The 57,671-nt window shown below is 37.8% G+C and carries 52 protein-coding genes and 5 pseudogenes (2 of these 57 cut by a window edge); 24 read left to right on the plus strand and 33 right to left on the minus strand.

Translation table 11 applies throughout. The features are described from left to right. The 7 genes from ACU5DF_RS05495 to ACU5DF_RS05525 all read left to right on the plus strand — a co-directional run. Positions 1 to 103, plus strand: partial view of a sensor domain-containing diguanylate cyclase gene (locus ACU5DF_RS05495; protein WP_446712106.1) — the end only. 1,001 nt of this gene lie to the left of the window's left edge; 103 of the gene's 1,104 nt are visible here — the last part of the coding sequence; the start codon falls outside the window, past its left edge; its stop codon occupies positions 101 to 103. Positions 104 to 228: 125 nt separating this feature from the next. Beyond that, the gene (gene rlmF / locus ACU5DF_RS05500) at positions 229 to 1,191 is read left to right on the plus strand and encodes a 23S rRNA (adenine(1618)-N(6))-methyltransferase RlmF (RefSeq protein WP_446712107.1); all 963 of its coding nucleotides are present in this window, start codon (positions 229 to 231) and stop codon (positions 1,189 to 1,191) included. A 177-nt stretch (positions 1,192 to 1,368) separates the two neighbouring features. After that, positions 1,369 to 2,487 carry an efflux RND transporter periplasmic adaptor subunit gene (locus ACU5DF_RS05505; protein ID WP_446712108.1) on the plus strand — a complete coding sequence of 373 codons (1,119 nt, stop codon included), beginning with the start codon at positions 1,369 to 1,371 and terminating at the stop codon, positions 2,485 to 2,487. A 1-nt stretch (position 2,488) separates the two neighbouring features. After that, positions 2,489 to 5,641, plus strand: a complete 3,153-nt coding sequence (locus tag ACU5DF_RS05510; protein WP_446712109.1) for an efflux RND transporter permease subunit — start codon at positions 2,489 to 2,491, stop codon at positions 5,639 to 5,641. A gap of 415 nt (positions 5,642 to 6,056) precedes the next feature. Continuing rightward, the gene (locus tag ACU5DF_RS05515; protein ID WP_446712484.1) at positions 6,057 to 8,270 is read left to right on the plus strand and encodes a toxin-antitoxin system YwqK family antitoxin; all 2,214 of its coding nucleotides are present in this window, start codon (positions 6,057 to 6,059) and stop codon (positions 8,268 to 8,270) included. A 201-nt stretch (positions 8,271 to 8,471) separates the two neighbouring features. Next, a complete protein-coding gene (locus ACU5DF_RS05520; protein ID WP_446712110.1) occupies positions 8,472 to 9,269 on the plus strand; it encodes a Cof-type HAD-IIB family hydrolase in 798 nt (265 codons plus the stop codon). A gap of 183 nt (positions 9,270 to 9,452) precedes the next feature. Continuing rightward, positions 9,453 to 9,683, plus strand: a complete 231-nt coding sequence (locus ACU5DF_RS05525; RefSeq protein ID WP_446712485.1) for a hypothetical protein — start codon at positions 9,453 to 9,455, stop codon at positions 9,681 to 9,683. A gap of 240 nt (positions 9,684 to 9,923) precedes the next feature. Here ACU5DF_RS05525 and ACU5DF_RS05530 read toward each other — a convergent pair whose 3' ends face one another. The 3 genes from ACU5DF_RS05530 to ACU5DF_RS05540 form a co-directional block, all read right to left on the minus strand. Further along, the gene (locus ACU5DF_RS05530; protein WP_446712111.1) at positions 9,924 to 10,382 is read right to left on the minus strand and encodes a MaoC family dehydratase; all 459 of its coding nucleotides are present in this window, start codon (positions 10,380 to 10,382) and stop codon (positions 9,924 to 9,926) included. Between the two features lie 127 nt (positions 10,383 to 10,509). Continuing rightward, positions 10,510 to 12,468, minus strand: coding sequence for a methyl-accepting chemotaxis protein (locus tag ACU5DF_RS05535; RefSeq protein ID WP_045104467.1), 1,959 nt, complete (start codon positions 12,466 to 12,468; stop codon positions 10,510 to 10,512). Positions 12,469 to 12,612: 144 nt separating this feature from the next. Continuing rightward, the gene (locus ACU5DF_RS05540; RefSeq protein WP_446712112.1) at positions 12,613 to 13,008 is read right to left on the minus strand and encodes a PACE efflux transporter; all 396 of its coding nucleotides are present in this window, start codon (positions 13,006 to 13,008) and stop codon (positions 12,613 to 12,615) included. A gap of 139 nt (positions 13,009 to 13,147) precedes the next feature. Between ACU5DF_RS05540 and ACU5DF_RS05545 the strand changes: the two genes are divergently transcribed. Beyond that, positions 13,148 to 14,047: a LysR family transcriptional regulator gene (locus ACU5DF_RS05545; RefSeq protein WP_446712113.1), complete on the plus strand. Its 900-nt coding sequence runs from the start codon at positions 13,148 to 13,150 to the stop codon at positions 14,045 to 14,047. 33 nt (positions 14,048 to 14,080) lie between these two features. Here the strand turns inward: ACU5DF_RS05545 and ACU5DF_RS05550 are convergent, their stop codons facing one another. The 10 genes from ACU5DF_RS05550 to ACU5DF_RS05595 form a co-directional block, all read right to left on the minus strand. Further along, the gene (locus ACU5DF_RS05550; RefSeq protein WP_446712114.1) at positions 14,081 to 15,508 is read right to left on the minus strand and encodes an aspartate kinase; all 1,428 of its coding nucleotides are present in this window, start codon (positions 15,506 to 15,508) and stop codon (positions 14,081 to 14,083) included. 102 nt (positions 15,509 to 15,610) lie between these two features. Then, on the minus strand, positions 15,611 to 15,997 hold the full coding sequence (locus ACU5DF_RS05555) for an ectoine synthase (RefSeq protein WP_446712115.1): 387 nt from the start codon (positions 15,995 to 15,997) through the stop codon (positions 15,611 to 15,613). 14 nt (positions 15,998 to 16,011) lie between these two features. Further along, positions 16,012 to 17,277 (minus strand): diaminobutyrate--2-oxoglutarate transaminase, encoded by a 1,266-nt coding sequence (gene ectB, locus ACU5DF_RS05560; protein WP_446712116.1) that lies wholly within the window; start codon positions 17,275 to 17,277, stop codon positions 16,012 to 16,014. A 25-nt stretch (positions 17,278 to 17,302) separates the two neighbouring features. Further along, the gene (gene ectA / locus ACU5DF_RS05565) at positions 17,303 to 17,836 is read right to left on the minus strand and encodes a diaminobutyrate acetyltransferase (protein WP_446712117.1); all 534 of its coding nucleotides are present in this window, start codon (positions 17,834 to 17,836) and stop codon (positions 17,303 to 17,305) included. Between the two features lie 301 nt (positions 17,837 to 18,137). Beyond that, a complete protein-coding gene (locus ACU5DF_RS05570) occupies positions 18,138 to 18,566 on the minus strand; it encodes a ribosomal maturation YjgA family protein (RefSeq protein WP_446712118.1) in 429 nt (142 codons plus the stop codon). Beyond that, positions 18,556 to 19,911, minus strand: coding sequence for a cell envelope integrity protein CreD (gene creD / locus ACU5DF_RS05575; RefSeq protein WP_446712119.1), 1,356 nt, complete (start codon positions 19,909 to 19,911; stop codon positions 18,556 to 18,558). The genes ACU5DF_RS05570 and creD overlap by 11 nt, the downstream gene beginning before the upstream one ends. Before the next feature lie 109 nt (positions 19,912 to 20,020). Further along, positions 20,021 to 21,472 (minus strand): two-component system sensor histidine kinase CreC, encoded by a 1,452-nt coding sequence (creC, locus tag ACU5DF_RS05580; RefSeq protein WP_446712120.1) that lies wholly within the window; start codon positions 21,470 to 21,472, stop codon positions 20,021 to 20,023. Beyond that, complete coding sequence (locus tag ACU5DF_RS05585) at positions 21,469 to 22,152, minus strand: response regulator (RefSeq protein WP_446712121.1); 684 nt, start codon at positions 22,150 to 22,152, stop codon at positions 21,469 to 21,471. The genes creC and ACU5DF_RS05585 overlap by 4 nt, the downstream gene beginning before the upstream one ends. 100 nt (positions 22,153 to 22,252) lie before the next feature. Then, the gene (locus ACU5DF_RS05590; RefSeq protein WP_045104456.1) at positions 22,253 to 22,681 is read right to left on the minus strand and encodes a MarR family winged helix-turn-helix transcriptional regulator; all 429 of its coding nucleotides are present in this window, start codon (positions 22,679 to 22,681) and stop codon (positions 22,253 to 22,255) included. Between the two features lie 10 nt (positions 22,682 to 22,691). Next, on the minus strand, positions 22,692 to 23,324 hold the full coding sequence (locus ACU5DF_RS05595) for a cytochrome b/b6 domain-containing protein (RefSeq protein WP_446712122.1): 633 nt from the start codon (positions 23,322 to 23,324) through the stop codon (positions 22,692 to 22,694). A 130-nt stretch (positions 23,325 to 23,454) separates the two neighbouring features. Here ACU5DF_RS05595 and ACU5DF_RS05600 point away from each other — a divergent pair, with 130 nt between their 5' ends. Together ACU5DF_RS05600 and ACU5DF_RS05605 are read left to right on the plus strand one after the other, a co-directional pair. After that, on the plus strand, positions 23,455 to 23,886 hold the full coding sequence (locus ACU5DF_RS05600; RefSeq protein WP_045104454.1) for a c-type cytochrome: 432 nt from the start codon (positions 23,455 to 23,457) through the stop codon (positions 23,884 to 23,886). A gap of 53 nt (positions 23,887 to 23,939) precedes the next feature. Continuing rightward, positions 23,940 to 24,614 (plus strand): hypothetical protein, encoded by a 675-nt coding sequence (locus ACU5DF_RS05605; protein WP_045104453.1) that lies wholly within the window; start codon positions 23,940 to 23,942, stop codon positions 24,612 to 24,614. A gap of 94 nt (positions 24,615 to 24,708) precedes the next feature. Here the strand turns inward: ACU5DF_RS05605 and ACU5DF_RS05610 are convergent, their stop codons facing one another. The 3 genes and pseudogenes from ACU5DF_RS05610 to ACU5DF_RS05620 all read right to left on the minus strand — a co-directional run bounded on the left by ACU5DF_RS05610 (position 24,709) and on the right by ACU5DF_RS05620 (position 28,203). After that, positions 24,709 to 25,326 (minus strand): LysE family translocator, encoded by a 618-nt coding sequence (locus ACU5DF_RS05610; protein WP_045104452.1) that lies wholly within the window; start codon positions 25,324 to 25,326, stop codon positions 24,709 to 24,711. A 309-nt stretch (positions 25,327 to 25,635) separates the two neighbouring features. Continuing rightward, a pseudogene (amyS, locus tag ACU5DF_RS05615) lies at positions 25,636 to 27,154 on the minus strand (alpha-amylase). Positions 27,155 to 27,318: 164 nt separating this feature from the next. Next, entirely contained in the window at positions 27,319 to 28,203 is an 885-nt protein-coding gene (locus tag ACU5DF_RS05620) for a LysR family transcriptional regulator (RefSeq protein WP_446712123.1), read from the minus strand. A gap of 125 nt (positions 28,204 to 28,328) precedes the next feature. Between ACU5DF_RS05620 and ACU5DF_RS05625 the strand changes: the two genes are divergently transcribed. Next, positions 28,329 to 29,012 carry a cation efflux transmembrane domain-containing protein gene (locus ACU5DF_RS05625; protein ID WP_446712124.1) on the plus strand — a complete coding sequence of 228 codons (684 nt, stop codon included), beginning with the start codon at positions 28,329 to 28,331 and terminating at the stop codon, positions 29,010 to 29,012. Here ACU5DF_RS05625 and ACU5DF_RS05630 read toward each other — a convergent pair. Then, complete coding sequence (locus tag ACU5DF_RS05630; protein ID WP_446712125.1) at positions 29,009 to 29,452, minus strand: Lrp/AsnC family transcriptional regulator; 444 nt, start codon at positions 29,450 to 29,452, stop codon at positions 29,009 to 29,011. The two genes, ACU5DF_RS05625 and ACU5DF_RS05630, sit on opposite strands and share 4 nt — an antisense overlap. A gap of 108 nt (positions 29,453 to 29,560) precedes the next feature. Here ACU5DF_RS05630 and ACU5DF_RS05635 point away from each other — a divergent pair, with 108 nt between their 5' ends. Together ACU5DF_RS05635 and ACU5DF_RS05640 are read left to right on the plus strand one after the other, a co-directional pair. After that, positions 29,561 to 30,148, plus strand: coding sequence for a LysE family translocator (locus tag ACU5DF_RS05635; protein WP_446712126.1), 588 nt, complete (start codon positions 29,561 to 29,563; stop codon positions 30,146 to 30,148). A 128-nt stretch (positions 30,149 to 30,276) separates the two neighbouring features. Beyond that, positions 30,277 to 31,089 carry a TPR end-of-group domain-containing protein gene (locus tag ACU5DF_RS05640; RefSeq protein ID WP_446712486.1) on the plus strand — a complete coding sequence of 271 codons (813 nt, stop codon included), beginning with the start codon at positions 30,277 to 30,279 and terminating at the stop codon, positions 31,087 to 31,089. Positions 31,090 to 31,099: 10 nt separating this feature from the next. On the opposite strand, the gene ACU5DF_RS05645 is transcribed toward ACU5DF_RS05640, so the two are convergent. Beyond that, entirely contained in the window at positions 31,100 to 32,002 is a 903-nt protein-coding gene (locus ACU5DF_RS05645; RefSeq protein WP_045104598.1) for a LysR family transcriptional regulator, read from the minus strand. A gap of 177 nt (positions 32,003 to 32,179) precedes the next feature. Between ACU5DF_RS05645 and ACU5DF_RS05650 the strand changes: the two genes are divergently transcribed. After that, positions 32,180 to 32,707, plus strand: a complete 528-nt coding sequence (locus ACU5DF_RS05650) for an NADPH-dependent FMN reductase (RefSeq protein ID WP_446712127.1) — start codon at positions 32,180 to 32,182, stop codon at positions 32,705 to 32,707. Between the two features lie 108 nt (positions 32,708 to 32,815). Here ACU5DF_RS05650 and ACU5DF_RS05655 read toward each other — a convergent pair whose 3' ends face one another. The 4 genes from ACU5DF_RS05655 to ACU5DF_RS05670 form a co-directional block, all read right to left on the minus strand. Beyond that, entirely contained in the window at positions 32,816 to 33,973 is a 1,158-nt protein-coding gene (locus tag ACU5DF_RS05655; RefSeq protein ID WP_446712128.1) for a conjugal transfer protein TraF, read from the minus strand. A 242-nt stretch (positions 33,974 to 34,215) separates the two neighbouring features. Next, a complete protein-coding gene (locus ACU5DF_RS05660; protein ID WP_446712129.1) occupies positions 34,216 to 34,425 on the minus strand; it encodes a hypothetical protein in 210 nt (69 codons plus the stop codon). 128 nt (positions 34,426 to 34,553) lie between these two features. Continuing rightward, positions 34,554 to 35,537 carry a DUF2860 domain-containing protein gene (locus ACU5DF_RS05665; protein WP_446712130.1) on the minus strand — a complete coding sequence of 328 codons (984 nt, stop codon included), beginning with the start codon at positions 35,535 to 35,537 and terminating at the stop codon, positions 34,554 to 34,556. A gap of 61 nt (positions 35,538 to 35,598) precedes the next feature. Next, positions 35,599 to 36,525 (minus strand): LysR substrate-binding domain-containing protein, encoded by a 927-nt coding sequence (locus ACU5DF_RS05670; protein WP_446712131.1) that lies wholly within the window; start codon positions 36,523 to 36,525, stop codon positions 35,599 to 35,601. A gap of 229 nt (positions 36,526 to 36,754) precedes the next feature. On the opposite strand from ACU5DF_RS05670, the gene ACU5DF_RS05675 reads away from it, so the two are divergent. The 3 genes from ACU5DF_RS05675 (at position 36,755) to ACU5DF_RS05685 (ending at position 39,325) form a co-directional block, all read left to right on the plus strand. Beyond that, on the plus strand, positions 36,755 to 38,272 hold the full coding sequence (locus tag ACU5DF_RS05675) for a DUF1254 domain-containing protein (RefSeq protein WP_446712132.1): 1,518 nt from the start codon (positions 36,755 to 36,757) through the stop codon (positions 38,270 to 38,272). Between the two features lie 342 nt (positions 38,273 to 38,614). Then, a complete protein-coding gene (cspE, locus tag ACU5DF_RS05680) occupies positions 38,615 to 38,824 on the plus strand; it encodes a transcription antiterminator/RNA stability regulator CspE (protein WP_012552262.1) in 210 nt (69 codons plus the stop codon). 291 nt (positions 38,825 to 39,115) lie between these two features. After that, a complete protein-coding gene (locus ACU5DF_RS05685) occupies positions 39,116 to 39,325 on the plus strand; it encodes a hypothetical protein (protein ID WP_446712133.1) in 210 nt (69 codons plus the stop codon). Positions 39,326 to 39,965: 640 nt separating this feature from the next. On the opposite strand, the pseudogene ACU5DF_RS05690 reads toward ACU5DF_RS05685, so the two are convergent. Beyond that, positions 39,966 to 40,511, minus strand: a pseudogene (locus tag ACU5DF_RS05690) (NAD(P)H-dependent oxidoreductase); the annotation flags it as partial. Positions 40,512 to 40,591: 80 nt separating this feature from the next. After that, positions 40,592 to 41,026: a carboxymuconolactone decarboxylase family protein gene (locus ACU5DF_RS05695; RefSeq protein WP_446712134.1), complete on the minus strand. Its 435-nt coding sequence runs from the start codon at positions 41,024 to 41,026 to the stop codon at positions 40,592 to 40,594. Between the two features lie 126 nt (positions 41,027 to 41,152). Between ACU5DF_RS05695 and ACU5DF_RS05700 the strand changes: the two are divergent. After that, positions 41,153 to 41,407, plus strand: a pseudogene (locus ACU5DF_RS05700) (LysR family transcriptional regulator); the annotation flags it as partial. A gap of 24 nt (positions 41,408 to 41,431) precedes the next feature. Here the strand turns inward: ACU5DF_RS05700 and ACU5DF_RS05705 are convergent. After that, complete coding sequence (locus ACU5DF_RS05705; protein WP_446711344.1) at positions 41,432 to 42,553, minus strand: ISAs1 family transposase; 1,122 nt, start codon at positions 42,551 to 42,553, stop codon at positions 41,432 to 41,434. Between the two features lie 109 nt (positions 42,554 to 42,662). On the opposite strand from ACU5DF_RS05705, the pseudogene ACU5DF_RS05710 reads away from it, so the two are divergent. Next, positions 42,663 to 43,298 (plus strand): annotated as a pseudogene (locus tag ACU5DF_RS05710) (substrate binding domain-containing protein); the annotation flags it as partial. A gap of 6 nt (positions 43,299 to 43,304) precedes the next feature. Here ACU5DF_RS05710 and ACU5DF_RS05715 read toward each other — a convergent pair. Further along, complete coding sequence (locus tag ACU5DF_RS05715) at positions 43,305 to 44,192, minus strand: LysR family transcriptional regulator (RefSeq protein WP_446712135.1); 888 nt, start codon at positions 44,190 to 44,192, stop codon at positions 43,305 to 43,307. 371 nt (positions 44,193 to 44,563) lie between these two features. Between ACU5DF_RS05715 and ACU5DF_RS05720 the strand changes: the two genes are divergently transcribed. Beyond that, positions 44,564 to 44,734, plus strand: coding sequence for a hypothetical protein (locus ACU5DF_RS05720; protein WP_446712136.1), 171 nt, complete (start codon positions 44,564 to 44,566; stop codon positions 44,732 to 44,734). 28 nt (positions 44,735 to 44,762) lie between these two features. Here the strand turns inward: ACU5DF_RS05720 and ACU5DF_RS05725 are convergent, their stop codons facing one another. After that, entirely contained in the window at positions 44,763 to 46,649 is a 1,887-nt protein-coding gene (locus tag ACU5DF_RS05725) for a methyl-accepting chemotaxis protein (RefSeq protein ID WP_446712137.1), read from the minus strand. A gap of 262 nt (positions 46,650 to 46,911) precedes the next feature. Between ACU5DF_RS05725 and yddG the strand changes: the two genes are divergently transcribed. From yddG to ACU5DF_RS05740, 3 genes are all read left to right on the plus strand, one after another. Next, positions 46,912 to 47,808 (plus strand): aromatic amino acid DMT transporter YddG, encoded by an 897-nt coding sequence (gene yddG / locus ACU5DF_RS05730; RefSeq protein ID WP_446712138.1) that lies wholly within the window; start codon positions 46,912 to 46,914, stop codon positions 47,806 to 47,808. A 19-nt stretch (positions 47,809 to 47,827) separates the two neighbouring features. Then, complete coding sequence (locus ACU5DF_RS05735; RefSeq protein WP_045104429.1) at positions 47,828 to 48,913, plus strand: AI-2E family transporter; 1,086 nt, start codon at positions 47,828 to 47,830, stop codon at positions 48,911 to 48,913. A gap of 146 nt (positions 48,914 to 49,059) precedes the next feature. Then, on the plus strand, positions 49,060 to 49,743 hold the full coding sequence (locus ACU5DF_RS05740; RefSeq protein WP_045104428.1) for an esterase/lipase family protein: 684 nt from the start codon (positions 49,060 to 49,062) through the stop codon (positions 49,741 to 49,743). A gap of 12 nt (positions 49,744 to 49,755) precedes the next feature. Here ACU5DF_RS05740 and ACU5DF_RS05745 read toward each other — a convergent pair whose 3' ends face one another. The 6 genes and pseudogenes from ACU5DF_RS05745 to ACU5DF_RS05770 all read right to left on the minus strand — a co-directional run bounded on the left by ACU5DF_RS05745 (position 49,756) and on the right by ACU5DF_RS05770 (position 55,912). After that, positions 49,756 to 50,613, minus strand: coding sequence for a PA4780 family RIO1-like protein kinase (locus ACU5DF_RS05745; protein ID WP_045104427.1), 858 nt, complete (start codon positions 50,611 to 50,613; stop codon positions 49,756 to 49,758). A gap of 308 nt (positions 50,614 to 50,921) precedes the next feature. Next, positions 50,922 to 52,628 (minus strand): bifunctional UDP-sugar hydrolase/5'-nucleotidase UshA, encoded by a 1,707-nt coding sequence (ushA, locus tag ACU5DF_RS05750; RefSeq protein WP_446712139.1) that lies wholly within the window; start codon positions 52,626 to 52,628, stop codon positions 50,922 to 50,924. A gap of 259 nt (positions 52,629 to 52,887) precedes the next feature. Beyond that, positions 52,888 to 53,844 carry an AEC family transporter gene (locus tag ACU5DF_RS05755; RefSeq protein ID WP_446712140.1) on the minus strand — a complete coding sequence of 319 codons (957 nt, stop codon included), beginning with the start codon at positions 53,842 to 53,844 and terminating at the stop codon, positions 52,888 to 52,890. Between the two features lie 153 nt (positions 53,845 to 53,997). Beyond that, positions 53,998 to 54,876: pseudogene (locus tag ACU5DF_RS05760) on the minus strand (IS3 family transposase); the annotation flags it as partial. Beyond that, positions 54,840 to 55,346 carry a helix-turn-helix domain-containing protein gene (locus tag ACU5DF_RS05765; protein ID WP_446711711.1) on the minus strand — a complete coding sequence of 169 codons (507 nt, stop codon included), beginning with the start codon at positions 55,344 to 55,346 and terminating at the stop codon, positions 54,840 to 54,842. The gene ACU5DF_RS05765 and the pseudogene ACU5DF_RS05760, both read right to left, overlap by 37 nt. A gap of 92 nt (positions 55,347 to 55,438) precedes the next feature. Next, a complete protein-coding gene (locus ACU5DF_RS05770; RefSeq protein ID WP_045104425.1) occupies positions 55,439 to 55,912 on the minus strand; it encodes a MarR family winged helix-turn-helix transcriptional regulator in 474 nt (157 codons plus the stop codon). Between the two features lie 735 nt (positions 55,913 to 56,647). On the opposite strand from ACU5DF_RS05770, the gene ltrA reads away from it, so the two are divergent. Next, positions 56,648 to 57,671: the 5' portion of a group II intron reverse transcriptase/maturase gene (gene ltrA, locus ACU5DF_RS05775; protein WP_446711496.1), read on the plus strand. Its footprint extends 287 nt past the window's final position; only the first 1,024 of its 1,311 coding nucleotides appear in the window; its start codon is at positions 56,648 to 56,650; the stop codon falls past the right edge of the window.

Consider the following 57,671-nt stretch of genomic DNA (forward strand, 5'->3'; position numbering starts at 1 on the left):
AAGGAATGTTGCGGATATTTGGGCTGAGCATGAATTAAAGCAAGCTGATAATTTGTTGTATAAAGCTAAGCAGCAGGGTAAGAATCAAGTTTGTGTTGTTTAGTACCCCGTCAGTGTAATTAAAAGCAGAAATAGCCATGATTTCGATAAGAGCATGGCTATTTTTTTAAGTAATTGTCAGACACATCGGCTATGATGGCGGCTATTATTCATTATCAGTAAACTTACATGACTTATTCTAACTCAGCTCCTAAAAAAACACAGATGCATCCTCGTAATAAACATAATGCAAAGTATGATTTTCCTGCATTAATTGCGACGTCTCCTGAACTGAAAGCATTTGTTGAAACGAATCAATATGGTAATGAATCAATCAACTTTTCAGATCCTCTTGCTGTTAAAGCATTGAACAAAGCACTGTTGGCGCATTTCTATGATGTACCATTTTGGGATATTCCAGAAGGCTACTTATGCCCACCAATTCCTGGACGTGCTGACTACATTCATAACATTGCTGATTTACTTGCAATCACTAATGAAGGTGAGATCCCAACAGGTAAAAATGTTCGCGGTTTAGACATCGGTGTTGGTGCTAACTGCGTGTACCCTATCATTGGTCACCGTGAATACAAATGGAACTTTGTTGGTTCTGATATTGATGTTCAAGCACTAAAAATGGCGTCGTTCATTGCGAACAATAACCCAAGTCTGAAGAAGGGCATTGAGTGTCGTCAGCAAAAAAATGAAGAGAATATCTTTAGAGGTGTTATTAAGCCACAAGATGAATTTGCGTTCACTATGTGTAACCCTCCGTTCCATGCATCAGAAGAAGAAGCAACAGCAGGATCTGAGCGTAAGCAACAGAATTTAGCGACAAACAAATCGAAGAAAGGTCACGCTTACAATGAATTAAAAGGTGTGAAAAAACTTAACTTTGGTGGCCAAAAAGCGGAACTTTGGTGTGAGGGTGGTGAGCTTGGCTTCATTACTCAAATGGCGAAAGAAAGCTGTGAATTTGCACTTCAAGTTCAATGGTTTACAACATTAATTTCTAAGAAAGAAAACGTAGAAGCTCTTTACCAAGAGTTGGCACGATTAGGTGTAAAAACCATTAAAACTGTTGATATGGCTCAAGGCCAGAAAATCAGCCGTTTTGTTGCATGGACATTCCAAGCGAATGTAAATTTGTAAGCTTTTAGGTATCGATTAAATGTAATAACTATCAATGAGTTAGTTATAAATCGTTTCTAAATTTGACTCAACGTAAATTACAGACACATTCAGTAACAATCTCTGTGATTTAACATTAATAATTTCAATCATTTAGCTGTCAGAATACACAGAATCCGACAGTTAAATGGTTATTTTATGAAATCAAAAACTCTTCTTGCTTCTTTAATTAGCGCAGCTTTACTTGTAGGTTGTAGTGATGAAGCTACGACTAAAACAGCTCCTCAAGCACCTCTTGTTGCTACTCATACCGTTGAGTCCATTCAATATCAACAAGGCAAAACCTATATTGGTCGTATTGAAGCAATGGAAGATGCCTCTATTGTTGCTCACGTTTCTGGCTACATTCAGTCTCGTTCGTTCAAAGAAGGCCAGATGGTCAATAAGGGCGATGTTTTATTTCAAATAGATCCTTCTTCTTTCCAAGCCCAAGTTGCTAATGCTAAAGCGGGTATTACTCAAGCTAATGCAGCATTAAAGAAAGCACAACTTGATTTTAAACGTGGTAAAAATCTACTACCAAAAGGTAATATTAGCCAAGCTGAATTTGATGGTTTAACGGCTCAATTACTCAGTGGTGAAGCACAAGTTGAATCGGCTAAAGCACAATTAAACCTTGCTGAGGTTAATCTTTCATATACGACTATCGTTGCACCATTCTCTGGCCGTATCAGCGATAGTAAAGTCAGTATTGGTGATCTTGTTTCTTCTGCTTCTGGTCCATTAACGACCTTAGTTAGCTTAGACCCAATCCAAACTCGTTTTACTATTAGTGAGCGTGAGCGTTTATTGATGGGAATTGATCAAGTTAAAGGCGATGGTACTGGAGCATCAAATCAAGTTGAGGTGGTACTGAATCTTGAGAACGATAAAGAATATAATCATTTAGGTAAGATTGATTATATTGGTAACCGTATCGATCAAACTACAGGTACATTAACCCTCCGAGCGTTGGTTCAAAACCCTGATTTTACATTACTTCCAGGTCAACATATCAACGTAAATTTGCGTGAAAAGAAACCAACAAACGTAGTGGTCACGCCACGTCGTGCTGTACAAAGTGATCTAGAGGGCAGCTTTGTTATGGTATTAACGGAAGGGAATATAGCAGAAAGACGTAATGTAACCTTGGGTAAGCAGTTGCCAGAAGGTGTGATTATTAGTTCTGGTTTAGAAGCAAACGAGCAAGTGTTAGTTAAAGGATTACAACGTGTTCGAAATGGTGTTCAGGTTCGTTTAGAAAATACGGAGTCTTAATATGTTAAGTCGTTTTTTTATACAACGTCCTAAATTTGCTCTGGTTATTTCTATTATCCTCACTCTTGCCGGAGCGATTGCATTAGCTATTCTTCCTGTGGCGGAATATCCAAAAATTAGCCCGCCTTCAGTGAGCGTAAATGCGTACTACACAGGGGCAAGTGCAGAGGTGGTAGAGCAAGCTATTGCTGATCCGATAGAAACCTCGGTCAACGGCGTTGAAAACATGATTTATATGTCTTCTAAAAGTGCCAATGACGGGTCGTACTCTCTGAACGTGACCTTTGATGTGGGTACTGACCCAGACATGGCTCAGGTTAACGTTCAGAACCGCGTGGCACAGATAGAATCTAAATTGCCACAAGAAGTACGTATGGTGGGCGTGACAGTTAAGAAGCGTTCGCCTGACTTGTTAATGGTGCTGAACTTCTATTCTCCTGATGGAAAATACGATGATCAGTTCTTGGTTAACTACGTAAACTTGAACATTAAAGATCAGTTAGCACGGGTTACTGGAATAAGTGAAGTTGGGGTTATTGGTGGTGGTGAATACGCAATGCGTGTTTGGCTAGATCCTGACAAAATGACCAACTTAGGATTAACCACCTCTGATGTTCAGGCTGCATTAGCAGAGCAAAACGTGCAAGTTGCTGCGGGTAAAATTGGTGCAGCACCTTATGCCAGCGCACAAGATGTTCAATTTAACCTAGTAACAAAAGGACGTTTAGAGTCGGTTGAAGAGTTTGAAAATGTGGTACTTCGTGCCAATAATGACGGCTCATCAGTTTATCTAAAAGACATTGCTCGTGTTGAACTAGGTAAAAAATTCTACGATGGTAATGGTCAATTTAGAGGTCAAGATGCGTCTATCGTAACGCTTTCTCTGCAATCGGATGCAAACGCATTGGAAAGTGGTAAAGCGGTGATGGAGATGCTAGATAAACTCAGCGTAACCTTCCCTGAAGGTATGGCGTATGAAACTAGTTATGACACCACCTTGTTTGTTGCAGAATCAATTAAAGGGGTTATTAAAACACTAATTGAAGCGATTTTATTAGTAATTGCGGTAACGTATCTGTTCTTAGGCAGCGCACGTGCAACCTTAATTCCTGTCGTCGCAATCCCAGTCTCGTTAATCGGTACGTTTGCTGTGATGTTAATGACCGGGTTTACCATTAACACAGTAACGTTGTTTGGTTTAATTCTGGCGATTGGTATTGTGGTGGATGACGCCATTTTGGTTATCGAAAACGTTGATACCATCATGAAGCGTGATCCTTCATTAAGCCCTAGAAAAGCCACTTTAATGGCAATGAAAGAAGTAACTGGCCCAATCATAACCTCTACCTTGGTTCTACTTGCAGTATTTATCCCTGTAGCAATGCTACCGGGTATTACGGGAATCATGTATCGTCAGTTCGCATTAACTATTTGTATTGCGGTAATCATCTCATCGATTAATGCCTTAACATTGTCTCCTGCATTGTGTTCTTTGGTGCTAAAACAAGGTGGAGATAATACCGCTCGTTGGTTTAAAGCGTTCAACCGTGGCTTAGATAACGTTACTAATAAATATGGTGATATTGCGGGCTTCTTTGTTCGAAAAACAATGATCTTAATGATGTTCTTTGCTGTGGCTCTTGGCTCGGTAACTTACCTTGCGAAAAACACCTCAACGGCATTTGTTCCTCAAGAAGATAAAGGGATCTTATTGGTTAATGTGCAGTTGCCAGATTCAGCGTCGTTATCTCGTACTGAAGAAGTGTCTGCAAAATTGCTAGAGATAGTAGAGCAAGAGCAGGGTGTTGATGGCGTTACTATTGCTAATGGTTATGCGTTCTTAACGGGAGCTGCAGCCTCTAATGGTGCTTCTTTATTTATCAAATTAAAGCCTTGGGATGTTCGTAATGAGATGGAGGGAGATAACTCTTCATTCGCCATTACCAATCGCATTAACGGTCGTGCTGCAATGGAGTTACCAGAAGCGGTTGTCTTCGCAATGGGTGCGCCAGCAGTTCCGGGTATGGGCGCGGCCTCTGGTTTTGAATTTGTACTGGAAGATACACTAGGTCGTAATCGTACCGATTTAGCTAACGTAATGAATGAAGTGATCCAGACTGCCAATCAGCAGCCTGAAATTCAATATACATTCAGTACCTTCCGTGCCAATGTTCCGCATTACTATGTGGATATTGATCGCGAAAAAGCTAAGCAACTAGGGGTTTCATTAGGTTCTATTTTCCAAACGCTGCAAGGCAATTTGGGGTCGATGTACGTTAATGATTTCACTATGTTTGGTAAGAACTTCCGCGTAACAATGCAAGCGGACAGTGAGTACCGTAGCAGTATGGATGATTTGGATAAATTCCACGTGCGTGCAAGCTCTGGTCAAATGGTACCACTAAGTACACTGGTTACTTATGACACGGTATTTGAACCTGATGTAGCGTGGCGTTATAACATGTATCGTTCAGCAGTCATTCAAGGCCAACCAGCTGAAGGTTATTCAAGTGGTGATGCAATTGCTGCAATGGAGCGTGTTGCCGCTGAGGTGCTTCCTCATGGTTACCAATACGAGTGGACAGGCATGGCTTACCAAGAAGTAAAAGCGGGTAACCAAGCGATTTATGCGTTCGCCTTAGCGCTGATCTTCATCTATTTGTTTATGGTGGCACAATATGAGAGTTGGAGTATTCCTCTGGCGATTATTCTTGTGGTTCCGGTTGCAACGTTAGGTTCCTTTGTTGCCTTGAATTTAGCAGGAATGCCATTGAATCTATACGCTCAAATTGGTTTGGTTCTCTTAATCGCACTGGCAGCTAAAAATGCGATTTTGATTGTGGAATTTGCTAAAAATGAGCGAGAAGAGAAAGAAACTGATTTAGATAACGCATCGGTGAATGGTGGCCGTTTACGATTCCGCGCGGTAAACATGACATCGTGGTCATTCATCTTAGGTATTTTGCCATTGGTATTTGCATCGGGTGCTGGTTACATCAGTCAAAACTCACTAGGCGTGTCACTGATTGGCGGCTTATTGTGTGTGTTATTGGTAGGTACGCTACTTATCCCTGGTTTCTATGCCATGGTACAGCGTCGTCGTGAGAAACTCCATGGCGGCAGTACTAAGCTAGTTCACATTGATGATGAGTAATGTGATAAGAAGTGAATATATTAAACGATAAGTAATAACATTCAAAAGGACTTCATGGGTAATGCCGTTCACTTAAGGTGAGCGGCATTCTTTTTTCTAGGGGGCTAGATTGTCAAAAGAATAATCTTTCGAGATTTAGATAAAACAACATTAATAATTAGGCTGCGATGCGGCCATCAATTAAATACTGAGAGCTGACAAACTGATCATTCTTCATGATCAAAGTCTCAAACCCTAAAACCAATGCTGGAAAGCGACGTCGATATCAGTTAAATAAACTCTCGCAATCAAGTTATTGCCTATATCGCATCCAAGGATCTGCATGTATTTTTATCAAGCAATCATAACGACCGCGCTAACCTGCGCCTCTTTAACCAGCGTTAGCGCACAGGCCTCACAAAAGATCTCATCTTTGATGATAGAAACCCGCCAACAAGATGGAGTCAGTTTCTACTACAGTATCGCCAACGGCATGACACTAAATGGTGACATCACTATTGTCAGAGATAACCAAGGTTACACCGTAGGCCAATTTTCCCAAGGCGTGCCGAATGGCCGTTGGCAGGTATTTTTGCCAAATAACCAAAAACTGCTTGATGGGCAATATGTGCAAGGTTACCAAGATGGTCAATGGCAGTTGTTTGATAACAGTGGCAACCTAAGTGAAAAGCAGCACTATCGTAAAGGTGTGCCTGATGGGGATTGGGAACAATACAATTATCAAGGTACTGTCGATCAAACAACCTTCTATAAAAATGGGCAAAAAGTAAAAGTAGAACGATTTTTTAGCAGTGGTAAACGACAAGCGCTAGAAACCTATCGGGATAATCTTCGCCACGGCGTGTGGGAAACCTACCATGAAAACGGTATGGTTTCCTTACGCCAAGAGTACGCCAATAACCACCTTTCAGGCCGTTACCTCGAGCAAAATAGTGCAGGGCAAATTATCGTTGAAGGTGAGTACAATACCCAAGGTGAACGACAAGGCACTTGGCGAAACTTCTATGACGACGGCACTCTCAATAGTGAAATGCATTTTGAAGCGGGCGTACACAATGGCAAAGTGCTAACTTACTACCCTAGTGGACAACTTGCCCAACAGGCAACCTATAAGTACAACCACCTTGATGGCGAATCGTTACGCTATCATGAAAATGGTAACCTCTATAAAAAAGAGTACTACCAAGAGGGAGAGTTTGATGGTCCACAAGTTATCTATAATGCGGATCAAGTGATTATCGCTGAGAGCAATTTCAAACGGGGTAAACTAGCTGGTGAACAGAAGTTCTATTTTGATGACGGTAAGCTTAAACAGCTGACCAATTACCACGCCACCATACTGGCAGATAACGGTCAATATTCACTACATGGCAATCAAGAGCAGTATGACTCTGAAGGTCGATTGGTTGAAAAAGGCAATTTTAAACAAGGCGTTAAAGATGGTTTGTTTACACGCTATCGCCAAGGTGAAATGGAAAATGAGGAAAACTGGCTCGCGGGTGAACGTAACGGCAAGCAAACTCGCTATTACGCGACCGATAAACTGCGTAGCATTAATTATTACGAACACGGCAAACAGACTGGACGATCTGAAAGCTATTTTGCAGACGGTACGCTAAAAGAGCGTGGTACGCGTCTCAATAGTGCTTGGGTAGGTAAATATGAATCTTTCTATAAAACAGGCTCACCACGTGAAGTGATTCACTATGCTTCGACTGCCGATGAGAACAGTTATCAAGCGAAATATCATGGTAGCTACGCTCGTTGGCTTGGTAACGGAGATCCAAGTGAAACCGGTGAATACATCGAAGGCAAAAAAGCTGGCGAATGGCTATCGTACAATCAAGGCGTTGTTACGCGTAAAAGAACTTACCTAGACGGCAAGTTAAATGGAGAATACGCCGAGTATTATAACGGTCGTCGCCGTGTGACAGGTCTATATCAAGACAATATGAAAACCGGCGTGTGGACGGGCTATCGTTACCAAGAAAGTGACCCAACTTTTGGTACCATCGCAGAAGGTAATATCCTTCATATCAGTGAATATACCAACAATAAGTTACACGGCAAGCGTGAGTTCTTTGATTTTAAACAGATACGTTATCGCAGTGAAAGTTACGTAGAAGGCGTTCAAACAGGGCCTTACGCGGAATACTATGTCACCAATGGTCAATTAAAACGCCAAGGTGAAATGATTAAAAATGTACAAACAGGCCTGTGGCAAGGTTGGTTTGAGGATGGCATGCAATCATTTAGTAATGAATTATTAGCGGGCCAGCAGCATGGTGAACATCGTGAATACTACACTAACGGCCAACTCAAACAGCAAGCTCAGTTTGAGAAAGGTAAACTTAATGGCCTGCTTACTCAGTATTACCAAACTGGTAAACAAGAGTTCCAAGAGCAATGGTTAAAAGGACAAAAAGAAGGCGAAGCGAGCTACTTTCATACCAACGGAAAACTGACAGAGAAAGGCAGTTATCTACGTGGGCGTAAAGAAGGGCTTTGGCTCAACTATTGGTCGAATGGTGAAAAACGCAGTGAAGGCAGTTACATCAGTAACCGACAATCTGGTGACTGGGTTTATTATGATCAATTCGGTAAATTAATCAAAACCGAGCATCACTAAAATTTATTGAACGCTTTGGAGAACCAAGCACACCAGAATAATTAGTGAATTTACCTTCTGTTATTGACAGTAATGGTACATGATACAGCTGAAAAGGAGCTGTAGTCTCTCATTTTACGGTGGAGTTGTTCGGTGTGACGTACTAAATAGTATGTATTTCTGGGCGTTTATTTAATTTAAATTATCTCTGGGTACCAATCAATGCAAAAACATAACGTAAAATTTATCGCTACCGATATGGATGGCACGCTACTTAATGAATATAGCCAATTAGACCCACGTTTTTTTGATCTATATAAGCAATTAGAAGACAAAGACATCATGTTTGCTGCCGCTTCTGGACGTCAATATTACAGCTTGTTAGAAACGTTTAAGCCAGTGAAAGATAGCATGATGTTCATTGCTGAAAACGGCACGTTAGTGATGCATCAAGGTAAAGAACTATACAGTTGCTCGATGGACACACCGTCGATAATTAACATTATTCAAACAGCACGTTCAATCGAAGGCACGCAGATTGTACTTTGCGGAAAAAACTCAGCCTACATCGAAACCCAAGATCCAAAAGCGTTGGCTGAATTTTCAAAATATTACCAACGTTGCCAATATGTAGAAGATCTTCTTGCGGTTGATGATGAATTTATCAAAGTCGCAATTTGTCATTTTGATGGAACAGAAGAGTTTGTCTATCCTACCATTAATGCTAAATTTGGAGAAACTCATCAAGTGGTGGTTAGTGCTAAAATTTGGTTAGATATAATGAATGCAGAAGCCTCAAAAGGTGCGGCGATTAAACATCTACAAAACACACTTGGCTTTAGTTTTGAAGAAACAATGAGCTTTGGTGATTACTTGAATGATTTAGAAATGTTGCAAGAGAGCTACTACTCTTATGCGATGGAAAATGCGCATCAACAAGTAAAAGAGACAGCCCGCTTTATGGCACCAAGTAACAAAGACGCTGGCGTGTTTACAGTGATTAAAGAGAAAGTACTGTAAGTTTATGCATTAGTAGCAGAGTGAGGCAGGTTACAGACTGCCTTAACGTAGCCTTTGAAGAGCAAATTGATATATGACTCTAATGAATGATGAAGTAACGACTGAATTAATGTTTGATTTATAAAAATTATGATAATTTGAGTTACTTCCTAAATTAATGGTGTAACTGTGGCTCAGACTCAAATGGCAATATCTAGTTATCTTGGTTGGTTGTTCTTGTTAGCTATTTCCTATCCATTCTTACTTGTCTTCATTAGCATCGCTACTTATGAATCCATTCGAGGTAAAGTTACTTTTTGGTTCAATATCATATGTGCCTTACTGGCGATGATTCTTCTGTTTTTGCATATGAATATAGAAATTGTATATGGAAAAGAGCTACTTGATGCTTGGTATAATAATAACTCTGAATAATCTTAATTTTAGTAATTACCTGTTCATTCATTTATTCACTAATGATGTTGGGGAGCTTTTAAACGGTAAACGTATATCGATTATTGTTACGATCTAGCAATTACTTAGGAAAGTAAAACAAAAATATAAAGTTCAATTAACTGCACAAGAACGCAATATGATGGTTCTGAACTGCGTGCCATAATTACTAAAATTAATTATGGCACGTTGTAAGTTTGGTTGAATTTTTTGCGGTTATTACTAAGTCACAATCTGCATAGCTAACCATACAGCCATTAAAGCTGGCTTTTTCTCGCCTTCGATTTCAACGATAATTTCTGTTTTGAATATATATTGACCGGGGTTCTTTTCTTCTACTTCAAGTAATTTCGCATGAACTCGAATACGGCTATTTACTTTTACAGGATGAACAAAGCGCACTTTATCAAATCCATAATTGATACCAATTTTGGCGCCCTCTAAAAGATACCCAAAGCTCTCGGCAAAATATGGGAGCATTGATAATGACAATAAACCATGCGCAATCGTCGACCCAAACATTGTGTTTTGCGCTTTAACTGGATCCGTATGGATAAATTGATGGTCTAAGGTACAGTCTGCAAATTGGTTAATTTGCTCTTGTTTTACAACAAACCAATCTGTTGGTTCAATGTCTACACCAATATACTGATTAATGGCATCCTTCGAGATAATTTTCATAGTTACTTTCTTATTTAAATTTGAATTTTTTATCCTCGATCGTATCACATAAGTCTTTAATGGTTAATAAAAACAGTATTGATAGGTTTAGCTTTAACTTAGCTAAAACTTTGTGATAGAGCCAAGGTTATGCTTTAAACTGTCCTAATAAACCACTAACTTCTGTCCCTAATTGGTTAAGGTGCTCAGCAGATTGAGTCGTTTCTATCGATTGTTCTAATGTATTATCTGAAATATCGGACATGGTATTCACGTTGATACTTACTTCGTCGGCTGCAATAGCTTGTTCGCCTGCTGCACTTGATATATGGCCGATAGAATCATTTATCTGTTCAATAAAGCCATCAATGGACATAAGTACCTTTTCTGCAGAGCTTACTTGTGCAGCTGTCTCTTCAGTGCTTGATCTGCTTTTTGTCATTGCTTGGCTCGCGCTTTCTGAACGTTGCTGCAAACTGACAATAATATTTTGTATTTCTTCAGTAGACTCTTGCGTTCGGGATGCAAGAGAACGAACTTCGTCAGCGACAACAGCAAACCCGCGTCCTTGCTCCCCGGCTCTTGCTGCCTCAATCGCTGCGTTAAGAGCCAGTAAGTTAGTTTGCTCTGCTATGCTACGAATAACGTCTAATACAGTACCAATCTCTTCACTGTCTGAGCGTAATAGCTCTACGGTGTCACTGGCGTCTGATATTTGTAGTGAAAGATGCTCCATTGATTTGGTGGCATCAACGACAACTTGAGTTCCCTTATTTGCCGCGTCTGCTGTAGATTGTGAAAGCTCCGATGCTTGTAGTGCACTATTGCTTACTTCTTGTGCGCTGGCTGACATTTGTGTCATAGCTGATGCCGCTAATTGTGCTTGTGCTTGCTGCTCGCGTACCTCTTCTTGAGTACTATTTGCTTTATTGGTGAGAGTTTGTGCAGAAGATAGCATGCTATTTGAAACCGTATTAAGCTTTGATATTGTGCCTTGTAGCTTGTCGGCAAAGGTATTGTAATTATGCGCAAGTAATGCCAATTCATCAGTCCCTGTTTCTGGGATGCGTATTGTCAGGTCACCTTCGCCTTGAGCAATATCTGCGAGCACATCATTAGTACTTATCAGTTTGGATACAATGGCTTTAGTCACGATAAATGAAACCAAAACCCCTAAGCTGACGGCTGCGGCTGCCATCATAAATAGTATAGAGATTGAAGAGTCGGTATTTTCTTGTGCTGTTATTGCCGCTTCTTTCATTGAGTCACTGATCGAAGCTCGTAATGTCGCAATAGACTGTGCTATTTGAGGTCCGATATTATCTAAGGTTTTAATTCCATCATTACGGTTATAAATGATGGAAACAATGTTATTTGAGGCTTGTTTATACTGTTCTAAATATTCTTTTGCTTCGGTAGTTAAACGACGTCGTCCAGGGTTTTCAAGGGTGTCTAATAATATGTCTAATTCTTTTTTTGCAGAGCTAAATTCTTGATTAAAGCGCTCGACCTGTGCTTGTTGGTTTTCAACTAAAAATTTAGAAACATAAAGACGAGATAAGAGCAGAGCACGCACTGCACGACCGGCATGGTAGGCCGCTATAACGTCACCATCTTTTTTGGCCGACTTCATTACCTGAGTGAGTTTCCGTTCGATTTCTGGGCCATTAACATTTAATGTGCCTTTTACAATATCATTTCGATTACGCATATTTGAAATAACAATATTAGTAAAGGTTTGTAGATATTGCGTTTTCATACTGTCGATAGATTTAAGGATCTGCACTCGTTGTGGCGTTTGAATGTCTTGATAAGCTTGAGACATCTTGCCTTTCCATTGACTGGCTTGTTGGTTAAAAGTAGTAATAAATTGCTCATCACCAGTTTTGATGTAATTTTTTACAGTGAGGCGTAAACCATAAACGGCATCAGTTAACTCTGCGGCTAATTCAGTATCCGGGGCTAAATCAAATGATATTTTTTTCATATCATTTGATAGATTATTTAATAAATTTGAACTAACAAATGAAATCACAATAAGAATAATAATTAATACAGTTGGCGATATGGACAACTTTTTAGCAATTGAAATATTATCGAGCCCCATGACTTACTCCGTTAATGAACTTTTAGATAGTTATTATTAATAAGCGTAGTCAAGTGCTGATAATTTTCTCAATTATATTGATATAAACATCAAATAGATTACGTGTTAAAGTAAATCAATCTATTTTAGGTTGAATATAATGCATTACGCAGCAATCGACTCACCTCTCGCCATTCTTTTCACCAATACCGCTCTTACATTGTCGTATACCCAGTTAAAGGTGAATGCGTAAATGGTGATAAAGATAGTCACGCCAATATCCATCACAGGTACAGTAACGAACAATAACCCTAATTCAAACAATACAACGTGGAAGATACGTAATGAAAGGGTGCGTTGTGTTTTTTCTCCAGTGAAAAATTGATCGAAAATCCAGTTATAAATAAAATTCCAGATCATAGCGATAGTAGCAACAACTATCATCGTTCCTGATAGAGAACTAACATCGTGATGGGTAAAAATAGCTAATCCAATGATAGACAGTGATACAGCCAATACTTCAAATAATACAGCGTGGAAAATACGTTCAGTTGTTTTCATAGCGATGACTCTTAATGATTATTGATATATTTAAAAATAATGAATCAGCGATTATAGAGTTCGAATAAAAGAGATAAAGTTAACAGCCATCACAAATCGTGATAGCTTGGGCGCTTAAACTATTTATCGGGTTAATGCCATGTACAGTTTTGAGCAATTAAAAATCTTTGTCACCGTGTGTGAGTGCGGTTCTTTCTCCGCAGCAGCTCGTCAATTAAAGCGTGCTCAATCAGGTGTGAGTCAGGCTATTGCTAATTTAGAGATCTCTATTAACCAAGAGCTGTTTAACCGTGATAAGAATACGCCAGTTCTGACAGAGAAAGGCAGAGCGTTATTGCCGATTGCTCAATCTATTTTGCATCAACAAAAATACTTTGACCAAAAAGTAGAGTCGTTAGAAAGAGAACACGAATATGAGTTAGTCATCGCCATTGATGAGAGCTTAATGAACGATGATGTATTGCAAATATTGGTGGCATTGGCAGATAAATTTCCTGTGACGGATTTTGAGATCATCACAACTTCAACCTTTGATATTGAAGAGTTAGTAAAAAAAGGCAAAGCTCAAGTAGGTATTGTCTATGCAGATGGTGAGCTAAAAGTAAATATGGATTTCTTCACGTTAGGCCATGTGCGCTTTCTGACTGTTGTGTCTCCAGAGCATGAGTTAGCCAGTTTATCTGTTGTGAATGATGCAGCATTGAAAGGGCATAGACAGCTAGTTCATCGCAGTTCAAAGCGTAAAGAGTTGTGGTTCAGTTATGGAATAAGCTCAAAGTTGTGGTACGCCAATACTCATCAAACCTTGATGGATCTTGCTTGTAAAGGAGTGGGGTGGACGATAGTACCAGAGCATAGTGTTGCGCGCTTGCTAGAGCAGAATAAACTTGTGGCATTGCCGATTGCACATGAATTTGATGGTTGGTTTACCCCTATGGGTTGCTTGGTATCGCGTAGTCATGTTTTTGGCCCTGTATTAGAAGGGTTATTATCCTCTTTACAGGCGATTAGCCAAAAAAAACCGCTAGCTAATCACTAACGATTTATTATTTATTTACACTGTAAAACGGAACTAAGCGACTTGTTCAGTTTTTACTTGTGTGGTGGCTGTATTTTCACAAAACTCGTGGTGCAGCGCTCGAATAGCGTTTTGATAGTCTTGATCACTTACTACAAATTGTACGTTTACGTTACGCATAGATGCATGCAGAGCAACAGGAGTGACGTCATTATTCATTAATGATAAAACCCCTTTTGCTAGTGCTTTGTTAGTATCAATCTGAGAGCCAATCACCGAAATTAATGCCACCATACGACCTTTAATAGAGGCGTTTGGATAGCGTTTTTCTGCTTTGTATAACAACTTATTCAGGTTTTCAGTGCTACCGCCAAGATAATAAGTAATTGAATTTGCATTCATTTCTTTACCAATTAAACTAACTTGTGCGTCGGAGATAATTTCCATTAACTCATAGCCGACGTTATCCACTTGGCCTACCATTGCTTGATCAAAAAGATGTAAGGCAAATACTTTTTCTTTACCTGCAATGATCTCAACTTTATTGGTTTCTGGTTGGTAATCTGACGAGATTAATGTGCCTTTGTGTTCTGGCTCAAAAGTATTTTTAATCTGGATTTCAATGTCGCTTTCACGAAGCCCTGCCGCAGCATTAGGGTGAATGGCTTCCATTCCTAAGCTTGCTAGTTGGTCAGCAACATCGTAATTGGTGCGTCCAATCGGGAATACTTTATCTGTGCCTACAACACGGGGATCAGCCGAGCTTAAGTGATATTCTTTATGGATAATCGCTAAATCAGCATTGGTAAGTGAAGCGATGCGACTAAAGGTCATTTCACTGTAACCACGATCGTATGTACCCATTAAGCCTTCTTTGCAATATGCATAGCCTGTAACAATCGGCAGCTCTGTGGTGACATCTATATCTTTAAATACATCAGTAATAGTTTCATCTAATGTTCTCGGAGTTTGGTTGTCCCAACCAGAGAGATCGATGAACTTCGCGTTAATTCCAACGGCTTTTAGCTTTAATGCCGTGTTAAAGGCGCTGTGCGCTTCACCAATAGAAGAAAGGAATTCACGAACTTGAGGTAAATAACGACGTAATGAAAACTGACCGTATTGACAGGTTTCAAGAATATTAGAAATACAAGTTTTGGCTTCATCAATTCGTGAGCAAATGAATTTATCAGCTCTCAAACGATTTAAAGGATCAATAAATAGGTGTTCATTAGTTAATAGCATACGATTTTTCACATACTCTAACGCTTCATCCCAGCTATCATCACGCTTAGCGATAAGCTTATAAACACCTGGTTTGCCTGTTTTCTTACACTCAAGTAATGAATCGGTAATGCCACCATAGGCAGATACAACAAAAACACGGTTATATGGATTTTGAGGTCGAAGAAAGATGTTGTCTAAAACTGCGTCAAACGCAGTCATAGAAGTACCGCCGATTTTTTCTACGGTATAAGTCATGAAGAAGTCCTTTTTGACTTTAAAGAGAGTATCAACTTGGATCTTTATGGATCCAAGTTGATATTTATACCATCCTAAATAAATACTAAGGGGATTTAGTGTTTAATCTAAGATAGGGTAAACGCCGTTTTTATCATGAACTTCAGCACCAGTGATCGGTGGATTGAAGACACACGCCATGACCATTTCTTTATCTTTATAAGCACGTAAGAAGTGTTCGTCATGCTTATCAAGAATATACAAAGTACCTGGTTTTATTGGGTAGGTTTCGCCGCCAATAACTTCGATTTCGCCTTCGCCACTCATACAATATACCGACTCTAAGTGGTTCTTGTAGTGAATGTGAGTTTCTGTGTTTTCATAAATAGTCGTAATGTGGAAAGAGAAACCCATGTTGTCATTTTTCAACAACATTCTTACGCTTTCCCATGTTTCTGATACTACGCGTCGTTCGCTATCACGACATTCGTCTAGTGTTCTAACAATCATTGTTTCGTCCCTGATTAAGATGCTTTTTTGAAGTGTTTTTCTGCAATATTATCAATTGCGTTTTCAAAGATGGTTAGGCCTGCTTCTAACTCTGACTCTGTGATCGTCAGTGGGCAGAAGAATTTAACAACTTCATCAGATGGACCTGCAGTTTCAATGATCATGCCGTTTTTAAAACAATCTTTAGCTATATCACTTGAGATAATGCCGTCTTTACACTCAATACCAATCATCATGCCACGGCCTTTTTGCTGAACAAACAGCTTAGGGTAGCGTTTTACGGCACGAAGAATGACATCACTGACTTTTTGAGAGATCTGTTTAATATGATCTTCAAAGTTAGAATTTGACCAGTAGATCTCAAGTGCTTTTGCTGCAGTAACGAAAGCATGATTGTTACCACGGAAAGTTCCGTTATGCTCTCCCGGTTTCCATTCATCTAATTCAGGTTTTAGTAATACAATCGCCATTGGTAAGCCATAGCCACCAATTGATTTAGATAGCGTAACCATATCTGGTTTAATACCTGATGGTTCAAAACTGAAGAATGTACCAGTACGACCACAACCTGCTTGGATATCATCAACAATCATAAGAATGTCGTTAGCTTTACAGATTTTGCTTAGACGTTGTAGCCATTCGTTCGATGCGACGTTTAGTCCACCTTCACCTTGCACAGTTTCTAGAAGTACAGCGGCGGGTTTATCTAAGCCGCTTGAGTTATCAGATAGCATGGTTTCAAACAAGTTAAGTCCATCGATATCCGCATAGCCTTCGAAAGGAATACGAGTAACGTTGTTTAAACTAAAACCTGCACCTTGGCGGTGATGTTGATTACCTGTCGCAGCTAATGCACCTGCTGTACAGCCGTGGAAGCCATTAGTGAAAGCGACAATGTTAGTGCGGTTAGTAACTTTACGTGCCAGTTTTAAAGCGGCCTCAACTGCATTGGTTCCGGTTGGACCGGTAAACTGAACCTTATAATCTAGATTTCTAGGTTCAAGAATATAGTTATTTAATGCATTCAAGAAAGTGGCTTTTGCGCTAGAGTGCATATCTAAGCCATGCGTAATACCATCTGTTTCGATGTATTCAAGTAAAGCTTGCTTTAAGACTGGGTTGTTGTGACCGTAGTTGAGTGATCCGGCTCCTGCAAGGAAGTCTAAGTAACGTTCGCCGCTTTCGGTTTCTAGCCAACATCCTTTTGCTTTTTGAAAGATAACTGGAAAACTGTTTGAGTATGAACGTACTTTTGATTCTTGCTTCTTGAAAATATTCATGATGAGTCCGTTTATGATTCCTATTTTATTTTAGAGCGATACGATACAAATATTCAGTATCGTGCTTGCCTTTGAAATGAGCTTCTTTGTCTAGAAACGTAATCACTTCGCCTCGGTCACCATGCTCGGCATCCAGCTTTTTAAATAGTGACCAAGAGGCGTCGTTGGCTTTGGTGATCGTCGTTTCTAAGAATTCTGTGTATTTGAGGTTTTTTCGCTGTAAAAGCTCATTTAGCATGGAGTAAGCTAAACCTTTACCTCGATAGCGGGGAGAGACTGCGACTTGCCAAATGAACAATGTTTTTGGGTCATCAGGCTTATGGTAACCAGAGATAAAGCCAGCAAGATTGCCGTCTTTCTCTGCTAAAACGCAGGTCTTACTGAAATGTGTAGATTGAAGGAAATTACAGTATGAAGAGTTGATATCAAGAGGGGGACACTCGGTGATCAATGCATAAACATCGTCACCGTCTGTCCTTGATGGTTCTCTAAATGTCCATTTTTTGCTGGGTTCAATATCCATGCTTGAACACAAGATTCTGGGCGCTGCAATAGTCATATGTAAATACATATCCTTTGTACTCTAATTAAATTCCTTGTCATTATGGGCATTTTTAGGGGGTGAAAAGCAAATTTATACTAAATAAAGAGCGATTGTTCCGTCAAAAATGAGAGCTGGTTTATAAAAATGATATATTTTACAAAAATAACTTAATGTAAGGTTGATTTATATTTTTATTTTGATATGTAAATGTGTTTTACCACTTAATTTCTTTGCCATAAATTAATTTAAGCCACTGTATTTAATCATTAGTTTTCATTTTCCTTGTTATTTTTACACATTAACTGGTATTTACGCGCTAGGTAATGGTCTTTATTACTGGTGCACGTTCAAATATTAAGCAGAGAGCTCCTCCAATTGTGTAGGCAACGAGATCCATCCAGTCGAATGTAGACCCCAATATAATACGTAAAATAGAGTGGTGTTCTAACCCTAGTAGTTTCAATATACTAAGGTACTGAAAGGCTTCAATGACAAATGAAATGCTGACAACGATGAAGGAAAGCTTTATTGGAGCGAGGTTAAGTACGCTGCTCATAAGGTAATAAAGCCACACGACTACAAGTACATCACCTAGGAATGGACGAATAAACGAGTCTTGAATAAATAGAGCGATTATAATTAGAGTACTAAGTATTATTGTGCTAATAAATAAGCGTTTTATTGATATGTGGAAAATAGAGTCGCCTTGACGACTCTTAGCTAGAAATAAGTAATTACTCATCATGCGTTTCTTTTATGTCTGAAGTGCTTTCTTCTGTTATGTTGATGCTAGCGCTTCGTTCATACCAATTGATGTGCCTAGTAAATATCATTACTACGCTTAATACGATAAAGCATAGCAAAGTTCCCATAAGTAATGCGTAACTGTCTGCTTGAAGTAGGCCAAATAATAATCCATACAGAGTGAGTAAACTGACACCAAATATAGCGCCATGTTTTTTGTTATTTAGCATTCCACCAACATAGAGGCAAAGCAATCCTGTTGAAGCGATAGTTGAGAATATGTAGGCCCAGTTAAATCCAATATGTTCGCTAAAAGAGATCAGTAATAAGTAAAATAAAGCCAGAGCTAAGCCAACAAAACCGTATTGAACAGGATGTATAGGGCGCGCTTGAAACAGTTCTAACAAGAAAAAACAAGCAAAGATTAGGGTGATAACGAGTAATGAGTAATTTATAGAACGATGTGATTTTAGATAGTGATCAACGGGTTCTATTAGGTTTACTCCCATATGTTTCTCCTCTAATTGGTTACATTTAGATTGCATTGAAAGACAGCGTTCAAATAATTGGTTAATGTTGCTTGAGAAATTGTTAGTGCTCCATTGGGCGCTAAATCCAGAATCAGTAATTGTTGATGAGATTGGTAGATAATTTCCGATAAAACTTGGATGCGGCCAACTTGAAGATAACGCGACAGTAGTTTTCTGTCCTATAGGAAGAACTTGAAGCTTTCCCATTCCTTGCAGAAGAAAATTGAAATCAAAAGTGAGAGGCTTAGAGAAATTTGTAGTCTTGATATCTAGTGTGTGATGGAAGCCTTCTGTATATTGATCTACTCCTGTCCCTGGTTGAATATTTACAGGATTACCATTAATAGATATAGCATTAAAATCAATAAGACCTCGATTGTCGCTAATGGCAACGACGAGGCTTATTTTACTGATATTCTCTTTGTTCAATTTATCTAACGCTGATAAGGTAAATTGTCCTGTTAACGCTGTTTTTGCGTTGTATAGGTGAGCTTTGTATATTCCTCTGTATTTTTCAAAGCTATCAAGGTGAGATGTTAGGTTAAATAGGTCGGGTAAAAGGAAAGCCTCACGCTGAGCTATATATGTTTTTTCAGTGTTATTAACTATTTCTGTATAATCGATTTTAATAAAGGGGCCAATAATCTGCTGTTGATTACTACTGCTTCGTGCAATGTCTGCTAGAACCTCTTGTTGGCGATCTGTTCGTTCAGAAATCAAATCTTCAACCATAGATAATGGGATTTGTAATAGTAGAAATAAAAACAGCACAAAACCGAATTTCATGCCGAGTTGATTATTTAGGATGTTTTTCATTATTGATCTCCAATTAACTGATGCTTATAAGATAAAGCTGTTATTTGGAGAACAAATGAAGGTTATATGGAGTTTTTGTGGAGTTGAGCTTTTTATGGCGTTGAGAGCGTTATGATCTTGGTAGCTTAAGTGCTACTTTTACGCCATTATTTCCAGTTAAGACATTTTCAATGGTAAGCGATCCATTATGTAACTTTACAATCTGTTCAACGAAATTAAGCCCTAAACCTGTACTTTTAGCACCATTTTTTCTTGGTAATGAATAGAAACGCTCAGTTAATCTACCCATTGCATATTCCGGAATTTGAACACCATGATTAAAGATTGAGAAGGTGATGTGATCTTTAGAGGTTAATACTTTCCATTGGATTTCCCCTTCTATGAAAACAAAATCGAGAGCATTATCCATTACATTAAACAAAGCTTGTTTTAGTAAGAATTCATCTCCCCATACCTCGGTATGATTATCGACGGTGAGAGAGCAGGTGACTGATTTTTGGCTTAAGCGAGCATCTGAGGCTTGAATAACCTCTTCTAACATAGCTTTACTATTAAGTAGTTTAATATTTTCAAGCTGAGGACGTTTTTCTAATCGTGCTAGCTCTAATAACTTGTCAATTAAGGATTGCATTCGATCACTTTCACGTTCTATATTGCTTGCAAAGCGTGTGATTTTTTCACTAGGTAATGGCATTTGTAATATCTCACTGGCTCCCTTAATTGCAGAGATGGGACTTTTTAATTCATGAGTAAGAGTTGCAACATAGTCTTCAACGTATTGCTTGCCATCGAGTTGATTTCGCATGTTTTCTAGTGCGTTGCTAAGTGTTCTGTATTCATAAAAAATTCTAAATGTAGGCTTACTAACTTTTTCTCCTCGGCCCATTTTTTCTGCGTAATTCTCTAATTTACTGAGAGCTGAATTAATGCGCCAAGCAATTAAAGCCCCTGCTAACAATACTAACCCACTCATCCATACCATCCAAAACATCACGTTACGTTTAGATATGTCGATAAATGGCTGAACTGAACGATTCGCTTTTGCCACGGTAACGGTACCGATGATTTCTTTTTGATAGTAAATGGGTGCTGCGACATACATTATAGTCGAGAGTGAGTCGCTTGGGTCTTCTATAGTACTACGAGCTCCATATTTCCCTTGCAGAGTTAAATAAACATCGTTCCATTGTGAATAGTCTTCACCAATGTTTTCTTGCCAAGAATCAGCAACGACGATGCCATTTTTATCTGTGATATAAATACGGTGATTAATTGTTTTTTTTCCTATTTCCCAGATACGAGCCTCTGGCTCTCGCTTATCGTAAGCGGTGAGTAATTTCGAGAACTGGCCTTGTTTTATCTCACTATGGGTAAGGTCTTTTTCTACTAATACGGCAAGCAAATTTGCCATGTCGACTAGTATTTCTTCACTGACTTGGCGTACTGTAGGTTTCAGTTCCTGAATAACGGTTTTACTAACAACATAAGCGGTCATTCCAACCAATATAAAGTAAAGAAAGAACAGTCGTATTCCAAGTGGGATTTTTGGCCATTGACTCATTCTTGTACCTTTGTGCAATAGTAATAACCAAAACCACGTTTAGTATAAATACGCTCAGATATACCAAAAGGCTTAAGTTTGCTGCGAATGGCTTTTATGTGTGAGTCAATATTTCGCTCGTAAACTGCATCTGGAGCCATGTCGGCAGAGATCATTAATTGTTCACGACTTAGAATATTGGAAGAGACTTGGATTAATTTATCCAGAATTTTAAACTCTACAGCAGTTAAACTCAGAGGCTGGCTATTGAAGTAATAATCAAAGTTTTTAGCATATAAATTATTATTGTTAATAATTTCAGGTGTTGGAGATGAGGGTAGTACTGGTCGAGATTTTATACGAAGTTTAATTCTAGCAAGCATTTCTCGTGGACTAAAAGGTTTAGTGACATAGTCATCTGCGCCAATTTCTAATCCAACAACACGATCAAGTTCATCATTGCGAGCAGTAAGGAAAATAATGGGTATCATAGAGAACTCTCGGATAGTTTTACACAGTTCAAATCCATTACCATCAGGTAGGCCGACATCTAAGACAAGCAAATCGGGTTCGTACTCTTTAAGGAAAGCTAATCCTTCTCCTGCTGTTGGAAACCAGTTTACTTCGTAACCATCCATTTCTAATACATGAATGAGATTTTCAGCAATGGTAAACTCGTCTTCAATGATTAAAATAGCCAAAATTATGTGATCCTTTAAGTTAATTCAGTCGGCGTACTTGCTAACTTGAGATTCCCCCCATTTTTCTGTAATTACGATTTATAGATGGGGGGAGTTTTATTTAAATAGTTGCGACCATTTTTTGTAGTAACCGAATGATTTCTTTTTGTTCATTTAGCTCTAATGAACTTAGCATCTGCTTATTAACCGAAATAGGTATCGGTAATAGTGTTTCTTTTAATGCTTGACCTTTGGCTGTAAGATAAATTCGAAATGAACGACGACTATTAGGATCTGCTTGTCGCTCAACAAGTCCTAATTTCTCTAATTTATCTAATGTACGAGTTGTAGTGGAGTTTTCGACTTTTGATTTTTCAGATATATCACGTTGCGTAACACCTTCTTCTTCCCATAAACACATCATGGTTGGCCATAAAGCTACAGTTAACCCGTGTTGTTTTAGTTCTGCTTCAAAGGATTTTGAGGCTTTATTAGCTACTACATTTACCATCCAACCGAAGCTGCTTTGACGATCAAATTCTTCTTTCATCTACTTATACCTATGATGTTGCAACTATTGCAATAGTAACTAATCCCGTAGCAACAAGCACCAATAAAGCGCGTTTATTAGAGGCAAATACGATATTTGAATATGATTGATCGTATGACTCCTTTTTTTGTACTCCGGTGATCATTGCCCATACAAGAGGCTTTGAACGTAGTTTGTAAACTAAAATAGCGAATAGGTGGAAACCAACGAGAGCAGGAAGTAATCGAGCACAAATACCATGAATAATAACTACCGCATCAAATACATCATCATTAAGTATGCCCTCTGCATAAGGAATATGATCAAACATTCCCGCAAGAATTAACCCTGATATACACTGAATAAATAAAGTAATGATCATTGATATTACCATCCAAGATCCTGCTGGGTTATGTCCTGCTTTTGATGGCTCTTTTCCTAATAGATAACGAATAGTACGTTTAGGGGAAGAGATGAAGTGCTTAAAACGGCTTGTATCACTTCCGACAATTCCCCAAACAATACGCCACATAATCAGAATAAAAAGAGCTAAGCCTAAATAAATATGTGGACCTTCACCATTGAACCCTGTTGCGGCTAATCCAATAAAAAGTATAGCTTGAAGCCAATGATATAAACGTGTTGGTAAATCCCAAATCTTCATATTTTGTTTCCTGATAGTTGATAGATTAAGTATCTAGGAAATAATTTACACAACAACCGTTGCATATGCAACAGTTGTTGTGTAAATTAAACCCAACTTAAAGCGAATCAGAATTAAATCGAGAGGAATAATGGACAAATTAATACTTAGCTTATGCGTTTTATTACCTAGTATTGCACTTGCACAAACAGCACCTGAATTGATTGATGCAAGACAGAGAGCGTTTTCATTAATTGAAAAGCAATCAGAACACATAGAGGGAATGATTGATGAAGAAGCACCTAATTGGAGAGAAATTGAAGTGATCAGTCATGAATTAGTTATGCATAGTCAATTATTGAAAACGGCTTTTTCAGAAGGAAGCCAAGAAGGAAGTAAAGCTAAAAAGGCTGTTTGGGATAAACCCGAAAAATTCAATCTGCTACTGAATGAGATGGATTCTGGCTTTGTTCAATTATACAAAGCAAGCCAGCAACAAAATCAAGAATTAGCCGAGAATAGTTTAGAACAAGCGCAAGATACATGTAACGGGTGCCATCGAAGCTACCGTTCACGTTTCTAAGTTAAAGTCTCATTACAACAACATAAAATTATTAAATTAGAGAGAATAAAGTCATGAAAAAATTAATCACCTCAACATTACTGATCACATCAATATTGGGTTTTACAGCAACTGTGCAAGCGGCAGATTATGGTGTTGCTCTTAATTGGAACACCACTGATGCAGAAAAAGTATTGGATATGATGAGTGAGCAGCGCTCTGCATTTAGTGAGCTAATTAAGTCAAAAGAAGTTAAAGATATGTTTTTAGTTGAAAGTGACATTGATGGTAAGCCTATGGGGATTTTACGTTTTGTTATTCAAGCGGATAGTGAAAAAGACGTAAAAGATAAATTATCAGGCCTTCCATTTTACAAAGAAAAGCTAGTAAGTATTGATAATATTAAGCCATTAGGTGAAAAGTGGTTAGATAATACACCGATGAATAAGAACTATGCATTGATGTTTGAATGGAATGCAGATATTGATGTAATGGAAATGGATCGCGTGATTGGGATTGATTTACAGCGTGTGGTTACTTTGAATTCATCAGGGCTAGTGACGTCATCGTATATTAATACACAAACTGTGAAAGATGGTTCAACGCGTCCAACATACTCTGTCTCTATCATGGCAAAAGATGAAGTACATGCACGTGAACTAAGTCAGCAATTTGAAGCCGTTTCTCTTGGTTATGCAAAAGTGGATGTAATGTACTTAGGCCATAAAATTAATATGTCAGGCTTATAATCGTTAATGAAATTTGCTTTAAAAAAAAAGGTTGAAGATATCGCTATCTTCAACCTTTGTATTTATTGGTTTCTATTTGTACTTGTTTTTGGTATTAATTAGTTAGTGCTAACTTAGCTCCAAAGCCTACTAATAAAGAGCTTAAACCGTATTTAAGTAGATTAGAAAACGCTTTGCTTTCTGCTATAACGGTTCTAAATTTGCCGGCAAAAGTGGCAATACAGATAAACCATAGTAAAGCGATGAAGGCGGTTGTAATACCGAGCATTCCAATCATTGATGGTGATGAGGTTTCTGGTGTTAAAAACTGAGGAATGAAAGCAACAAATGTTAAACAAACCTTAGGATTTAATGCATTGGTTAAAATGCCTTGTTGAAATACTTTTATGTTTGATGTTTTCTTTGCTGTCTCTAATTCGGCAATTCCACCTTTAGCGGTAAACATTTTAAAGCCGATATAGCATAAGTAGGCTGCACCAATGTATTTGATGATGGTAAAAGCTGTTGCAGAAGAGAGTAATAGCGCACTTAAACCAACCACGGCTAAAAAGGTATGAAATAGAACACCAGTAGCTACGCCAAATGCTGCATAGATACCTGTTTTTCCACCACCACTTAAGGCTCTTGAAAGAACGTAGAAGAAATCAGCGCCGGGCATCGCACAAAAGGCGAACATACCAGCCATAAAAAGTAAATAGGTTTCAATGCTCATAAAGATCCATGTATCAAAGAGTTAAATATAGATGTTTTGATAAAGTTTATTTGAACTTCATTAATTTCGCGTACTGTACTGTTTATTGAGCGATATATAAACATTTATTCGGAGACTTTAAGTAAATAACCGTTTATACCTCGAATAATAACTATATCAATGGTGATTAATTAGACTATTTATCTATTAAATTATTGAATTAAGAAGAATGAAGAGATAATTATTAGAATTGGAATGAGAGGTTTATTTTCAGGTTGGGTTAAGGCAGCCAGTTTAAAAAATTGACTGCCAATGACATAGGTTATTAATTTATTGGCTTATCCAAACGGAAACAGATTTTTCATTCACAGGGAATTGCCCCCATCCATTAGCGTCCGTCCAAATAGTTTCACTTCTGTTGCCTAAAGTATCTTTAAACGCAGAGCTTTTTTTACCGGTATACATCCATTTTGCATCAGCATAAGAATCTGTCATAACAACGGCCATTGCATTAGGATGCTCATTATTACCTTCCCGAGTCCAACCAATAATATCTTGGTGATCTAAATAGCTGTTTTGTTTACCATACGCAAAATCTTTACGTAGGGTTATTAGCTCTTTTAGGTGTTTAACTGGGGCAAGATTAATGTCATATTTATCTTTATATTTTGCACCATAATAATCGGGGTAGAAGACACTTGGGTAGCCTTCCTCTCGCAGTAAGATCACAGCATAAGCAAGGGGTTTAAACCAATACTCAACAGGGGATTCAAGAGCTTGCATTGGTTGGGTGTCGTGGTTTTCAACTAAGGTAACTGCTTTGGTTGGGTTATCTTTCATTAACGTACCATTCATGATTGAACCCATATCAAAATACCCATTTTTAATTGAGGCTTGGTAGAAGTTCATGTGTAATGGTGCATCAAATAAAGACATCTCTCCGTTAGTTTTAGTAATGAAATTATGTAATTGATTAACATCATAATTCCAATATTCCCCCACAATAAATAGATCTTTATCTGATGCTGCTTGCATATGTTCAGACCATTCTTTTAGATATTGATATTTTATATGCTTAACAGCATCCATACGGAAGCCGTCAACCTTTTGTTATAGTTAAATACCATTCGCCCCAGTCTTTTAATTCTTGTTTTACTTCAGGGTGATCCATATCGAGGTCGGCATACATTAAATAGTCGTAGTTACCATTTTCATTACTGACTTCCCAATCCCATGCTTTACCTGTTCCTTTGAATTTAAAAATGGATTTTTCACCAGTTGCAGCATCATAATCAACACCATCAAAGTGATACCAAGTCCAATGGAAATCTGAATATTTATCATTTCGACCAGGGAAAGAGAAATCGACCCATGCCTCAATCCATTGTTGGCCAAGCTCTTGATTGCGATCATTCCAATCAACTTTTACTGTGTCTACCCATCGTTTTCCATCTGCCCCCCCTCGATGGTTAAAAACGACGTCACCGTAGACTTGAATATTATTTGCGTGAGCTTTATTAATTGCAGTTAGGTATTGCTCTTTGGTTCCATACTTAGTTCGAACGGTACCTTTTTGGTTAAATTCACCTAAGTCGTACATATCGTAGACTCCATAACCTACATCATTGATACCACCGTCGGCTTTATAGGCTGGTGGTAACCATAGAGCGGTAATACCATTATCAGATAGTGCTTCTGCATTAGTCGTTACTTCTGACCATAAACTTCCATCGTTTGGGCTGTACCAATGGAAGTATTGCATCATAGTGCCATTTTGTTGAGAGTAAGCGTTAAAAGAGCTTAAGATTGTAAGGGCAAGTAAGCTTATTTTTTGTTTTTTATATTTCATGTCTACCACTGCTATTTTGTAAAATCCGTCATTGGGTAGCTAAAAATATAGAAAAACGTTATCACCTAATTGAACTTGATTCACAGTGTCAATATTTTATGAGTGATAACGAGTCAATAAAATAAACTTTTCATCGCATTTTTGTCATGAATTTCTTGAATGTGTTATTCAGAGACTTCTAATAAATAATCTTCAACTTGTTCTGATAGCCAATCAATAATCACACTACGAGACATATTTGCTTTGGTTATCTCCGTAAAAGACTGCCAGTTCATAGCTCGATTATGTCTAAGTACCTTTAATGTTCCATCACGTAAGTACTCGTTCATTAATAATGCAGGCACTGAAGACCAGCCTGTTTTATCTAATACGGCATCACGAAGGTGTTCATAAAAGTTTAATGCAATATATTTGCTGGATTTAGATTCCACTGCGATTAGTTCATCATCAGTGATGTAATTAACAATAATTTCAGTGTTGGTTTCTAAATCAATTTGATTAACTTTCCTGAGTTGACTTAATGGATGGTCTTTATGTGCGACCGACATTAACCGAATTTGCCCTAACTCATTTTGGTGTAAGTGTATTGATCGATTATTGATCGGGAAGAGACCATAAGCTACATCAACCATGTTTTGGGTGACCATATTTTCTAATTCAGGAGAGGGTGCGACATAAATAGAGATACAGGTATTAGGAAACTTTCGACTCATTCGGGCTAAAATTTCACGCCAAATAGACTCAGGAAGTGCATCGTCTCTTACAACTCTAATTGTTGAGGCGATACCTGCATTATATTGTGAGCATTTACTCGTAATATCATTGCTGATAAGCAACATACGCTGGCAATCATTCGCAATCGACGCCCCAATCTCTGTAGGGGTAATACGATTACCTGTACGACTTAATAGAGAAACACCAAGTTCATCTTCCAATGTATTGAGTGCAGCACTTACGGTTGTGCGACTTTTTTGTAATTTACGCGCGGCTTCTGCAATAGAGCCAGTTTCAACCGTATATAAAAACATTTCAATTTGACTGGTTTTCACATTAATTCCTTTAATTCGATTGAGCGACGAAAAAGCTGACGCTGACTAGTTATCATATCATCAATGATAACGCTATGATGGGTTCTATAAATCAAAAGGATAAAAATAAGCCAATGGAGCAAAGAATGTCTGATTCAATCAGAAAAGAAAGGCAATTATTGATGATCTCAACCGGATCTGCATTCGTGTTTGCATTAATGGGGATAGGTCTAGGAGTGTGGATTAACTCATTAGTAATTGTGTTTGATGGCGTATATTCTTTAGTCAGTTTAGCGTTAACATTAATATCACTATGTGCAGCGATTTATATTCGCAAAGAGTCAGTTGCAAAAGAAATCAAGCAGGTTAAGGTAATTGAATCTGGAGTGATTTTATTTAAAGGGATTGCAATTACTTTAATGTGTATGCTTTCTTTCATTTCTGCAGTTGAGGCGATAATACAAGGTGGCCGCGATGTTAATACCGGTATTGCTTTGGTTTTTGGTGTGGTCAATTTAATAGGTTGTTACTTTACTTATTGGGTGATGAAATCTCAAAGTAATAAAATTGATTCAACCTTGGTAGATGCTGAAGCAACGCAATGGCTAATGGATACAGTGATCAGTGCAGCTGTTCTTGGAGGCTTCATGATTGCAAAAATTTTGCTAATGACTCCTTTTGCTGACTATGCTCAATTTGCCGACCCTATGATGGTGGTAATTGCATCACTGTATTTTATTGTTGTTCCTGTGAAAATGATAATAAGTGCAGCTAAGCAATTGCATCATATTAAGAAAGAGAGTCCAGTGGGAAAGCTATTACACGTCTAAGTTCGTTCATCTTTAGGCGTGTCCATAACCACTAATGTACCGATTGAGTTGACCTGAGAGATCTCTCCAAGTACGTTTGAATGAAACTGCTTATAAGATGAGAGGCTCTCAGTCTCAACGCGTAATAAATATTCATTTGCTCCTGTAATATTGTGGCATTCTGTTACTTCTTTCGATTCCATTATCTGAGCTTCAAAATCTTTTTGTGATTGTTTGCTGTGATTAGATAATCCAATCGTCACATACGCTACAAACCACACTCCGCATTTTTTTGGATTTAATACCGCTCGGTAGCCTTGAATCGTTTCATTTCGTTCTAATTCTTGCACTCGTCTCAGTGTGGCTGATGGTGATAATCCAATGCGCTCTGAAAGCTCAACATTAGTTAATCGACCATTCCTTTTTAACTCTTGCAATATTCTTTCGTCAAATCTATCCATAGCGACTAATCCTTGCGTATTTAATTTATTTTAAGCAAATATAGACAGAAAATTTACTCAGTCTCGCATTAAGATACAAGCAGAATTTACTTTTATAAGATGCTCATTATGGATTACACCTATTTACTTGCTTTAACCACGTTTGCTTTTGTTGGCGCGTTTACGCCTGGTCCAAATAACATTATGTTGATGACTTCTGGAGCGAACGTTGGTTTTGTGCGAACTATTCCCCATATGCTGGGTGTGATCTTCGGTTTTGCGTTTATGCTGATATTAGTAGGATTTGGTTTGGTTCAAATTTTTCATACCTATCCACAACTAGAGAAAGCATTACAAATTATCAGTGCAGCCTATTTATTGTATCTGGCCTATAAAATCGCGAGTAGTAAGCCTGTAGATAATATTAATGGCGATTATAAGCCAATGTCATTTTTGCAAGCGGCAAGCTTTCAGTGGATAAATCCAAAGGGGTGGTCTATGGCATTATCGGTAATGAGTATTTACGCGACTAATGCTGATATGTTTAGTGTATTTCTAATCGCATTCGTGTTTATTTGCATTAATGTGCCAACTGTTAGCTTTTGGACGGCCGCAGGAAAGCAGTTACAAAAAAGATTAACGAACCCGAGTCATTTGAAAATATTTAACTACAGCATGGCAGGGTTGTTAGTTGGTTCTATGGTGATGGGATTTTAATTATTTCTAGCTGATTGCCTTGTTAAGACAATGTAAGCGACTTGGATATGTTATCTTTAAACATATCAATCCGTAATTACACGATTAATAAGGCCATTTTTATGTATCGATCTCTCTGTCTGCTTGCCATGCTTATTTTTACCTCGCTTTCAATTCAAGCTGAAGAGGTGAGTTATTCAGAACAAGAGTATTTAGACCGACCATTAATGGAGCGTTACATTCTTGATGAATTGAAAGCATTACGGACAGAGCAACAAGATTTAGAAAAAAGAATGATCATCCAAATTACAGACAGGGAGCTTGCTGTTGCGGATAAGTCCCTTAATTATTCTAATGTAACCGTGACCTATTTCTTCTATGTTATTGCAGCCGTTGCTTCTTTAGTTGCTTTGATTGGTTGGCAGTCTCTAAAGGAAATGAAGCAAAACACCAGAGAGATGGCAGATAAACAGCTCTCTAAAATTGCCCAAGATTATGAAAAAAAATTTGGGGCATTAGAGCGAGATTTAAAACGTAAAACACGAATAATTACAGAGAATAACCGTGAAATTGAAATCATCAATGAAGTCCATAACTTGTGGCTACGAGCACAAAACGTTCAAACTGCCGAGCAAAAAATGGATGTATACGATGAAATTTTAAAAGTCAGACCTGGGGATTTAGAAGCATTAACCTATAAAGCGGATGCTGCGATGGAGATGCGTGAATTTCATTGGGCTTTAAATTTATGTAACCGAGTTCTGGAAGTGGATGATCAAAACGCACATGCACTATTTCAACGTGCGTGTGCGTATGCTCAATTGGGTGCAGAAGTTCAGGCTATTGATGATCTACAACGTTCAATTACTGCGAGTTCTTCAATGCGTGAGCTCGTTATTGAAGAAACAGATTTTGATCCATTACGAGGGCTAGATCGCTTTGAGGCCCTGTTAGAAGAGTAACTCTTATAAACTATTCACCAAGGTGCTCGGTAATGAAATCTAAAAAGCAGCGTACCTTGGCAGACATATGTTTACGACTTGGATAAACAACAAATACATCAATGGTAAGTTTGGGGTAATCTGAAAACAGCTCAACCAACTTTCCGGTTTCTAACTCATCAGTTAAGTGGAATTTTGGAATGCGAGTTATCCCTTGCCCTGCCAAACATAATGATAGCTCCATAAATGAGTTATTAGTAATCACTTGACTTTGAAGTGGCACTGGTAGCTCTTTGTTTTCTTTATCGATAAAATCCCACACCGTGCCTTGCTTTACATAAGCGTAACCAATGGTTTTATGATTAGTTAGCTCTAAGGGATGAATCGGAGCTCCATATTTTTTCAAGTAATCAGGAGAGGCGATGACCACAGCTTGGGAGCTTAAAAATCGACGGCTGATCAAGCTTGAGTCTTCAAGTTGATGAGATGCACGGATCGCCATATCAAATCCTTCTGCCACAATATCTATTTTACGATCATTTAAATCGAGTTCTAATGTGATATCAGGATAGCGATCAGCAAACTTACCAAGAATAGGACGTAAACGAGAAAGTGCAAAGCCAACAGGGCAACTTACCTTAAGACGTCCTTTTGGAGTAGCTTGTTGACCAGTAACTGCGTTCTCAGCCATTTGTGCATCTTCAATTAATTGTTGGCACTGTTGAAAATACAACTCTCCTTCAGGAGTTAATCGTAGTGTCCGTGTTGTACGGTGTAATAAACGGATGCCTAACCGTTCTTCTAATTTTCCGATTTCTTTACTTATATAGGACGTTGAATGCCCACTATTGTGAGCTGCTTGAGTAAAGCTACCACTAGTGACGACCTCAACAAAAATTACCATTCCATCAAATAACGCTGAATTAAAGGCCATAATTAACTTATTCACACTTATATTACGAGTCATATGGAAATAATCATTGCACATTTAGGTTATTAATCAACGTTCGTGAATGAACTATAGTTACTCCATCGCAAAAAAGAACAAGACATTTGAAAAGAGCTGAGAATTAACTACTCTTTTTACTTAATCGAATATGAAGGTACTCTTATGAAAATTTTAGCATTAGCAGCAAGCAGCAGTTCAACATCAATTAACAAACAATTGGCCACTTACGCAGCCAGCTTGGTGCCTAATTCTGACATAGACGTTTTAGATCTAAATGACTTTGAAATGCCAATCTTTAGTGAAGATAAAGAGAAAGAACTAGGTCAGCCTGAGCCTGCAAAACGTTTTTTCCAAAAAATTGGTGAAGCCGATGCGATTGTTATCTCATATGCAGAGCATAATGGTTCTTATGCTGCGGCATTTAAAAATGTGTTTGATTGGACTTCTCGTATTGATATGAAGGTCTATCAAGGTAAGCCTGTAATCATGTTAGCAACATCACCTGGCCCTGGTGGTGCAGCGACCGTACTTGCTGCCGCAACAGGCTCTGCTCCTTACTTTGCAGCAGATGTAAAAGGTTCTCTTTCTATTCCAAGTTTTTACGATAACTTTGATATGGAAAAAGGCGAGCTACGTAACGAAGAATTGGTGCAGCAATTAAAAACAGCAATGTCGGCACTGGCATTATAGTTTTTAATTGATAAAGGTGTGTTTTAATGAAGAAAGGCGGACTCAATATTGGGTCCGCCTTTTTGTTCAAAAAACTAATCCGATTAGGCTTTATGCATTAAGTTCTGGTTAAAAAGTAAAAGCTAAGTTACCCGATGCACCAAATTGGTTTTCACCAGCATATGAGCCTGCAATATCTAAACTAACAACATCGAAAGGACTAATTCCGATACCAGCGGTAATTGAGTTTTCTAATGTATCTTCTAAATCCATTTCATAGCCAGCACGTAACTGTGCCCAACCCCAAGCATTTCCTTCAATACCAAAGCGTAAAAACTGGGTATCATCTTTCAAGCTTGTAAAACGAGTTTGTTTTGTTAAATCGGCGTCAAAGGCTGCTGTGAAGTATTCAGCTGCATAAGCAAAACCCAGAGTAGCTTGAGTGTTTAACTCATAAGTATCTTTTAAGCCATGATGTTCTGCGTCAATTTCTTGAGCAATAATATCTTTTATTGCCAATGCAGTACGGAAGTTACCCTTGTACCAAACTGCACCTAAATCAATGTTGAAGGCATTTTCTGTAATTTCAGTTTCATCGTAATTGTCGATATCAAAATCTTCAATCGTAGTACGTTGTGCATAAGTAGTCATTTGTTGATATTTAGGAGTAACACCAAAAGAGACCTTTTCTTCAGCAATTGTAAACTCTTTCGCAATTGCTAGGCCAAATTCAGCATAGCCAAAAGCGACCATATCAACATTTGAATTTTGGTAACGTTGTTCAACATCAATAGGTGTAGAGCCAGTATTTGCAGCAACATCAGGTGCTGCAATAATCTCGGTATATCCTCGGCCATATAAATTTAGAGCAACGGTTTTTGTTGGCAGCGCAATTGCAAAGCCAAGTCCAGCAGTAACGGTTAGTGGTTTATTGTTTTCAAGTTGATCTAAATATCCATTAAGTTCGTCAACTTGTCCTTGAGAAGGTGTTGTTGAATTTTCAAACTCTTCAATAGATGATTGAAGATCATCAATAGTTGTTAACGTATCATCGCTATCACGTGCAGAAGCACCAATCGCAGGTAGCAAAAAAGCAAAATCATCATTTTCTTTAAAACTTGTCGCGAGAGCGGGATTATAAAATGGAGCGACAAGATAGTCAGCAGAAGCAACACCAGTGTTACCCATAGCATTACCGCGAGCGTCAGCCACTTGGTTTGCCGCGTATAGATTAGTACTTAATAGTGCTGTACCAATGCTTAAAGAGAGTAAGGTTATTTTTTTCATGAGCGTAAAGTCCATTTATATTGTAGATATTCTGCATGAGAGATTAACGAGGTAATTAATTTGTAAAATCCCATAAATGCAGTGAATAGAATCTATTATTTTAGCTCTATTTTGTATTTATTGTGTGCTATTCGTCTCAAATATCTAGTGTAAATGGAGTATTATTGATGATACTTCATAAGTTTGATGAACTTTTTAGTAAAAACGGAAATGAATTCAAGTTAGAGATACTTAGGAGTGCTCTACTCTTCTTTAGAATTAAGGTTTGTTTTAGACGGTTTTTTAAATCTTTTGATAATTAGAGAGATGGCAAAACAAAATGCACCAACGATAAGGACAGATCGTAGAATAGTGAAACTATCATGTTCTAACTGTTGCAGATGAGGGCCAACAGAAGCAAATAAACGTAGGCTAAAAAAGGCGAGAAGAATAAATGGGACAATTTTTTTCATGTATTAGATGCTCCGCTAAATGTTAGTTAATGCCATATGTATAAAAACATCATAACTAAAACGGAGCATATTTTAAGTGTATTAATCAGTAAATTTAGATTACTTTTTTAGCAATCATCAGCGTTGAACTAAAATTTGTAGTTAACACCGATAGACATTAAGTATTCTGATTCATTATAAAACTCGATGTTAGAGCTACTGCTGCCGTAACCTGCAAATGAGATAAATGATACATCTTCCCAGCCCATTAGATTATCGTATTCATATGCGGCAAATAAGCTAATCTCATTATCATTACGAGTTTTATCAAACACCGGATTTGAACCATCGTAGCTACGATTTGTGTAACCTGCCGTTAGTGCAAATTGGTGCTTATCAAGGACTTTAAAATAAGTTAAATCAGCACCGATTGCGTTATAGGCCATCGCATCACCATCAGCAGAGCGGATAGTGTAACTTAGAGAGGGGATTAGGCCTGATGAACGATCTAGCATGTATTTATATTCACCTTTAAGGAAAATTAAACTGCCATCACGTTGTAGAGCTTCTTGATCTTTTTGAGAGAATTGAGAGCCAGAAGTCTCATTATCAACATCGATTGTTGCGTATGCCATATCTAAAGAGAAATCAGAACCTGCAATATCAATTAGTTGTAGCCGGTAAGCGTTACCTGTTTCATCGGTTACTTCACGTTTTGATCCAGTTAAGAATGGGTCTTCCCACGTTTCGTTTGCCATGATTGTAGGTAAGAAAGCGGCATCGATAATCATGCCTGAATCAAGTTGGTGCTTGTAACCTAACTCTAAAGCAAAATCACCTACCGCAATATCTTCACGAGCCGTACCAAAATATATTTGATGGTTTAAATCTTGGCCAAATGTATAGCTGACAGTGCCTAAAGGTAGCACCATAAAGTCACTGCTTGATTCGCCTTCAGAATTGAGGTCTGTTAGTGCATCTTCATTATCAGTGTTGAGATTAGAAGTTTGTGAAAAAACACCAGTATTTAATGAAATTTCACCACCAAAGCCAGCTTCATCGCTTAGCTCTGCAAATGAAGAAAATGAACATAAAGAAGTAAGAATTGAAATGGATAAGAATGATTTTTTCATTGGTTGTACTCAGTATTAAGAAGTTGGTGCCGATTATGGAGTTTGTAATGTGAAAAAAATGTCATACGGTTTCTGTGGAAGGATAGTTTTTTATTACGTCTTTAATCACGGCTTCTATTTGTGTGATGATTGGATGTTGGTAATAAGATCGGTGATATTGCATACCTAAATCAAACTTCATTTTTTTTCCCTCAAGTTTTAATGGCACTTTTACTACATTTGCTGGTAACTCTGTATCTGACGAATCAAATGAGACAAAAACGTGATGGCCTTTAGCTACGCACGCTAAAGCAATAGATGTATTTGCTACGGTGAGGTTCTGTTGTAATCGGATGCCTGTTTCAGTAAATATTCGTTGGTAATAACGATGTGTATCAACACTTCCCATCGTTATTCTAACCGTTGCTTGGTTTTCTAGTTTCTTTAACTCAACAAATGAATTATTCGCTAACGGATGTTTTTTCGGTAAATAAATAAAAAGCGCTAAGCTCCCTAGTTTTTTATCTATCACACGATGATTGACGGTTTGTGGGTATCCAGTAATCCCAACAGGTAACGTATTCTTTTTTGGAGATTCAATGTCATTTAAAGCCCAATCTTGAAAAGATAATTTAGTTTCAGGATCTTGCTCTAAGGCATATTCTATCAATTGCAGAGAGAATATTTCATTTAAGGTAGTGGGCAGATAAAAAGCCAACTCGATTTTCTTTTTCTTGGCATAAAGAGTAGTAGATATTCCATTGATGTCATTTAAAAAATTTAATGGTTCTTCTATTTCTTTGTGCAGGTTAATCATAAATGCGGTGGGTTCATATTTTCCTTTTTCAGCGATAAATAACTCATTTTCAAATAGATTTCGACAATCAGACAAATGTCGATTAAAGGTGGCTTTGCTGATATTCAATTTATGGATAGTTTTATCAACGGTTGTCCATTGATAAAGCGTGGTCAAAAATCGATATAAATTTAAATCAATGCTACTTGTCATCCGTGAATTCTTCTTACTTAATGTCCCTAAAACAGTATGGCACAAACTCAAATCTAAGAATATTCATTATCAAAAATGAGTTCGTTAATTGGTTAAGATAAATTCAGTAAAATAAGAAACAGCGATAATAATCAGCAGATTATCGATAGTGAACTAAGATTTATGTAACGTGAACGCCATAGCCATAACTTGTTATGTTAGGGCGAATATGAATGATTGAGGTAAGAATATGATCAAATCTAAATTGAAACTTTTAGCATTGTTTACAGGGTTCGTATTTTCAAGCAGTGCGGTATCTACAGAGAACTATAATACTGATATTCCTAAAAGCATAATGACGCCAGATAGTGTAGAAACCAGTATTGGGGATCTTGAATTTAAAGATGGTGCACCAAGCTTAGAGACAACTCAAAAGATTTACGACAACCTTGATACCATTCGTGCTACTGAGGTTTTCTTAAATGCGATACCTATGGCTTCAATAGAGGCATTAAGGCTTGGTCATGAAGAGTTAGGAGTCACAAAATCAAATCAAGTGGTTCTCTTTGATAAGTTGATGGATTCAAACCCACTATTTTTGACCGGGAATACCGATACCGTTTATGCATCAGCCTTTTTGGATTTAGAGAGAGATGGCCCTACGATAATTGAAGTTCCCGCAGGGATGGGACCGACCACTGTTAATGATGCGTTTTTTCGATTTGTGACAGACCTTGGTATTGTTGGCCCTGACAAAGGTAAAGGAGGGAAGTACCTTATTTTGCCACCAAATTATAAAGGAGAGATACCGAAAGGGTACTTTGTATCACAATCAACAAGCTATACTAATTGGTTTATCGCACGTGGTTTCTTGAAAGATGGAAAAACGGATTCAGCGGTAAATGCATACAAAAATGAGTTAAAAATTTATCCATTAGCGAAAAAAGATGTAAAACCAAAAATGGAATTTATCTCTGGCAGTAAGAAATCATTTAATACGGTTCATGCTAATGATGCTCATTTTTATGCAGAGCTTAAACCAGTATTAGATAAAGAGCCGGTGAGTTTTCTTGATCCTGAATTAAGAGGCTTGATGGCAAGTATTGGAATCCAAAAAAATAAACCATTTATGCCGGATGAAAGAATGCAAGAGATCTTGCAAGATGGTGTCGCTATCGGTAATGCAACAGCTCGTACTTTGATGTTTCAACCAAGAGAAAAAAAAGCGTATATCTATGAAGATCGTTTATGGAAAACGGCATTTATCGGAAAAGATTATCAATGGTTAATTGATGGAGGAGAAGGAGGGCGCAATTTAGATGCTCGTACTTACTTCTTCTATATGGCTACGGTTAATACTCCTGCGATGGCATTAAAAATGATAGGAAAGGGATCTCAATATGCCATGGTTGATAAAGCGAAAGGTGGTGACTATTTAGATGGCGGAAAGAATTATAAACTGAATATTCCAGCAAATGTTCCTGCTAAGAATTTTTGGTCAGTTGTCGCTTATGACCCTCAGACTCGTTCAGAGCTACAAACCGAACAACCATTACCAAGTAAAAATAATCAACGAGATGATTTTGTGAAGAACTCAGATGGTTCTGTAGATATTTTCTTTGGTCCAACCGCGCCAAAACAAAGGAAAGAGAACTGGATACAAACAATACCTGGTAAAGGATGGTTTACGCTATTACGTTTATATGGCCCAGAAGAGGCATGGTATGACAAAACATGGAAGCCTGGTGATATCGAGTTAATTGACTAACCAATTACTTTGATTTAGTTGAGAGGGTATACCGTCTATATGCTGTGGGTAGACGGTATTTTTATAAGGGCTCTCTAATTTTATTTAATCGAATTGGGTACAAAAACAGTAAAATAATTGAAGAAACTTCTTTACAATTTTTAGCACTGAGGTATTATTCATCTCGCTCTGTTGCTCAGAGTTGTTTAATGAACATCAAGTAAAGTAAGCCTTAGTATTTCTTCGTAATGTTGTTATTCTCAGTCTTTCCCTTAGCTTTGTCGTCGCATTTAATAATTCAAGCTCTAAGCGTATCGCATTATGCGATTTTTTATGAATTTATATATATATAAGGGACATTACATGTCTAAAACAACTGGTATCGTTAAATGGTTTAACGAAGAGAAAGGTTTCGGTTTTATCACTCAAGATAACGGCGGCGCTGACGTATTCGTACATTTCCGTGCTATCGCTTCAGAGGGTTTCAAAACTCTTGCTGAAGGCCAAAAAGTTTCTTTTGAAGTTGAGCAAGGCCAAAAAGGCCCTCAAGCTGCTAACGTTGTAGCTGCTTAATTTCAAATAAGTTGCGTAGATGATATTCAGTATCATCTGCGCTACTTTTAAATGCTTTATTAATACTCGATTTAGTTCTACTTTGTAAGATATCAACATTTCAAACATCTGCTCCTGTTTTGTACTTGTCAAAAAATCTCTTAGTTACTTCTACCATCTTAGTTTTAATCCAATCATTTTTCTGTAACACAAATCTATTACTCTATTTTAATAATTTTTAGCCTCGCTGTATCTTTATATCTGGTCGAAAATTAATAAAAACTCTAATTTATAAAAACCCAAAGGTATTTAATGAACGTAAATTTTACTATTTTTAAAAATAATGTTTCGTGGGACGCGCTAATTCATCAACTAAACAGTGATGTTTTATTACGTAACATACTAATGAAAGGCGAGTTAGACTCGTTTGATATTGATTTTTCATACTGTGAAGAGACAGGTAAAGGAAGTATTACCGATAGCAATAATCAACCTATTGGTGATTTTTTAATTTCGTTTTAATTGGTGTCACGCTTTTTAAACATCATTACTATTGGCTTCCCTCAAGAAAGCATCAGCCATATTATTCTCTACAAATCTATTAATGGTCCCCAATAAAATTTACTAAGTACGTATGGTTCACGTACAAGGTAATCATAAGCTATTGAAACTATCCATATAATTTAAAAATAATAATGGGTTTATTTTATTGATAGCTTTATCATATACATCCAACTTTCTCTTTTTATCCCAATGTAATTAATTAGATGATTTAGGCAACTATTTGGCTAATAACTTACGAATATTGATATAATGTTACCTTCCTCATAAATTTCACGTAAAAACATGCAGTACTTTTAAATATTCGTGATCTTGATCCTCGCAAAGAACTCAACTCTACTATAGATTGAATAGGTCATTAAGAATTATGACAGCAGCTCAAAGATGAGCGAGAGATTAAAGGAAGTATCTTATGAAAAGAACAAGAAAAGCCCAGTTGCAACGTGCACGAATTCAATATTGGAAAGACACTGCAAAAGACACGGCTAAAAAGTGGTAAAAATAGAAAACTCCTGATAATCAGGAGTTTTTTGGTTTTAGGGCTTTGCAAAACATTAAGACACTGCTGAAATACCCACGCTCGATATAATAAACCTTTCTTTTATTCTTCAGACAACAACGCATTTATTTTATCCATACAATAAGTAACGTGAGAGGCTAATCGACCTTCTTCTACTGCTGTTCTTGAACCATATAGCGTAATTGGTTCGAGATAATTTAATCCTGTATCTTGAGCCATTTTTTCAATAGGCATCAATAAGGTTTTCAGGATTGACTCTTGGCTGTCATCTGGTTGATAAGCCGAAAGCGAACTGCCTGTACTTGTCATGCATAATAATGTTTTACCGTGAAGCTTATTGCCTTTAGATCCATAAGCAAACCCATATTCTAAAACGCAATCTTGCCATTCTTTTAATAAAGATGGGCTAGAGTACCAATAGATTGGGAATACAAACACGATAATGTCATGACAAAGCAGCAACTCTTTTTCTTTCTCAACATCAATCTGGAAATTTGGATAAGCTTGGTACAAGTTATGTATTGTGATTTGTTTATGCTTAGATAAGGCTTCTACCAACGTTCGGTTAATCGTGGAGCTTTCAATTAAAGGGTGTGCAAGTAAGACTAAAATACGTTTCATTCTGTTCTCATTTTGTGATGAAAAAGCTAGCCATGTTCATTGTAATAACTAGTGAACATGACTATAAGGGCTGTTAATACGGTTGATTAGTGCGTCATTTGTGTTGCTAATGCAAAGCGATTCCAAGCGTTAATCATGATCACTTGCATCATTGTTTGTGCTAGTTGTTCTTCACCCAGAACATCTAAAGCTTCTTGATAGACTGTATCTGAAACACCATCATGAGCGATTAGTGTCATGTCATCTGTTAATGCTAATACAGCACGTTCTGTGGCGTTGAATAGTGGTGACTCTTTCCATGCAGCAAGAGCGAAAAGCTTTTGAGATTCAACTCCTACTTTTTCTGCTTCTGGTACATGCATTTGAATACAATAAGCACACTTGTTGATCATGGAAGCACGGATCTTAATTAGCTCTTTTAATTCAGCAGATAACGTCACGTTAGCTAGGTAAGATTCAATAGAAAGCATTGCATTTAGAGCTTTTGGTTGGACTTTTGCAATATCAATACGTGTAGTCATAATTAATCTCTCTTTATGTTTTTTGTTAGCGCTTTATTGCGATGTGTGTATTGTGCATAATTCGATAAAGGGAGAGAATAGGCATTAAAACTGAAGTAATTTTGCATAAAACGCAAAGGTGATGGTGTGTTAGATTTAATCCGAATATTTGATCAGGTGGTAGAGTCTGGTAGCTTTTCTCAAGCTGGCCATGCGTTACATATGGCTCCATCATCGGTTGCGAGAAATATCGATAACCTTGAAAATAAAGTGCAGACGACATTATTTAAAAGAAGTACACGCCAGTTAATTTTGACTGAAGAAGGGCTTTATTTTCATCAACAATCAATTAAGTTGCTGCAAGACAGTGATAAGTTATTGAGTGAAATGAAGGGGCATAATGAAGCAGGGCAACCGCATGAGTGGTTAAATTTTAACCTCTGAGAAAAAACCTGCCGTTAAAACAGATTCAAGCATTGAAGTATTCATCATGCATCGCTTTTGTTTACCCACGATACTCAGTTTTGTGGGCTCAGCTCTGAGCATGTTCAAGCTCATGTGTCGTAAGCAGGAAAGGTTTTCGGCACCATTATCTTTGAATATAGAGCAAGCATCTTCATTCATGCTGACATCGAGTACCCAGTGCATTGATTCGATCCCCCAATGCTCTCTGACCGCCACTGCTGCTTGCTCTGCACTTAATTCTTTTGAGCTAATGTAATAACGATATTCTAGACTGGGCTGTTTTCCTTTAATGGCACGAAAGCTTTCAATCATGATGATACTTTTTAAGCCTTTCCAACGAGAAAAGTTACCTTCTAGAGCTGTACTTGGTAATACATAACTTTGACGTGATTCAATACGGCCATGACCTTGCTCAAGGTTAATGAGTTTGTTTACTGTAGAGCGTTGATTTGAAAATGCTTTTTCAACAGATTTGCGTAGCGAGCCTTGATTGTTTTTTACTGCTAATAAGTAGTCTGCGCCCTTATCTATTATGACTTTGGCTATTGCCGTTTGGCATGCCATGGCATCAATAGTCACTAATGCGCCTTTAATATCAAGCATCTTAATAAGCTCTGGAATAGCTGTTATTTCATTACTTTTTTGCTCTGTTTTTAACTGCCCTAAAACCAATTTGTTTGAAGAGGCGTAAGCACTCACCATATGGATAGTACTTGAGCGGTCGTCTCGATCATAAGAGCCACGAAGTGTCTTGCCATCAATAGCAACGACTTGGCCTTGAGTTAAAGAATGCACTGAAGACATCCAAGAGACGAAGCATTGATGAAATTGCTCTGGTTCAATATTTGAAACAATCCTAGCAATCGTATCATCGACAGGAATGTCATTTAAAAACATACCATTACGTTCAAACCAAGCGTGATGACCAAGAATGTATTCTCTAATATCAAACCAGCCTTTTGCTCCTGCAATAACAGCACACATTGAGCCGAATAGAACTTCAAAAAGGCAATAGGTTACTTTTGCACCTTGTCTTTGGTCTGTTATTTCATGAAAGTGTTCTTTAAAATGGTCAATGTGCATCGAATTCTCCTCGTTAAAGGAGGTATATGATCACAGGTAAATCTGATCGTCAAATCGATCGTTTAATTGATTAAAAAACATTCGTGATCTTGCCCTGCATAATGAAGAGCCTGAAGGTATGTTACGTATCTCTGTGTTTGAAAGCTTCGGTAATTTAGTGTTAGCGCCTTTAATTCCTGAGTTTTTAGCTTTATATCCAAAAGTACAGATAGAGTTAGAGCTTGATAACAACTTGGTGGATCTTCATAGTGAAAATGTTGATATAGCGATACGTATTGGTACTCCTCAAGACAGCTGTTTGAAAGCACGTAAGTTAATGGAAAATAATACATCTTTAGTGGCTTCCCCTGATTACCTAGCGAGTCATGAGACAATTGAGAAGCCGGATGATTTGGTTCATCATAATTGCTTGCTCATTACTCATGAAAGGCAGAGAAACCACTGGTATTTTAAAAAGGGAAATGTAGCGAAAAAGACCTCAGTCTCAGGAAATTTAATCTCAAAAGGAGGCTCACCACTATTGAATGCGGCACTAAAAGGGACAGGAGTACTGCTGCTCTCTGATTGGATGACTGCGGACTACATTGAAAGTGGTCTATTAATCCCAGTATTGCCTAAGTGGGCAGTAACTCATGGTGAAAATGGCAGTGGTGAAATTTTTGCGATTTACAAAAACGCTCAATATCCCAAGCCATATATTCGTGCATTTTTAGATTTTGTCATTGCGAAAATGAAAAACAGCTAGTAGAACTTATGCCAGTGTTTCTTTAAGCTTTTCAATAAGAGTTTGATATCTCTTTGGTAAATCCCTATTTCTCTTTTGTACTAAAAATAAGCTCTCTAAAACCGGAGCTGTTGGTCGATGTATATGTAAATCTTGTTTATAAGGAAAGGCATCAATCGCACTTTGTGGAAGAACCGTAAATCCAATCCCTTGTGCAATAGGCAATAGAATCTGGCTTAGTTGATTAATGTAGCTAGTTACTGGGATTTCATGAATATTGCTTTTTTCTAAGGCCTTATCTTGGCAAAAATCAAAATAAAGTGAAAGATAATGCTCTGCATCGGGGTGTTTTATTAATCCTAATGCCAGTAAGGCGTCCCAAGTTATGGCTGTGTTTTTATGGTGTTTTGGTAACACTAAGCAGAGTGGCTCTTTACTAATTTCTTCACTACGAAATAGATTTGGTGTTGGTTGATGAGTTACGATCCCAATATCAATTTGTCCGCGCTGGATCTCATCTAATATTTTACTATTTGGTGCAACCTCAACATGGGTCACTAGATCGGGATGGCTTTTTTGTAGGCTGATGAATTCTGGGTATAGAGATAAAGCTAGCGCCCCTGAGCAAGCGAATTTACATAATCCTTTATGTGGGTCATCAAAACTTAACGCTTCAACTAGGTTAGCTGCATCGCGTCGCTGCTGGTGTGCATAATTGTATACTAGGCGACCTTGCTCTGTGAGCTCGACGCTTTTCCCCTCTCGTTTTAACAAATCATACCCGCACGCCAGTTCTAGTTTTTTAATGTGCTGACTGACCCCTGGCTGAGTCATAAAGAGTTTTTCTGCCGTATGGGTAAAATGGCCGATATCAACCAAAGTAAAAAAGGTATTGAGCCAAAGAGGATTAAGCATAAATCACCAAGAAAAATGAACCTGAAAACAGATAACAAAAGATTATTAGATTAAGAGTAATTGATAATTTCTTGTTTGATAAGAGGGCGGAGCGATTTATTTCGTCTGTGAGATGATGACTTTTGCTTTTAGGTGATTTAACCTCAACTCGGAATAATCTAAGCCATTCAGTACTGTTTCTTTAGCGCCTAACTACGTTAAAATCAATGCAATAGGCAAGCTATTGACTTATGATTTTGCCTTGTTACGCATCTAAATTAACATTACTGACTTATTGGTTTAATTTAAGTGTATGAAAAATATATTCTCGACTTTCTTATCCCGAGTTGAGGTTAATTACACTCGCCGAAAATAGTTAAGAGGAATATAAAATGGACTGTCCAAGTTGTGAAGAATATATCGGTTGGGAATGGGTTGAAGAGGAAGCCATTGAGCCCAATGAGATTTTTGAGTGTCCCGAGTGTAGTGACTCTTTACGTTATTACATAGATGAAGGGACTTATTTAGGTCCTCAGCATAAAACAGTGGAAGTGGTGAGTTAAGCACCACTTCTACCATTTAGAACGATTTCTATGAAAGTTTAAATGTAGCTACTTTTTCACTTAAATTAACCGCTTGTTCTTTGAGTGAATGAGATTGAGCTAGACTATCTGTTGAATCGATAACAAGTAGATCTGTCACGTCTTTAATAGATGTTATATTTTGAGTTATCTCACCAGTAACGTGAGTTTGCTCCTCTGCCGCTGTTGCTATTTGGGTGGCCATATCGCTGATTAGTGTTACTGATGAGCTTATCTCCTCTAGCGCTAAGGTTGCACGATCAGCATCTTCTACTGAGTTATTGGCTAACTCAGAGCTGCTTTGCATCAAGTTTACTGCGCGGCTTGTGGTTTGTTGTAGAGTATCAATCGTTGATTTTATTTCTTCTGTTGAAGTATGAGTGCGTTGAGATAAAACACGCACTTCATCGGCAACAACAGCAAAGCCACGACCTTGCTCTCCTGCACGTGCTGCTTCAATTGCTGCATTTAATGCTAAAAGGTTAGTTTGTTCAGCAATGCCTTGAATTGTTGCCAGCACCGTATTGATTTCTTGAGAATGTTGCTGAAGCTCACTAATTACTGCGCTTGCTTCATTTACTTCATTTGCTAGGCTGTTAATTGATGCTTTTGTGTCTACAACCAAAGAGTGTCCTTTTTCAGTGCTGCTTGAAGAATTTTGCGCTGCCTCTGCAGTTTGTTCAGCATGAGAAGCGATCTCACGGGTTGCAGATGCCATTTCAGTAACAGCAGTTGCCACCATTGTAATTTCTTGCTGTTGTAAATTTAGCTCTTTCACTGAGTTATTTGCACGGTTTGTACTTTGCTCTGAGCCTTCAGTAAGCTGCTGTGATTGCAAACGAATATGTTGAATAAGTAGCTGTAAACTTTCAACGAAGGTATTGAAATTATCTGCCAGTTCGCCCACTTCATCTTTATTTTCTACATAAATACGCTGTGTTAAATCACCGCTACCATTAGCGATTTGAGCTAAAGCTTGAGAAACGTTATTTAGTGGACGGAATAAAATATTACACAATAAATTGAATAAGAAAGTACATATTATTACGACAAGAGCTGTGACTAAGATTTGACCAGATACCGCATCAAATAGAGGTGCAACTAAAGAGTCATAATTAATTACACTAACGGTAGTCAAACTTGTGCCATCAATTTTTTGAGCATAAAGAATATATTTCTCACCATCTAGTTCAATAGAGATATCAGAATTACGATTCGCAGCCTGTTGAATTGTTGAGTAGTTTAGCCCTAATGTTGAAACTGATTTATTGAGAAGTTCTGTATTTGGATGAGTGAAAACATTACCCTGCTCATTGGCAATAAACATAAAGCCTTCACCAGGAATAATCACTTTTTCCATACTATTTAAAATATCGGTGATTTCAACATCTGCACCTAATACCACTTGTTGTCCATGTAAATTTATCGCTTTACCGAGTGATACGACATTAGCACCTGTCGCTGCGGCAACCGTTGGGTTGTCCATGAATACTTTTGAAGGAGCAGCAACTGCGTTTGTGTACCAGCCCCATTTTCTAGGGTCATCATTACCTGGTGGGAGGGTTACACCATTTGCATTAGCTTGAGATCCATTTGGATAAGCAAGGAAGACATTATCAAATTTAGCAGAATCACGAACTTGTTCTAAATGGGTTACAATTGCATTTTTATTGGTATCCTTAGATAAAGAAGTAAGAGCTCGTTCTTTCGATAATATCCAATCTGTAACATATTGATTGTACGAAGCTGTGGTGCTTTCTAAGCGTTGCTCTACTTCAATATCTAATCGTTCTAACGAAGCATTAAAAGATAGAGCTTCAACCAATACTCCCCCAAGTATAATTGCAGCACTAGCTGATATAGCGAGTTTATTTTTAAGCGATAAATTTTTTAGCATAATAGTTCTTCACATTGTTAAATGTTGTAATAAATGATCATTTACGAGTTATATTTACTCATTTAGTCATAATAATTTTTAGGTTCGAAATAAATTATTACATAAACAAGGCATTGAAGATAATATTTAAAGTTAAATAAGTATGCACTTTTCAGTGTGTTGTTCTATATATTGTGACTTTTTATTCATCTGTGTGGTGTCTTTTATTAACAACATGATAGAGTAGCATCGTTTATTTTCCCTACATAAATAGGATATGTCATTGAATACGTCATATAAATACACCATCGCAGGTTGTACTGCCATTTTATTGTGGAGCATGATTGTTGGTTTGCTTCGTAATGTGACTGAGCAATTAGGGCCTATTGGTGGTGCTGCAATGATCTATAGTGTTGGATCACTATTTTTGGTCATTGTTATGGGATTGCCCAAGTTACGAATTTTTTCTTTACGTTATTTACTGATTGGCGGCGTTTTATTTATCAGTTATGAAATGTGTTTATCATTAGCTCTTGGTATGGCAAATAGCCGAAATCAAGCGATAGAAATGAGTATTATTAATTATTTATGGCCTTCATTAACGGTATTATTTTCAGTACTTGCAAGTAATAAACCAGTAAACAAAATTATCTATCCTTCCATTTTATTATCATTTTTTGGTGTTGCTTGGACTTTAAGTGGAGACAGTGGATTATCTATCACACAACTTTTAAATAACGCAGAAAGTAATCCAGTTAGTTACTCTTTAGCATTAATTGGTGCATTTTTGTGGGCAATTTATTGTAATATAACCAAAAAGCTTGCCAATGGTAAAAATGCCATCACTTGGTTTTTTATCGGAACCGCTATAGTACTTTGGTGCAAATATACAATAAGTAATGAAAGCGCAATCGTGATGACAAGTAATGCGACTATTGATCTACTTTTAGCTGGTATTATTATGGGAAGCGGTTATGCGTTATGGAATATAGGTATTATTGGTGGGAACATGGTATTACTAGCGACATTTTCATATTTCACACCAGTATTATCTACATTTTTTTCGGCTTGGATTTTAGACATTGAATTAACAAACCAATTTTGGCAAGGGGTTATGATGGTGACAATAGCATCACTATTGTGTTGGTGGTTTACCAAAGAAAACGTTGATGTTAAATAGTCGATAACAAGGACAATTTATGAAGTTAGAACCTAATTTTTCGAACCAGGCAATCGATGCGTTTATCAAAATCAGTGCGCTTGCTGTATTGGTCTTATGGTGCTTGTCGATTTTAAAACCATTCTTATTGCTTATGGTGTGGGGTGGCATTATTGCGACCGCCTTGTACCCAATAGTGGAATTTTTTCATAAAAAGACTTCGCTGAGTGAAAGTAAGATAAGTATCGCCTTAAGTATGATTGGTGTTTTATTGCTATTGGTTCCATTGGTGGCATTGTCTACGGGAATTTACACTAGTGGTACTGAACTATTTTTAGGTTACCAAGATGGAACAATAGCGATCCCTAAACCAAAAGCCAGTATGCAAGAGTGGCCAATAATTGGAAGTGAAGCCTATTCTTTTATGTCACAGGCTTCCTCTAATCTTGAAAGTTTGCTTTTTAAATACAGTGCAGAGGTGCGAACAATTGCAACTAAAGCTGCTTCACTTGTTGGCTCTTTAGGTGGTGGTTTTATTCAGTTTATTGTATCAACTATTATTGCTGGTATTTTTATGTCTCATGCTGCTAAGTGTGAACAAGCCTGTATTTTAGTTTCAAATCGGTTAACGGGAGCTCATGGTGAAGCATTAACTAAGTTGTCGACGAAAACGATAAGAAGTGTAGTTTTAGGTGTTATAGGGGTTGCTGTAATACAAACTACGTTAGCAGGGTTGGGAATGGCTGTAATTGGTATTCCTGCTCCAGCTTTGGGGCCATTGATTTTTTTAGTGCTTGTTTTTGCGATTATTCAATTGCCTCCAATTTTTGTACTGTTACCCGTCATTTTTTATGTTTTCAGTGTTGATACCACAACTCCTGCGGTTTTATTTTCTATTTGGTGTGTCTTAGTGAGTAGTAGTGATGCCTTTTTAAAGCCAATATTATTAAGTCGAGGTTCTCATATACCAATGATTGTTATCTTACTTGGTGCATTAGGCGGTATGGCGATGTCCGGCATTGTTGGTTTGTTTGTAGGGGCTGTAATATTGAGTTTAACCTATCAATTATTCACGGTATGGTTGAATAATGAGGCAGAAGAAAGTTCAGATTCTATTGAAAATTAACCTCCTTTAATTTAATAATTTGTTCTAGATCGCGATTTATTAATTCATTGTGTATCGAGTCGTAATAAATGATATTTTTAATATGTAAGAACTATTATGACTTGATATAGTCAAATACAGAGCTTTGGATTAAAGGAATTAAGGTAATGGCGAACATTGTGATGTTGCATGGATTGTATATGCATGGGGTGGTAATGAAACCACTGGCTTCTCGGTTAAGGAAAAAAGGGCATACAGTACAAGTCATTACTTACAATTCCTTACGGATTAATGAGTCATTACTTTTTAAACGGATCCATAATTGTTTGTCTATTTCTCAAAAAAATGTTGTTGTAGGGCACAGCTTAGGTGGCATTTTAGGTGTGCATTTTGTTAATTCTCATCAAGACCTTAATACGCCAATCAATGCTGTCGTCACTATTGGATCACCGCTCCAAGGTTCTTCTATTGCAAAAGAACTTAAAAATATGAAATTGGGTTTTATTTTAGGAAGCTCAAAAGAGCAAGGCTTGGTAGATGTAAATCAATTGACAACTGATTGCCCTGTGGGTTCTATTGCAGGAACACTACCTATTGGTATTCGCTCTCCGATTATAAGAGACAAACAGCCCTCAGATGGCACAGTAACAGTAGAAGAGACACTGTTACCTGAACTAAGTGATCACCTGTGTTTAAAACATTCTCATACAAGCTTACTCTATGCGAATGAAACCGCAAATCAAGTTGATTACTTTATCGAGCATCATAAGTTTAATAGAGAAGATGAAAAGGTTAGAGGGCATTATAGGGCAGATAATCCATCATCTGCCAATGAAGCTCTTAGGTTGTAATGTATTTATTGTTTAATCTTGTTCTTGATCTTCAAGTTGGCGCTCTTTACGTAAGCGCGCCTCTTCCATTACTGCATTAATTTCCGCCATTAAGCCATCAACGTCAGCATCTTTTCCATCATCAATAAATACACCAGTAAGTTTGGTATTTGGTGTCAGTTCGCCTATTTCATACAGCGCCCACATTTCTTTAGCGTATTCGGTGCCAAGTAATTCAGGTGCGTATTGACCATAGTAAGTCGTCATGTTGTTCACATCACGCTCAAGCATCCATTTTGCATTGTTGTTTGCAGAGGCATCGACAGCTTGAGGTAAATCGATGATAACAGGGCCTAGATGATCAACTAATACATTAAATTCAGATAAATCGCCATGCACGATACCTACACATAACATACGAGTTACGTATTGAATCATTAAATCATGATCACGTAATGCTTGTTCTTTTGTTAAGGTGATGTCATTTAAACGAGGGGCTACAGAGCCTTCATCGTTTGTCACTAATTCCATTAAGAGAACACCATCAAAGCAGCCATAAGGCGTCGGTACACGAACGTCAGCTTCAGATAGCTTGTATAGCGCATCAATCTCTGCGTTTTGCCATACCTTTTCTTGCTCGTCACGGCCAAATTTAGAGCCTTTTTCCATTGCACGAGCACGACGGCTGTTTTTTACCTTTCGACCTTCACGATACGCTACAGCTTGTTTAAAGCTGCGCTGTTCAATCTCTTTGTAAACTTTGGCACACTGAATGTTATCACCACTACGAACAATGTAGACCGAGGCTTCTTTACCGCTCATTAATTGGGTTAGAACTTCATCTATTAAACCATCTTCAACTAGTGGTAGTAATCTGTTTGGTATTTTCATTGCACCTCATATGAGCGTAGATAAACGTCGTAAATCGTGACGTATTTTTGAACTATACATTAAAATTTAAAGGGCATTATGCCTATATTCTGCTTTCTCACAAGTTTTGAAGGGTAGTTATTTTTATCATAGGTTACAGTGAGAGCATTATTTCTTTTCGTTTAGATATAATTTATAGACTATAGAGTGGCTTTAACACAAGTTCTGGTATGACTTTTTGAGATGTTTTACTCTGTTTAAAAAATAAAGACCAAGTTATCGAATAACTTGGTCTTAGTGTGTAGATAATAATTCTTATATGTTAAGTCTTATTGAACCGCAGGGCAGCCTTTTACTTCTTGACCACTGCTGAGGTAAATCAATTTACCATCAGTCGGTGCGTAATCAGCTGCTGTTACTTGCGGGTTATTAACAAAGAATTCTCTAAGTACTGATGCGTCTGTTATTTGTGTTGATTCAACATCAATGATTGGATAGTCATCGCCACCCGCAGCACTAAAACTGATCACAGAGAAAGTATATGTATCCTGTAAATCAAATCCTCTACCGTTAATATCACGAATAGTCACGTCGCTTAGATCACAATCAACGGTTAAACTGATATTATCCAGTTGAGCATAAGCACCAGAACCCGCAGTTTTTGTCGCGACAACATCCAGGTACTCTTTAACTTCTTGACCTGTCATTGTTGCTTTAGTTACAAAGTTACCAAACGGTTGCACTGTTAACACATCACGATAAGCTACATCACCTGGTTGAATCGAATCACGTACACCTCCTGAGTTCATCACACCAAAGTCGGCATTAACAAGGTTATAAGTGCGATATGCATGACCTAAAAGGTGACCAAGGTTAGTTTGCTCTGAACGAACGACACTACGGTCACCAACAAGGACGTCATCAGTATGTGAGATCACCACATCTAGTAGTTCTTGACCTTCTTGTTGGTATGGTAAAAGAATAGATTTAACCGTAGCGTCTGGTTTTATTTCTGATTGAATGTATTGGTAGTCACCATTTTCGTCTTTTTCTTTAAGATTTACGGGTACTAAATCGTATTTTGCTAAATGAAGTTTACCATCATAGAATTCGAAATCTGCACGACCAACGTATTTGCCCCACTCATGTGCCTGCATGATATAAGTTCCATTTTGTTGATCAGGTTTACACGCATCGCCAGGGTTAAAGTCTGCGTATTCATTACCTTCCATACATACAGGGTTTTGAGAGTGTCCACCAATAATTGCGTTTAATTGCCCCTCTTCTAGAGAGCGAGCTAATAGCACATCACCGGGAGCTTCACTACCATGTTGTCCATTAGCATAATGACCCATGTGGGTTGTTGCAAAAATTAAATCAACGTTTTCATTTTCTTTGATTTCAGTAATGACTTTTTCAATTTCAATTTGAGGATCTGCAAAATGGATAGTTGATACATTGTCAGGATTAACCAGTTTCGCAGTGTCTTTTGTGGTTAAGCCAATCACTGCAACTTTCAATCCATTAATCGTAAATACTTTATATGGGTCAAATAGGCGCTCTTCAGTTACATTACCATCTGTATCTTTTACATAAATATTTGCAGCAAGCATTGGGAAATCAGCTAGCTCAGATTGCTTCTCAAGTACATCTAATGCATTATCGAATTCGTGATTGCCAAGAGCCATTGCGTCATAGCCCAAAAGATTCATACCAACAAAGTCTGGCACAGCATCCTGCATATCTGATTCTGGAACACCTGTATTAATATCACCACCAGATAATAAAATGGATTCGCCACCATTCTCTTTTACTTCAGCACGGATTTGGTCAATAAGTGTTTTTCGAGCAGCCATGCCGTACTCGCCCTTACTATTTTCCCAAAATCTGCCGTGATTATCGTTAGTATGAAGAACAGTAAACTTAGTACATGAATCAGCAGTCTCACAAGTTGTAGGAGAATCGTTGCTATCTGAGCCACAGCCAGCCATTGCTAAACTGACTGAAAGTACGAGTAGTGATTTAGAAATGTTCATAAAGAGCCTTATTTTGATAGATTGATAACAATAATGCGCTCAATATACTGAAACATTTATAAACTTTTGTGACGTGAGGTGGATTTGTACTTTAGTCGCGTTGATTTATTCTTATCTTGTGATTTATGCAGTGAAATCAACATTTTTAGTGTTTAGTTAATCATTAAGTCATACGATTATAGAAAAAGAAAAAAGGTGATATTAACGTATTGTTTTAATTTTTACTTAACACCAAATAATTCATCTGATGAATATCTCGTTAAAGTAAGTTGAATGAAGACAAAATAAATATTCCCAATGTACATGTAACTAATGATGCCACTGTTGTTTGAGCTATTATATTTGCAGCCAGTGTTGAATTCCCCCCCATTGCTCTTGCCATTACATAACTAGCGGCGGCTGTAGGAGCTGCACTCATAAAGAATAAAAGACCTAAATCTAGCCCCCTAAAGCCTAACAACATACCTCCAAGGGTAATAAATATTGGACTTAATATAAGTTTATAACTTGTTGCAAACCAGGTAGGTCTTTGATTTTCTCTCATCGAATTGAGATCTAATGAGCCACCTGCACATAGTAGGGCAAGAGGTAGTGTCATGTTTGCAAAATATTGCCCCGCTTGAGTTACCATATCTGGAATCGGAATAGAGAGAAGTGAGCACACAACACCTAATATTATAGAGATGATTAATGGGTTTTTAGTGAGAGTTTTAACTATTACACCAAAGGCTTGCTTCTCGCTATGCTTTTCTTTTGGTGTTAACGCGATGACAGCTTGAATGTTGTAGAGGACAGTTGTCGCAGCTACATAAATAGCAGCAAGAGCTACGCCTGAATCGCCATACGCATTAGCAACATAAGCAAGTGCAATGATGGCTGTATTTGCACGGAATCCACCCTGAATAATCACACCATGGTCTTGCTTGTTTTTAAAGATAAACTTAGTTGAAAAAACTGTGAATAAAAAAAAGAGAAAGTTTGCGATTAATCCGTAAATAATTAGACGGCTACTGGATGAAAAATCATGTTCAGCATTTACGATACTCAAAAATAACATAGCAGGTAAGGTTACTTGGAATACTAGCTTTGAAGCGACTTCAATAAAATTATCGTTAATTAAATGAATGCGTTTAAGGGCGACACCTAGAAAAAGCATTAAGCAAATCGGCCCAGTGATTGATGCTGAAAACCACAGTTGAGTGATAAAATTATCCATGCTTTCTCTTTATGCGTAAGTTAAGAATGGTTTTATTTTACACAGAATTAATCAACTTGCAGTATGGTAATTAAGGTGTATGTATCTTTGATTGGATAAATAAAAAAAGCCTCTTTTGAAATTGAAGTGACCCCGTTAAGTTGGACATTTTAGTTAAGCGGCTTGTAAGGCCTGGTTTCGATATTCTATCGGAGTCAGGCCTTTTAGTTTTACCTTAATCCGCTTCGTATTGTAATACTCGATATATTCTTCGATCTTTTCTATTAACTCATCTGCATCCTTGAAGATGTATCCATGATACATTTCAGTTTTAAGTAAACCAAAGAAATTTTCAGCTACTGCATTATCTAAGCAGTTTCCTTTTCTAGACATACTTTGTTGAAGCCTATGCTTTACAAGTTCCTGTTGATAAGTCTTATGTCGATATTGCCAACCTTGATCACTGTGTAAAATTGGCTTCGAGCCCTTACTTAGTTTGCCTATTGCTTCTTTAAGCATATCCGTGACTAGCGGTAAACGTGCATTCTTTGTCACTTTATAAGCGATAACTTCTTGATTGAATAAATCAACCACTGGCGATAGGTAAACTTTTTGTCCGTTAACTTTAAATTCTGTTACATCGGTTACCCATTTCTCATCTGGTTTCGTAGCACTAAAATCCCTTTCAAGTACATTTGGGACTGATTTACCCACCTCTCCTCGATAAGAACGATATTTTTTGGGTCTTACTATAGATTTTAGGTTTAGTTGCGCCATCAGCCTTTGTACTGTTTTATGATTCAGCTCTACACCTTTTCTTCGCATAGCTAAATGGATCCGTCGATAGCCATAACGTCCTTTATGTTCATGGTAGATAGACTCAATCATCTCTAACTCATGCTCATAAGTATCAGGCCTTCTACTTATTTGAGCCTGATAATAGAAGACACTTTTTGCCAAACTGGTGATACGAAGTAAATATTTTAAAGGGTAATTAGCTTTGAGAGCTAAAACAATTAACGCTTTTTCTTTGTTTGTTGGCGTTTTTTCTGTTTCAGCTCTTCGAACTTTTTTAGAACAGCATTCTCTGTTCGTAAATAACTTAACTCTTCTCTTAGCTCTTCAATGGTCATTTCGTCATCTGATTTTTGTGTAGTATTGGATAATGATTTCATTGAAGGCCTTCCTATATTGCTATTCTTGAGTCCCTTAAACCCCGCTTCATTATATGTTTTAAGCCAGACTGATAGCGTGCCAGGGGAGGATAAGTTTAATACTGCACTAGTGTGAGTGAGAGACCAACTGTTAGTCCACATTAATTTCAATGCTTGTAATTTTGTTTTGGCATTATCGGCATGTGTAGTTGGTAAAAATGAGTTTTTACCATGGATAGAAAATACTTGAGTCCAATATCGTATCTGACGAGCAGATATCGAATATTCTTTAGATAATTGAATTGATGTACGACTAACTAAGCACTGCTTAGCAATAATTAGTTTTAGCTCACGACTATATTTGGACATAAAAAAGACCCTCAGTAATTGGTTGTCCAATTATTGGGGGTCAGTTCAAATAGAGGCTTTTATTTGCTATTGGAGCAACAAGCTCAAGCTACTTAAATTTTTGCAATACTTTCAAGTTGCAATACTGGTGCGGCATCGATATCTTCAGCGTTCATCATAGAAGATACTCGTTGCATTGATGATAACAGTAAGCTCTGCTCCCATGATTCTAACTTATGGAATTTGTTCACGAAGTTATCTTGCAAAGAGAGAGGAGCATTGTTGAGTAATTCAGTTCCTTTCTCTGTCAAATTAGCATGTACTTTTCGTCGATCAGATTCGCTACGAATACGTTGAACGTAGCCGTTATGTTCTAAGCGATCAATAATAGTTGTCGTTGTCGCTTGGCTTACATTTGTGTGATTTGACAGCTCTTTGATCGTTACATTATGCATACTTTGAATCGCACGCATTAAAATAAGTTGAGGACCGGTTAATCCATATTCTTTGTTCAGTTTTTTCGATTGTAAATCGATAGCTCGAATTATCTGACGAATAGCGACCAAAACTTCTTCATGTTTATCCACGTAACAGACCTTTGTATAAATGCAAAATTGAATGGTTTACAACGTTGTTGATTTCCGCATTGTACTGATGTTGGTACTATTCTCAATCTTTTCTAGTCTTGCTTGCTTATAGAGTGTCATTTTTTCTTTCAATTAATAACTCGGATTGGTCTTGATTATAAAGTGATGAGAGCTATCATCACTTTATGATTAGTGCGCCGAGCATGGCGTTGTTCTAGGAGGTGAAAGTCCTCTACGGGCTCAGTCGAACGAGAACCGTTAGCCTATGCAAGGGTGTTCACCGTGAGGTGAAATCTGAAGGAAGCAAATGGCAAAACATGGTGGTGACGAACAGAAATCTGATAGTAGGCTGTGACAACTTGGGTAACCTAGCTATAGATAGAATAACCCTATGTTTCGACGAGAAGTGTGTCGCAGTAAATCAGGCATGACCATGGGAAAGAACAGCGTCTTACCTCGGGAGATCTTAGCCTTTGTCTCAAAGAGACTAGAGCGGCAGTGATGTCACTCGACGGAAGTTAAGAAGTCAGCCGACGGCATAGTACTTTAAACCAGTACAGTTTAAAGGAAGGCCTGAACCGAATATATCAAGAAGCAGCCGCTAAACACTCAAATACGTGGAGTAACAGCAACGATGAAACCCATCACTCTGTCCCAGTTGGTAAAACCGCAAGTAGCACTGACGGTGACAAAGCGTAACAAACGTATCTGGCGTAGAAAGAAAGGCGAGTCTTGGTGAATACCTCTCAACTACTAGAGCGCATTAGCGCTCCAACTAATTTGAACGCAGCATTACGCCGAGTGAAGAGTAATAAAGGGTGTGCGGGAGTTGATAGACTCAGCATCGAAGCGACCATTAATAAACTCAAGCAAGGCGATAATGGACAACAATTGCGTCAATCCTTATTAGAAGGTAGTTATCAACCTCAACCAGTCTTGGGTGTTGAGATCCCGAAAGCTAAAGGTGGTGTCAGGCAGTTGGGAATACCAACGGTTCTAGATCGAATAGTTCAACAAGCTATCACGATAGTGTTAACAGAAGTTTATGAGCCAAAATTCTCGAAGAGTAGTTTTGGTTTTAGGCCAATGCGTAGCGCTCATAATGCCTTAGCGACAGCGAGTCAATACATCAGAGAAGGAAGAGGATACGTTGTAGATATAGATCTAGAAAAGTATTTCGATACCGTTAATCACGATAGATTGATGCATCGTTTAGCAGAAGATATTGAAGATAAACGAGTTTTGAAGTTAATTAGGTCATATTTACAAAGTGGACTGATGCGAAATGGGATAATAGAGTGTAGACAAAGAGGAACCCCACAAGGTGGTCCTCTGTCACCTTTACTATCTAATATAGTATTAGATGAGCTAGATAAAGAGCTAGAACGTAGAGGGCATAAGTTCTGTCGATATGCAGACGATTGCCAAATCTATGTGAGTAGTCAGGAAGCTGCAGAGAGAGTCAAAGACTCGATCACCGTATTCTTAGAGCATAAACTGAAACTCAAGGTTAACCGAGAGAAAAGTGCGGCGACAAGAATAACGGAGCGCAGTTATCTAAGCCACAGTTTTAGTTACTCAGGTCAGATCCGTCTATCAAAAGAGGCGAAAGCAAGAATGAAAAAGCGGGTCAGAGAGATAACGAAACGAAATCGAGGAAGAGAGTTAAAGGCAATAATAAAAGAATTAACTCAATATCTTAGAGGATGGCAACACTACTTTAAATTGGCTTTAAAACCGAGTGTAATGGGAACTCTAG

Source organism: Aliivibrio wodanis (assembly GCF_052920805.1).

Excerpts from the sequence above, each read along its gene's own strand:
- rlmF (WP_446712107.1), top strand. The coding sequence starts at position 229 with ATGACTTATTCTAACTCAGCTCCTAAAAAAACACAGATGCATCCTCGT.
- ACU5DF_RS05505 (WP_446712108.1), top strand. The coding sequence starts at position 1,369 with ATGAAATCAAAAACTCTTCTTGCTTCTTTAATTAGCGCAGCTTTACTT.
- ACU5DF_RS05510 (WP_446712109.1), top strand. The coding sequence starts at position 2,489 with ATGTTAAGTCGTTTTTTTATACAACGTCCTAAATTTGCTCTGGTTATT.
- ACU5DF_RS05515 (WP_446712484.1), top strand. The coding sequence starts at position 6,057 with ATGATAGAAACCCGCCAACAAGATGGAGTCAGTTTCTACTACAGTATC.
- ACU5DF_RS05520 (WP_446712110.1), top strand. The coding sequence starts at position 8,472 with ATGCAAAAACATAACGTAAAATTTATCGCTACCGATATGGATGGCACG.
- ACU5DF_RS05525 (WP_446712485.1), top strand. The coding sequence starts at position 9,453 with ATGGCAATATCTAGTTATCTTGGTTGGTTGTTCTTGTTAGCTATTTCC.
- ACU5DF_RS05530 (WP_446712111.1), bottom strand. The coding sequence starts at position 10,382 with ATGAAAATTATCTCGAAGGATGCCATTAATCAGTATATTGGTGTAGAC.
- ACU5DF_RS05535 (WP_045104467.1), bottom strand. The coding sequence starts at position 12,468 with ATGGGGCTCGATAATATTTCAATTGCTAAAAAGTTGTCCATATCGCCA.
- ACU5DF_RS05540 (WP_446712112.1), bottom strand. The coding sequence starts at position 13,008 with ATGAAAACAACTGAACGTATTTTCCACGCTGTATTATTTGAAGTATTG.
- ACU5DF_RS05545 (WP_446712113.1), top strand. The coding sequence starts at position 13,148 with ATGTACAGTTTTGAGCAATTAAAAATCTTTGTCACCGTGTGTGAGTGC.
- ACU5DF_RS05550 (WP_446712114.1), bottom strand. The coding sequence starts at position 15,508 with ATGACTTATACCGTAGAAAAAATCGGCGGTACTTCTATGACTGCGTTT.
- ACU5DF_RS05555 (WP_446712115.1), bottom strand. The coding sequence starts at position 15,997 with ATGATTGTTAGAACACTAGACGAATGTCGTGATAGCGAACGACGCGTA.
- ectB (WP_446712116.1), bottom strand. The coding sequence starts at position 17,277 with ATGAATATTTTCAAGAAGCAAGAATCAAAAGTACGTTCATACTCAAAC.
- ectA (WP_446712117.1), bottom strand. The coding sequence starts at position 17,836 with ATGACTATTGCAGCGCCCAGAATCTTGTGTTCAAGCATGGATATTGAA.
- ACU5DF_RS05570 (WP_446712118.1), bottom strand. The coding sequence starts at position 18,566 with ATGATGAGTAATTACTTATTTCTAGCTAAGAGTCGTCAAGGCGACTCT.
- creD (WP_446712119.1), bottom strand. The coding sequence starts at position 19,911 with ATGAAAAACATCCTAAATAATCAACTCGGCATGAAATTCGGTTTTGTG.
- creC (WP_446712120.1), bottom strand. The coding sequence starts at position 21,472 with ATGAGTCAATGGCCAAAAATCCCACTTGGAATACGACTGTTCTTTCTT.
- ACU5DF_RS05590 (WP_045104456.1), bottom strand. The coding sequence starts at position 22,681 with ATGAAAGAAGAATTTGATCGTCAAAGCAGCTTCGGTTGGATGGTAAAT.
- ACU5DF_RS05595 (WP_446712122.1), bottom strand. The coding sequence starts at position 23,324 with ATGAAGATTTGGGATTTACCAACACGTTTATATCATTGGCTTCAAGCT.
- ACU5DF_RS05600 (WP_045104454.1), top strand. The coding sequence starts at position 23,455 with ATGGACAAATTAATACTTAGCTTATGCGTTTTATTACCTAGTATTGCA.
- ACU5DF_RS05605 (WP_045104453.1), top strand. The coding sequence starts at position 23,940 with ATGAAAAAATTAATCACCTCAACATTACTGATCACATCAATATTGGGT.
- ACU5DF_RS05610 (WP_045104452.1), bottom strand. The coding sequence starts at position 25,326 with ATGAGCATTGAAACCTATTTACTTTTTATGGCTGGTATGTTCGCCTTT.
- ACU5DF_RS05625 (WP_446712124.1), top strand. The coding sequence starts at position 28,329 with ATGTCTGATTCAATCAGAAAAGAAAGGCAATTATTGATGATCTCAACC.
- ACU5DF_RS05630 (WP_446712125.1), bottom strand. The coding sequence starts at position 29,452 with ATGGATAGATTTGACGAAAGAATATTGCAAGAGTTAAAAAGGAATGGT.
- ACU5DF_RS05635 (WP_446712126.1), top strand. The coding sequence starts at position 29,561 with ATGGATTACACCTATTTACTTGCTTTAACCACGTTTGCTTTTGTTGGC.
- ACU5DF_RS05640 (WP_446712486.1), top strand. The coding sequence starts at position 30,277 with ATGCTTATTTTTACCTCGCTTTCAATTCAAGCTGAAGAGGTGAGTTAT.
- ACU5DF_RS05645 (WP_045104598.1), bottom strand. The coding sequence starts at position 32,002 with ATGGCCTTTAATTCAGCGTTATTTGATGGAATGGTAATTTTTGTTGAG.
- ACU5DF_RS05650 (WP_446712127.1), top strand. The coding sequence starts at position 32,180 with ATGAAAATTTTAGCATTAGCAGCAAGCAGCAGTTCAACATCAATTAAC.
- ACU5DF_RS05655 (WP_446712128.1), bottom strand. The coding sequence starts at position 33,973 with ATGAAAAAAATAACCTTACTCTCTTTAAGCATTGGTACAGCACTATTA.
- ACU5DF_RS05660 (WP_446712129.1), bottom strand. The coding sequence starts at position 34,425 with ATGAAAAAAATTGTCCCATTTATTCTTCTCGCCTTTTTTAGCCTACGT.
- ACU5DF_RS05665 (WP_446712130.1), bottom strand. The coding sequence starts at position 35,537 with ATGAAAAAATCATTCTTATCCATTTCAATTCTTACTTCTTTATGTTCA.
- ACU5DF_RS05670 (WP_446712131.1), bottom strand. The coding sequence starts at position 36,525 with ATGACAAGTAGCATTGATTTAAATTTATATCGATTTTTGACCACGCTT.
- ACU5DF_RS05675 (WP_446712132.1), top strand. The coding sequence starts at position 36,755 with ATGATCAAATCTAAATTGAAACTTTTAGCATTGTTTACAGGGTTCGTA.
- cspE (WP_012552262.1), top strand. The coding sequence starts at position 38,615 with ATGTCTAAAACAACTGGTATCGTTAAATGGTTTAACGAAGAGAAAGGT.
- ACU5DF_RS05685 (WP_446712133.1), top strand. The coding sequence starts at position 39,116 with ATGAACGTAAATTTTACTATTTTTAAAAATAATGTTTCGTGGGACGCG.
- ACU5DF_RS05695 (WP_446712134.1), bottom strand. The coding sequence starts at position 41,026 with ATGACTACACGTATTGATATTGCAAAAGTCCAACCAAAAGCTCTAAAT.
- ACU5DF_RS05705 (WP_446711344.1), bottom strand. The coding sequence starts at position 42,553 with ATGCACATTGACCATTTTAAAGAACACTTTCATGAAATAACAGACCAA.
- ACU5DF_RS05715 (WP_446712135.1), bottom strand. The coding sequence starts at position 44,192 with ATGCTTAATCCTCTTTGGCTCAATACCTTTTTTACTTTGGTTGATATC.
- ACU5DF_RS05720 (WP_446712136.1), top strand. The coding sequence starts at position 44,564 with ATGGACTGTCCAAGTTGTGAAGAATATATCGGTTGGGAATGGGTTGAA.
- ACU5DF_RS05725 (WP_446712137.1), bottom strand. The coding sequence starts at position 46,649 with ATGCTAAAAAATTTATCGCTTAAAAATAAACTCGCTATATCAGCTAGT.
- ACU5DF_RS05735 (WP_045104429.1), top strand. The coding sequence starts at position 47,828 with ATGAAGTTAGAACCTAATTTTTCGAACCAGGCAATCGATGCGTTTATC.
- ACU5DF_RS05740 (WP_045104428.1), top strand. The coding sequence starts at position 49,060 with ATGGCGAACATTGTGATGTTGCATGGATTGTATATGCATGGGGTGGTA.
- ACU5DF_RS05745 (WP_045104427.1), bottom strand. The coding sequence starts at position 50,613 with ATGAAAATACCAAACAGATTACTACCACTAGTTGAAGATGGTTTAATA.
- ushA (WP_446712139.1), bottom strand. The coding sequence starts at position 52,628 with ATGAACATTTCTAAATCACTACTCGTACTTTCAGTCAGTTTAGCAATG.
- ACU5DF_RS05755 (WP_446712140.1), bottom strand. The coding sequence starts at position 53,844 with ATGGATAATTTTATCACTCAACTGTGGTTTTCAGCATCAATCACTGGG.
- ACU5DF_RS05765 (WP_446711711.1), bottom strand. The coding sequence starts at position 55,346 with ATGTCCAAATATAGTCGTGAGCTAAAACTAATTATTGCTAAGCAGTGC.